General features: G+C 61.8%; 45 protein-coding genes, 1 tRNA gene and 1 pseudogene. 34 read left to right on the forward strand and 13 right to left on the reverse strand.

The window, feature by feature from the left end:
• The first annotated feature begins 23 nt into the window (after positions 1-23).
• Positions 24-818: a DNA adenine methylase gene (locus tag F6X59_RS11825; RefSeq protein WP_152956403.1), complete on the forward strand. Its 795-nt coding sequence runs from the start codon at positions 24-26 to the stop codon at positions 816-818.
• Positions 819-1,435: 617 nt separating this feature from the next.
• Here the strand turns inward: F6X59_RS11825 and F6X59_RS11830 are convergent.
• Both F6X59_RS11830 and F6X59_RS11835 read right to left on the reverse strand, forming a co-directional pair.
• A complete protein-coding gene (locus tag F6X59_RS11830; protein ID WP_152956404.1) occupies positions 1,436-1,711 on the reverse strand; it encodes a hypothetical protein in 276 nt (91 codons plus the stop codon).
• A 6-nt stretch (positions 1,712-1,717) separates the two neighbouring features.
• Entirely contained in the window at positions 1,718-2,083 is a 366-nt protein-coding gene (locus tag F6X59_RS11835; RefSeq protein WP_178120076.1) for a helix-turn-helix domain-containing protein, read from the reverse strand.
• A gap of 381 nt (positions 2,084-2,464) precedes the next feature.
• On the opposite strand from F6X59_RS11835, the gene F6X59_RS11840 reads away from it, so the two are divergent.
• From F6X59_RS11840 to recX, 21 genes and pseudogenes are all read left to right on the forward strand, one after another.
• Positions 2,465-3,211, forward strand: a complete 747-nt coding sequence (locus F6X59_RS11840; RefSeq protein WP_152956405.1) for a S24 family peptidase — start codon at positions 2,465-2,467, stop codon at positions 3,209-3,211.
• A 475-nt stretch (positions 3,212-3,686) separates the two neighbouring features.
• Complete coding sequence (locus F6X59_RS11845) at positions 3,687-4,025, forward strand: phage holin family protein (RefSeq protein ID WP_060479503.1); 339 nt, start codon at positions 3,687-3,689, stop codon at positions 4,023-4,025.
• Positions 4,026-4,036: 11 nt separating this feature from the next.
• Positions 4,037-4,534 (forward strand): hypothetical protein, encoded by a 498-nt coding sequence (locus F6X59_RS11850; protein ID WP_152956406.1) that lies wholly within the window; start codon positions 4,037-4,039, stop codon positions 4,532-4,534.
• Positions 4,531-5,091, forward strand: coding sequence for a phage baseplate assembly protein V (locus F6X59_RS11855; RefSeq protein ID WP_152956407.1), 561 nt, complete (start codon positions 4,531-4,533; stop codon positions 5,089-5,091). Before F6X59_RS11850 ends, F6X59_RS11855 begins: the two co-directional genes overlap by 4 nt.
• Before the next feature lie 72 nt (positions 5,092-5,163).
• Complete coding sequence (locus tag F6X59_RS11860; RefSeq protein WP_152956408.1) at positions 5,164-5,490, forward strand: GPW/gp25 family protein; 327 nt, start codon at positions 5,164-5,166, stop codon at positions 5,488-5,490.
• A complete protein-coding gene (locus F6X59_RS11865; RefSeq protein ID WP_152956409.1) occupies positions 5,487-6,368 on the forward strand; it encodes a baseplate J/gp47 family protein in 882 nt (293 codons plus the stop codon). The genes F6X59_RS11860 and F6X59_RS11865 overlap by 4 nt, the downstream gene beginning before the upstream one ends.
• A 1-nt stretch (position 6,369) precedes the next feature.
• Positions 6,370-6,978 carry a phage tail protein I gene (locus F6X59_RS11870; RefSeq protein ID WP_152956410.1) on the forward strand — a complete coding sequence of 203 codons (609 nt, stop codon included), beginning with the start codon at positions 6,370-6,372 and terminating at the stop codon, positions 6,976-6,978.
• Positions 6,971-8,038: pseudogene (locus F6X59_RS28645) on the forward strand (phage tail protein); the annotation flags it as partial. The gene F6X59_RS11870 and the pseudogene F6X59_RS28645, both read left to right, overlap by 8 nt.
• A 1,434-nt stretch (positions 8,039-9,472) precedes the next feature.
• Positions 9,473-9,868: a phage tail assembly chaperone gene (locus tag F6X59_RS11880; RefSeq protein WP_152956411.1), complete on the forward strand. Its 396-nt coding sequence runs from the start codon at positions 9,473-9,475 to the stop codon at positions 9,866-9,868.
• 99 nt (positions 9,869-9,967) lie between these two features.
• Complete coding sequence (locus F6X59_RS11885; protein WP_152956412.1) at positions 9,968-11,134, forward strand: phage tail sheath family protein; 1,167 nt, start codon at positions 9,968-9,970, stop codon at positions 11,132-11,134.
• Between the two features lie 13 nt (positions 11,135-11,147).
• Entirely contained in the window at positions 11,148-11,657 is a 510-nt protein-coding gene (locus F6X59_RS11890; protein ID WP_027920000.1) for a phage major tail tube protein, read from the forward strand.
• A 10-nt stretch (positions 11,658-11,667) separates the two neighbouring features.
• A complete protein-coding gene (locus F6X59_RS11895; protein ID WP_152956413.1) occupies positions 11,668-11,970 on the forward strand; it encodes a phage tail assembly protein in 303 nt (100 codons plus the stop codon).
• A 125-nt stretch (positions 11,971-12,095) separates the two neighbouring features.
• Entirely contained in the window at positions 12,096-13,853 is a 1,758-nt protein-coding gene (locus F6X59_RS11900; protein WP_152956414.1) for a hypothetical protein, read from the forward strand.
• Positions 13,854-13,862: 9 nt separating this feature from the next.
• Positions 13,863-14,708: a phage tail protein gene (locus tag F6X59_RS11905; protein ID WP_152956415.1), complete on the forward strand. Its 846-nt coding sequence runs from the start codon at positions 13,863-13,865 to the stop codon at positions 14,706-14,708.
• The gene (locus F6X59_RS11910; RefSeq protein WP_152956416.1) at positions 14,683-14,889 is read left to right on the forward strand and encodes a tail protein X; all 207 of its coding nucleotides are present in this window, start codon (positions 14,683-14,685) and stop codon (positions 14,887-14,889) included. The genes F6X59_RS11905 and F6X59_RS11910 overlap by 26 nt, the downstream gene beginning before the upstream one ends.
• Positions 14,890-14,893: 4 nt before the next feature.
• A complete protein-coding gene (locus tag F6X59_RS11915) occupies positions 14,894-15,928 on the forward strand; it encodes a phage late control D family protein (RefSeq protein ID WP_152956417.1) in 1,035 nt (344 codons plus the stop codon).
• A 27-nt stretch (positions 15,929-15,955) separates the two neighbouring features.
• On the forward strand, positions 15,956-16,504 hold the full coding sequence (locus tag F6X59_RS11920; RefSeq protein WP_152956418.1) for a glycoside hydrolase family 19 protein: 549 nt from the start codon (positions 15,956-15,958) through the stop codon (positions 16,502-16,504).
• A 5-nt stretch (positions 16,505-16,509) separates the two neighbouring features.
• On the forward strand, positions 16,510-17,001 hold the full coding sequence (locus F6X59_RS28650; RefSeq protein ID WP_152956443.1) for a lysis system i-spanin subunit Rz: 492 nt from the start codon (positions 16,510-16,512) through the stop codon (positions 16,999-17,001).
• An 82-nt stretch (positions 17,002-17,083) separates the two neighbouring features.
• Entirely contained in the window at positions 17,084-17,566 is a 483-nt protein-coding gene (locus tag F6X59_RS11930; protein ID WP_152956419.1) for a CinA family protein, read from the forward strand.
• A gap of 103 nt (positions 17,567-17,669) precedes the next feature.
• A complete protein-coding gene (gene recA / locus F6X59_RS11935) occupies positions 17,670-18,737 on the forward strand; it encodes a recombinase RecA (RefSeq protein WP_054883434.1) in 1,068 nt (355 codons plus the stop codon).
• An 11-nt stretch (positions 18,738-18,748) separates the two neighbouring features.
• The gene (gene recX, locus F6X59_RS11940) at positions 18,749-19,219 is read left to right on the forward strand and encodes a recombination regulator RecX (protein WP_152956420.1); all 471 of its coding nucleotides are present in this window, start codon (positions 18,749-18,751) and stop codon (positions 19,217-19,219) included.
• Positions 19,220-19,283: 64 nt separating this feature from the next.
• Here recX and F6X59_RS11945 read toward each other — a convergent pair whose 3' ends face one another.
• A complete protein-coding gene (locus tag F6X59_RS11945; RefSeq protein ID WP_152956421.1) occupies positions 19,284-20,402 on the reverse strand; it encodes an LOG family protein in 1,119 nt (372 codons plus the stop codon).
• 303 nt (positions 20,403-20,705) lie between these two features.
• Between F6X59_RS11945 and F6X59_RS11950 the strand changes: the two genes are divergently transcribed.
• Positions 20,706-20,909, forward strand: coding sequence for a hypothetical protein (locus F6X59_RS11950; RefSeq protein ID WP_152956422.1), 204 nt, complete (start codon positions 20,706-20,708; stop codon positions 20,907-20,909).
• Here F6X59_RS11950 and F6X59_RS11955 read toward each other — a convergent pair whose 3' ends face one another.
• Positions 20,910-21,329, reverse strand: a complete 420-nt coding sequence (locus F6X59_RS11955; RefSeq protein ID WP_152956423.1) for a quorum-sensing-regulated virulence factor family protein — start codon at positions 21,327-21,329, stop codon at positions 20,910-20,912.
• A gap of 225 nt (positions 21,330-21,554) precedes the next feature.
• Here F6X59_RS11955 and F6X59_RS11960 point away from each other — a divergent pair, with 225 nt between their 5' ends.
• The 3 genes from F6X59_RS11960 (at position 21,555) to F6X59_RS11970 (ending at position 23,534) form a co-directional block, all read left to right on the forward strand.
• Entirely contained in the window at positions 21,555-22,265 is a 711-nt protein-coding gene (locus tag F6X59_RS11960) for a tRNA-uridine aminocarboxypropyltransferase (protein WP_152956424.1), read from the forward strand.
• A 179-nt stretch (positions 22,266-22,444) separates the two neighbouring features.
• Complete coding sequence (erdR, locus tag F6X59_RS11965; protein ID WP_152956425.1) at positions 22,445-23,095, forward strand: response regulator transcription factor ErdR; 651 nt, start codon at positions 22,445-22,447, stop codon at positions 23,093-23,095.
• A 73-nt stretch (positions 23,096-23,168) separates the two neighbouring features.
• The gene (locus F6X59_RS11970; RefSeq protein WP_010952700.1) at positions 23,169-23,534 is read left to right on the forward strand and encodes a diacylglycerol kinase; all 366 of its coding nucleotides are present in this window, start codon (positions 23,169-23,171) and stop codon (positions 23,532-23,534) included.
• Here the strand turns inward: F6X59_RS11970 and finR are convergent.
• Positions 23,531-24,457 carry a LysR family transcriptional regulator FinR gene (gene finR, locus F6X59_RS11975; protein WP_152956426.1) on the reverse strand — a complete coding sequence of 309 codons (927 nt, stop codon included), beginning with the start codon at positions 24,455-24,457 and terminating at the stop codon, positions 23,531-23,533. The genes F6X59_RS11970 and finR overlap by 4 nt on opposite strands.
• A gap of 118 nt (positions 24,458-24,575) precedes the next feature.
• Between finR and fpr the strand changes: the two genes are divergently transcribed.
• On the forward strand, positions 24,576-25,355 hold the full coding sequence (gene fpr / locus F6X59_RS11980) for a ferredoxin-NADP reductase (RefSeq protein WP_110637249.1): 780 nt from the start codon (positions 24,576-24,578) through the stop codon (positions 25,353-25,355).
• 69 nt (positions 25,356-25,424) lie between these two features.
• On the opposite strand, the gene tsaA is transcribed toward fpr, so the two are convergent.
• The 4 genes from tsaA to F6X59_RS12000 all read right to left on the reverse strand — a co-directional run bounded on the left by tsaA (position 25,425) and on the right by F6X59_RS12000 (position 27,921).
• A complete protein-coding gene (tsaA, locus tag F6X59_RS11985) occupies positions 25,425-26,120 on the reverse strand; it encodes a tRNA (N6-threonylcarbamoyladenosine(37)-N6)-methyltransferase TrmO (protein WP_152956427.1) in 696 nt (231 codons plus the stop codon).
• 6 nt (positions 26,121-26,126) lie between these two features.
• A complete protein-coding gene (locus F6X59_RS11990) occupies positions 26,127-26,588 on the reverse strand; it encodes a DUF1456 family protein (protein WP_152956428.1) in 462 nt (153 codons plus the stop codon).
• Between the two features lie 47 nt (positions 26,589-26,635).
• Positions 26,636-27,346, reverse strand: coding sequence for an rRNA pseudouridine synthase (locus tag F6X59_RS11995; RefSeq protein WP_152956429.1), 711 nt, complete (start codon positions 27,344-27,346; stop codon positions 26,636-26,638).
• Between the two features lie 119 nt (positions 27,347-27,465).
• Positions 27,466-27,921 (reverse strand): GNAT family N-acetyltransferase, encoded by a 456-nt coding sequence (locus F6X59_RS12000; RefSeq protein WP_152956430.1) that lies wholly within the window; start codon positions 27,919-27,921, stop codon positions 27,466-27,468.
• A gap of 197 nt (positions 27,922-28,118) precedes the next feature.
• Between F6X59_RS12000 and F6X59_RS28835 the strand changes: the two genes are divergently transcribed.
• The 4 genes from F6X59_RS28835 to F6X59_RS12020 all read left to right on the forward strand — a co-directional run bounded on the left by F6X59_RS28835 (position 28,119) and on the right by F6X59_RS12020 (position 32,365).
• On the forward strand, positions 28,119-28,829 hold the full coding sequence (locus F6X59_RS28835; protein WP_372240366.1) for a hypothetical protein: 711 nt from the start codon (positions 28,119-28,121) through the stop codon (positions 28,827-28,829).
• Positions 28,830-29,021: 192 nt separating this feature from the next.
• The gene (locus F6X59_RS12010) at positions 29,022-29,867 is read left to right on the forward strand and encodes a DUF6502 family protein (RefSeq protein ID WP_152956432.1); all 846 of its coding nucleotides are present in this window, start codon (positions 29,022-29,024) and stop codon (positions 29,865-29,867) included.
• Positions 29,864-31,561 (forward strand): DUF5666 domain-containing protein, encoded by a 1,698-nt coding sequence (locus tag F6X59_RS12015; RefSeq protein WP_152956433.1) that lies wholly within the window; start codon positions 29,864-29,866, stop codon positions 31,559-31,561. The genes F6X59_RS12010 and F6X59_RS12015 overlap by 4 nt, the downstream gene beginning before the upstream one ends.
• A gap of 54 nt (positions 31,562-31,615) precedes the next feature.
• A complete protein-coding gene (locus F6X59_RS12020) occupies positions 31,616-32,365 on the forward strand; it encodes a hypothetical protein (protein WP_152956444.1) in 750 nt (249 codons plus the stop codon).
• 73 nt (positions 32,366-32,438) lie between these two features.
• On the opposite strand, the gene rimO is transcribed toward F6X59_RS12020, so the two are convergent.
• Positions 32,439-33,770 (reverse strand): 30S ribosomal protein S12 methylthiotransferase RimO, encoded by a 1,332-nt coding sequence (gene rimO, locus F6X59_RS12025; RefSeq protein WP_152956434.1) that lies wholly within the window; start codon positions 33,768-33,770, stop codon positions 32,439-32,441.
• Positions 33,771-34,080: 310 nt separating this feature from the next.
• Between rimO and F6X59_RS12030 the strand changes: the two genes are divergently transcribed.
• The 3 genes from F6X59_RS12030 to F6X59_RS12040 all read left to right on the forward strand — a co-directional run bounded on the left by F6X59_RS12030 (position 34,081) and on the right by F6X59_RS12040 (position 36,711).
• Positions 34,081-34,335, forward strand: coding sequence for a type II toxin-antitoxin system RelE/ParE family toxin (locus tag F6X59_RS12030; protein WP_152956435.1), 255 nt, complete (start codon positions 34,081-34,083; stop codon positions 34,333-34,335).
• Positions 34,319-34,645, forward strand: coding sequence for a helix-turn-helix transcriptional regulator (locus F6X59_RS12035; RefSeq protein ID WP_152956436.1), 327 nt, complete (start codon positions 34,319-34,321; stop codon positions 34,643-34,645). Before F6X59_RS12030 ends, F6X59_RS12035 begins: the two co-directional genes overlap by 17 nt.
• Before the next feature lie 155 nt (positions 34,646-34,800).
• Entirely contained in the window at positions 34,801-36,711 is a 1,911-nt protein-coding gene (locus F6X59_RS12040; RefSeq protein WP_152956437.1) for a potassium transporter Kup, read from the forward strand.
• 33 nt (positions 36,712-36,744) lie between these two features.
• On the opposite strand, the gene F6X59_RS12045 is transcribed toward F6X59_RS12040, so the two are convergent.
• From F6X59_RS12045 to F6X59_RS12055, 3 genes are all read right to left on the reverse strand, one after another.
• Entirely contained in the window at positions 36,745-38,037 is a 1,293-nt protein-coding gene (locus tag F6X59_RS12045; RefSeq protein ID WP_152956438.1) for a virulence factor family protein, read from the reverse strand.
• Entirely contained in the window at positions 38,037-40,595 is a 2,559-nt protein-coding gene (gene mprF / locus F6X59_RS12050) for a bifunctional lysylphosphatidylglycerol flippase/synthetase MprF (protein WP_372240367.1), read from the reverse strand. The genes F6X59_RS12045 and mprF overlap by 1 nt, the downstream gene beginning before the upstream one ends.
• A gap of 332 nt (positions 40,596-40,927) precedes the next feature.
• A tRNA-Met gene (locus F6X59_RS12055) sits at positions 40,928-41,004 on the reverse strand.
• Positions 41,005-41,172 lie beyond the last annotated feature (168 nt).

Below are 41,172 nucleotides of genomic sequence, written 5' to 3' on the forward strand. Positions count from 1 at the left end.
ATACAGTAAAGACTTGCATACCTATGACCTCTCCAATCATCCCCTGGATGGGTGGCAAACGCCGCCTGGCCGACCGCTTGATCCCTCTCTTTCCCCCTCATGAATGCTATGTCGAAGTCTTCGCCGGCGGTGCCGCGTTGTACTTCATGCGCCCCCAGCCGGCTCCGGTGGAGGTGCTGAACGATCTCAACGGTGACCTGGTCACCCTTTATCGCGTTGTGCAGAACCACCTGGAGGAGTTCGTCCGCCAGTTCAAGTGGGCGCTCAGCTCCCGCCAGATCTTCGAGTGGCAGAAGATGACGCGCCCGGAGACCCTGACCGATATCCAGCGTGCCGCGAGGTTCTTCTACTTGCAGCAGCACGCATTCGGGGGCAAAGTCACCGGGCAGACATTCGGCACCGCCACCACAGGGCCGGCCATCAACCTGCTGCGCATCGAGGAAAACCTTTCAGCTGCATGGCAGCGACTCGCTGGCACCTACGTCGAAAACCTGTCCTGGCTCGCCTGCGCCGAGCGTTACGATCGAGCGCACACGTTCTTCTACATGGACCCGCCGTATTGGCAGACCGCTGGCTACGGCGTGGACTTCCCCTTCGAGGAGTACGAGCGCATGGCCGATTTCATGCGCCGCTGCAAAGGCAAGGTGATGGTCAGCATTAACGATCACCCGGACATCCGGCGCGCCTTCGACGGCTTCCACTTCGAGTACCTGGATATCCGCTACACCAACACGAACCAGCGGCAGTGCAAGGCGGAGGTGACTGGAGAACTCGTGATCATGAACTGGCAACCCTCAGAGCTGCAGCAGCTTTTCTAATTGCATGTATTGGAGTAAGCGCACAACTTCAATGCAGAGAGTGATGATCAAATTGATAGTGTGCATACCTTTCTCCAGCGTGAGTGTGTCCGCTCGACTTGGTGGCGAGTGCGTTAATACATCAGGAGGGATGATTTAGCCGGGGAAGTTTGGTTTTTGTCAATGGTTATTTCGTTTGCCCGTTTGTGCGCTTGTGATTAAAGGACCGTCTCTTTAATCACAGCCCAAACGGCGGGGCGTTGGATACGCACATTATAGGCGGGCTGTACTACAGCGGCGGCATGGGGCGTACCACAGAAGTCCCTCGATTTGTACCACGGCGGCAGCCCCACTTGTACTACAGAAACCTAATTTACGTAACTGCAGAAACCTAATTTATGTAACTACAGAAACCTAATTTATGTAACTACAGAAACCTAATTTATGTAACTACAGAAACCTAATTTATGTAACTGCAGAAACCTAATTTATGTAACTACAGAAACCTAATTTGTGTAACTGCAGAAACCTAGGTTGTGTGGCTTCAGAAACCTAGGTTGTGTGGCTTCAGAAACCTAGGTTGTGTGGCTTCAGAAACCTAGGTTGTGTAGCTTCAGAAACCTAGTTTATGAATGGGGTCACAGCAGCGCGTCGCCAGCCAGCTCGGCCAAACGCTGACTGGCGATGTTGTCGACCAAAATCTCCACACGCTCGATGTCACCGCGCAGCAGAACATGCCCCATGTCCAAGCCGAGACAGGCGCCATGCGCGTTGGCTTGGGCAATCAAGCAATTTACGGGGCTGTTGGCAGCTTCGATCGATGCGAGCAGCAAGCGAAGGCGTCGCTGGATCTCCGCTGGTAGAACCAGGCCGGGTATCAGTTCTCCGCTTGGTAATAGGTAGCGCTGGGTCATAGCTGGTTACTCGAGTAGGTGATAGTCCCTGCGTTTGCGTGGGTCTTTCGTTGCCCCCCGGCAGTTCATGCCTCTGAGTGGTGAATGGCCTGGGAAAAACACTAAGCCCTCAGCCTCAAGCGCAAATGCCAGCGCTTGCATACTCACTTCTTTGAGGGGGGCGCCGCATTCAAGCTGCTGGATGGCCTGAGCAGATACCCCGGATGCAGAGCTGAGGTCTTCGATGCTCCAGCCCAGCAGCTCGCGGGCAGGGCGGCAATGAGCGCCCTTGAAGCTTATTGGCAAGTGATCCATAACCCACCCGATTGCTTCGATCTGATCCTCGTCCAGGTTGAGGCGAAGCGGTTGCCGATCAAGAACGTGAGAAGTCATGGGGATATCATTTTATACTGTACATACAGACAGTATAAGTCATTCGGCTACGTTGGCAAAATTGGTTACCCATTGGGGCAAAAATGGGGCAAACCGTACGCCATTCCATGCCAATCTATGCCCGCGCATGACCTTGCCCCAGATAGCAAAAAGGCGCCGAAGCCCCGATTTTTAGGGGCTTCGGCGCCTTTTCCTGTTCATACTCCAGCACAATTGGTGTGTGTGCGGAAAGATCAGACATTCAGGGCCTTACAGCGGGTGATCTGGTTGGCGATTGTGAAACCGGCAATGGTACAGGCTTTTTCAACCAGATGCAGGCGCGGGCCATGGGGCATGCGCGCGCAGCCAGGTGCATTGCATTTGCCGGCGCATGCCTGCATTATGCACGCTATGCAAAAACGCAACGTAGCCACCGTACTCAGAGAACTGCTTGACCGCCACGGCCTGTCCCCGACGGAGCTGTACCGGCGCACGGGCGTCCCTCAATCCACCCTGTCGCGGATTCTCGGCGGCAAGATCGTCGACCCTTCCGATAAGCACGTGTCGAAGATCGCCGACTACTTCGGTGTGAGCACCGAGCAGTTGCGCGGGCGCGCCGAGCTCGGCGAGTCGCGCGAAGCCGCGCTGCCGGCCCATGGCCATGCGGACCTCAGCGACATCAGCCTGTGGGACGATGAAACCCCCATCGAGGATGACGAGGTGTCGGTACCTTTCCTACGCGAGGTCGAATTGGCAGCAGGATCAGGAAGATTCGTCATCGAAGAGAGCGAGCGTGCGCGGCTGCGTTTCGGCAAGCGCAGCCTGCGCCACAATGGCGTGCAGTTCGACCAGGCCAAGTGTGTGACCGTGCGTGGCAACAGCATGCTGCCGGTGCTGCGTGATGGTGCGACGGTGGGTGTGAACACCGGCAAATGCACGATTGGCGACATCATCGATGGTGACCTCTACGCCATCAACCATAACGGCCAACTGCGGGTGAAGCAGGTCTATCGCCTGCCTACCGGCATCCGCCTGCGCAGTTTCAACCGCGATGAACACCCCGACGAGGACTACAGCTTCCAGCAGATGCAGGACGAGCAGATCAGCCTGCTCGGCCATGTGTTCTGGTGGGGCATGTACGCTCGCTGACCACCCCCTCCCAAAGAAACCCGCTTCGGCGGGTTTTTTTTCGCCTGCAGAAAATCCCTACAAGGCAGGCAGTGCATGGCCTGCATGCATATCAGCAAAAGTAGATGCATAGAAATTTGAAGAAATGCATTGACTGCATATGCATGAATGCATAGCCTGTGTCTCAAGCCGGACGGAAACCGGTTGTTACACAGGCAGCGATGGACAGGCCTCAACTGTCCAGAGGGTTGGCAACTGGCCCGGGTGTGCAGCGTAAAGCACCACGAACAGTTATCCGGCGGGCAGGCGGCCGCGGTCGGAGTCACCAATTTGTAGCGCAACCGCGCGGCGTCACCAGTCGTGGCCGGCGGTTCAACAACGCATTACTGAAGAGCCTGGCGAGCCGGGCTTTTTGGAATGCCGAGGCTTTTGAAGATGAGCATCCATAACCCGTCTGTTGGCCCTCGCCAACAGGCATTACACAGGAGACAGGACCGTGACGAACGAGCAACAAGCGTTGCTGGAAATGCCGCTCTGGCTGGTAATCGTCCTGGCATTGCTGGGCGGCCTGAGCGGCGAGATGTGGCGGGCTGACAAGGCCGGTGCCACGGGCTGGTCGCTGCTGCGACGGCTGGCGCTGCGCTCCGGGGCCTGCATGGTCTGCGGCGTGTCGACGGTGATGCTGCTGTATGCCGGTGGCCTGTCGATCTGGGCGGCCAGTGCATTTGGCTGCATGACTGCGGTTGGTGGCGCCGATGTCGCCATGCGCCTGTACGAACGCTGGGCGATCCGGCGCCTGGGCTTGCGCGACAGCACGCAGGCCGACGAGCGATAAGGAGAATATGCATGAGCGAACTGGCCACTTTGCATGCGGCCGTGACCGCAACCATTCGTGAGGCGATGCCGGAACTGGCATCGGTCGATGCTTATACCGCTGTAGGAAATGCCCCTGAACGACCGGCGCTGCGCCACGGCATCGTGCAAATGACGGCGGATGCCGCACCGCGCGATGGTCGCTCGGTGTTGATCGCCACCTTCGAGGCGGACATCACCGCCGACAGCGCCAACCCCGAAGCGCGGCTGCAGGGCAGCCTGCTCGCCGCACAACTGATGGACCTGCTGCGCCAGCAGCATTGGGCACTGGACTTCGTCGAGGCCAGCCGCAACGTGCAGGCGCAGTTCGAGGGCAGCGCCTGGACCGTGCGCTGGGACCAGCCGGTGCTGCTTGGCGAGGCGCGCTGGAACTGGCCGGACCAGCCACCCGGTAGCCTGGTGTTGGGTTTTGCGCCCGATATCGGTTTGGGTAACGAGGCGCAGTACATCGCCCCCGAGGACCTGTCATGAGCTACGTCAGCGCCATGCATGACCGCATGCTGGCGTGCCTGGTCATCCCCTGCCGGGTGGTGGCGGTGGACCTTGTCGCCGCCCGGGTGCGGGTGTCCGATGGCAGCGGCTGGACCAGCGCCTGGCTGCGCTGGCACGCCCAGGCAGCCGGCCAGGCGCGGCACTGGCGAGCCCCCAGCCTGGGCGAGCAGGGCGTGCTGTTCAGCCCCAGCGGCGAGCCGGCCCAAGGCACGTTCCTGCCCGGCCTGTATGGCAATGCCGGCAGTGCGCCGGACGCCCGCGAGCATGCCGAGGTCTGGCGTTTTGCCGATGGCGGATCGCTCAGCTATGACTGGCAGGCCAGCCACTACGACATCCAGCTGCCTGGTGGCAGCGCGACCATCAAGGTCGGCGCCAGCACCGTGCAGGTCAGCGAGGCTGCGATCAGCCTGCAGGCGGTGGCGATCAACCTCACTGGCAAGGTCACGGTCGACGGCCCGCTGCAGGTCAGCGGCGACATCAACGGCGGTGGGCGGATCATCGACACCGCCGGCAACACGGCCAACCACAAACATTGAATCAAGCCCGCGCATGCGGGCTTTTTCATATCAGGAGAATGCCATGCATACCCATGAACAGGGCGGTGCACCATGATCGGCATGGACCGCCGCAGCGGCCAGCCGCTTTCCGGCATCGATCATTTGCGCCAGTCCATCGAAGACATCCTCAGCACCCCGCTGGGCAGCCGCCGCATGCGCCCGGAATACGGCAGCCAGTTGCGACGCTTCGTCGACTTGCCGGTCAACGAAGGCTGGAAGAGTGCCGTGCAGGCCGAAGTGGCGCGCGCACTGGGCCGTTGGGAGCCACGGTTGCAACTGGAGCGGGTCAAGGTCGTCGCCGTGCTCCACGGCCAGGTCAGCCTGGCCTTGAGTGGCCGCTATCTGGGCGACGAAGCCATGGTGGAGGTGAGCGTATGAGCCAGGTCGACCTGTCACAACTGCCAGCACCTCCGCTGCTGGAGGACCTCGACTACGAAGCCCTCTATCAGGCCGATCTGGACACCTTCCGCGCTTACCTGGGCGACGCCTGGACCGCCAATCTGGAGAGCGACCCGGTCACCAAGCTGCTGGAAGTCGGCGCCTACCGCAAGCTGCTCAACCGGGCCCGCATCAACGATGCCGCCAAGGCGTTGCTGCTGGCCTACGCCCAGGGCAGTGACCTGGACCAGTTGGCGGCCAATGTCAGCCTGCAGCGCTTGGTGATCCAGGCCGAGGACCTGGCCAGCGTCCCGCCCGTCGAGGCCTTGCTGGAGGCGGACGATGCCCTGCGTGAGCGGGTACAACTGGTCTACGAAGGTCTGACCACTGCCGGCCCACGCAACAGTTACATCCTGCATGCCCGCAACGCTTCAGGGCAGGTGGCTGACGCCACCGCTGAAAGCCCGTCGCCGGCCGTGGTGGATGTCACCGTGCTGGGCCTGGAAGGCAATGGCCAGGCCAGTGCCGAGCTGCTGGCGCAGGTAGCCACGTACCTTAATGATGACGATGTTCGTCCGGTCGCTGATCGGGTCAATGTGCGCAGCGCCGAAATTCTGCCTTATCGCATCGATGCTGTGTTGTACCTGGCCGACAGCGGTCCTGAGTACGAGGCGATTCTCACCGAGTGCCAGCGCCGTCTCGAGTCCTGGATCAACCCCCGGCGTCGCCTGGGCGTGGAAGTGGCCCGCTCGGGCATCGATGCGCAGCTGCATATCGACGGTGTCAGCCGGGTCGAGTTGAGCGGCTGGGCCGACATCCGCCCGACCAAGGCTCAGGCAGCCTGGTGCACGGGCTACACCCTCAAGCGGGGTGGCTGACATGCAGAGCTTGTTGCCGCTCAACCGCAGCGCACTGGAGCGGGCCATCGAAGTGGCGGCCGATGAGGACCTGAAAGTCAGCCTGCGCCGGCTCTACAGCCCGGACAGCTGCCCCGCGCACCTGCTTTATCACCTGGCCTGGGCGTGGTCGGTGGACCGCTGGGAAGACAGCTGGAGCGACGAGATCAAGCGTTCGGTGATCCGCTCGGCGTTCTTCGTCCACGCCCATAAAGGCACCCTCGGTGCGCTCAGGCGTGTGGTGGAGCCATTCGGCTACCTGATCGAGGTGGAGGAGTGGTGGCAAGCCACACCGCCCGCACAGGCGGGCACCTTCGCCCTGAAGATCGGCGTTTCCGATGCGGGTATCAGCGAAAGCACCTACCAGGAACTGTCATCGCTGATCGATGACGCCCGGCCAGTCAGCCGCCACCTGACCGGGCTGGTGATAAGCCTCGAAAGCCGAGGCGCCATTCATGTCGGCTGCGCGATCCAGGACGGCGACGAACTGGACATCTACCCGCTGACGCCACGTGACATCGAGGTCATGGGCGTTGTAGGCCGGGGCGGCCGTGAACATACAATCGATACCTTGGACATTGCACATGGTTGACCAGACTTCTCAGTTCTACGCCATCCTCACCAATGTGGGCGCGGCGAAACAGGCCAATGCCGATGCCTTGGGCATTGCCTGGAAAATCACCCAGATGGGTGTCGGCGACGCCAACGGCAGCGACCCCACCCCCAACGCCAGCCAGACCAGCCTGATCAACGAATGGCGCCGCGCGCCGTTGAACCAGCTGAAGGTGGATGACAAGAACAGCGCGATCATCATTGCCGAGCAGGTCATTCCGGCGGATGTCGGCGGCAAGTGGATCCGCGAGATTGCGCTTTATGATGCCGATGGCGACATGGTCGCCGTGGCCAACTGTGCGCCGACCTATAAACCGTTGTTGAGCCAGGGCTCGGGGCGTACCCAGGTGGTGCGGATGAACCTGGTGGTGAGCAGTGCCAGTAATGTGCAGCTGAAGATTGATCCGGCGGTGGTGCTGGCTACTCGGGAGTGGGTTACCGAAGAGTTGGCCAGGCAGGACTTCAAGCATTCTGTGCTGGTTGCTACTACGGCAAGTCTCTCATTGACTGGTTTGCAGACGGTCGATGGTGTTTTGCTGACGGCCGGCGTGCGAGTCTTGGTAAAGAACCAGACTGCAGCAAAGGACAATGGGATCTATCAGGTTGCTGTGGGGGCATGGAATCGCAGTGGCGATGCCGATACCGATGCCAAAGTAACACCGGGGTTGTTGGTGTTGGTAGAAAAGGGTACTGCCAATGGCGATAGTGCCTGGCAACTCACCACCGACGGGCCCATCACCTTGGGCGTTACCGCGCTGAGCTTCGCCATGGCTTTTGGGCGCACCGCAGTAGCTGCTGGAACCTACCGCAGTGTGACTGTCGATACTTATGGACGAGTGGTCGCAGCAAGTAATCCTAATACTGTCGCCGGATATGGCTTGACCGATGTTTACACCAAGACCCAGATCGACCAATCGCTTTCTTTGAAAGCACCGCTAGCAAGTCCTGCACTGACCGGGCTTCCTACTGCACCAACAGCCAATCCCGGAACGAGTAACACGCAGCTGGCGAATACGGCATTTGTAATGACCGCTGTAGCCAACCTGATTGCGTCTGCTCCAGGCACACTCGATACCTTGAATGAGTTGGCTACCGCGTTAGGGAATGACCCGAATTTTGCGACCACCATGACGAATGAGCTGGCAACGAAAGCTGCATTGGCCAGTCCGTCGTTCACTGGTGACCCTAAAGCCCCAACGGCTGCAGCCACCGATAATGATACGTCCATTGCCACCACGGCGTTTGTCCGCTCGGCAATGGCTCTTTTCGGTATTGGCGCACCCTCTGCGGCTGTTACAAACATTGATGACGTTGCCGCCAGCGGTTTTTATGTCGTTGGTGAGGGTACTGCCGGTACCAAGCCGAAGCATCCAGTTACAGGGCAAGTGCTTGTCTCAGGCCAGATCATGCACATTCACCGAGCGAGCACTGTTGCAGCGACCCAACTCTGGGACACGCTAACAAGTGGTGAGCCGTTGACGTTCATCCGAAGCCGGATCGGTAATACCACTCATTGGAGCAGCTGGGCGCAGTTATGGTCGAGCGGAAATACACCCAAGCAACTTTCGCCAACAGATATAAGCGATGGCGCAATGGCAGTGGTCGGCTCTTTCGGGCTTGGTAAGGGCTATTTGAGTACTGAGGCAAACCTCAATCAGTATGTCGTTCCCGGTAATTATCTGACGCCCATGATCGATTTGACCAATCTTCCCAGAGGATGGTCGACGGCGGCTCGCTACAGTGTGGTGGTTGAAGGTTTTGGCGCATCAAACTACTTGGTGCAACGAATTACTGGAGGGTTGTCCACTGGTGCGACGCCCATTCATGCCATCCGCGTCATGCAGAACGCAAACGGCTGGACTGAATGGCAGATCATCAACACCAGTATCAACCTGCCATTTCGTAGCCAAGTGCGTTTCGGAACCGCTGGCGTCTATCAGTGGACAGTTCCTGACGGCGTACACAAAGTTGAAGTAGAGGTACGAGGTGGCGGCGCCAGCGGTGCATTTGGAGGCAGGGACTCCCCCGTCATCGGTCCAGGTGGAGGCGGTGGCGGCGGCATTAGCAAGCGCTTGTGCGCTGTGACGCCGGGTAGCGTTATCGCAATTACCGTCGGTGCCGGAGGCACTGCTGTTGTGGGCGAAAATGAAAGCGGAGTCGGCGGTGGATCCTCGTCGTTTGGCGCGTTCTGTTCCGCCACTGGTGGAACAGCCGGAGGAATGAACGTTGGCGCACCGGGTGGGCAAGGGGTAGGTGGTGACTTCAATGCCTCGCTGGGCTCGGGTTTTCCTCCTGTACGAAGTTCGGGAGGAAGCTCGAATTGGGGCGGCCAAGGAGGCGGCGGTGAAAGCATATTTGCTGCCTACGATATCTCAATTCTCAGCCAGCCTGGCATGGGCGGTGGAGGCAGAACTGTAACTCGCTCTCAGGCAGGTGCTGCGGGCTGTGTATTCATTACGTATTGAGGTGCAAACATGTGGGCATTAGTACAAAACGAGGTTGTGCTAGAAGTAACCGAAATTGACCCCGAAGGCCGATATCACCCTGACTTCAAATGGCGTTCGTGCCCTACGCAGGTAAAACCGGGTTGGCGTTTCGCGAATGCACTATTCACGGAGCAGGTCGAGTCAACTGATGACAAAGCGACAGTTGAGCGCAGTTGGCGAGACGGGGAACTGACACTTAACCAATGGCTGCGAGATCGTCATCGAGACGAGCAGGATCTGGGGCGGCCGACCACCTTAGGCGATGTGCAGTTTCTCGAACTTCTGAACTATCTCCAGCAGTTACGTGACTGGCCTAAAGACGAGCGCTTTCCTGATCGGCATGCTCGACCGAAGCCGCCTGACTGGATCGATTTGTATATTTGAAAACGCCCCGTACAGACGTGGCGTCTTGTTTTCTTTCAATACCCTTCCAGGCCCTGCACCCGCAGGGCCTTTTCATACCTGAACCTGGAGTAAACCTACATGAGTGGATTCTTCCACGGCGTCACCGTGACCAACGTAGACACCGGCGCCCGCAGCATCGCACTACCTTCTTCCTCGATCATCGGCCTGGTCGACACCTTCACCGAAGGTGCTGGTGTCACGGCCAAGGCCAACGACCTGGTGCTGATCACCAGCGAACGTGAAGCCGTCGCCGCCTTTGGCGAAAACGCCGCCATCACCAAGGCCTGCCGCGCCATCTACACCCGCGCCAAGGCGGTCATCGTCGCCTGCGGTGTAGCCAAGCTCGAAGATGCCGCCGAGCAAACCGCCGCGATCATCGGCAGCGTTCAGGCCGATGGCAAACGCACCGGCCTGCAGGCGCTGCTCGACGGCAAGAGCCGTTTCAATGCCCAACCGCGGCTGCTGGCTGCACCACGTCACAGCGCCATCCAAGCAGTGGGTACCGCGCTGGTTGCCCTGGCCGACAAGCTCCGCGGCATCGCCATCATCGACGGCCCCAACACCACCGACGAGGCAGCCCTGGACTACGCCAAGAACTTCGGTGCCAAGCGCGCCTTCCTGGTTGACCCAGGCGTGCAGTACTTCGACAACGGCGAGGAAGCCACCGTCGACGCGCCAGGCTCGGCCTGGGTCGCCGGCCTGTTTGCCTGGACCGACAGCGAATACGGCTTCTGGGCCTCGCCGTCGAACAAGGAGTTCGTCGGCATCACCGGCACCGTCCGCCCGGTGGAGTTCCTCGATGGCGACGACAGCTGCCGCGCCAACCTGCTGAACAACGCCAACATTGCCACCATCATCCGCGACGACGGCTTCCGCCTGTGGGGTAACCGCACCCTGTCCAGTGACCCGAAATGGGCCTTCGTCACCCGTGTGCGGACCATGGACATCGTCATGGACGCGATCCTCTACGGCCACAAGTGGGCCGTCGACCGCGCCATCACCGCCACCTACGTCAAAGACGTCACCGAAGGCCTGCAAGCCTTCATGCGCGACCTGAAGAACCAGGGCGCAATCATCAACTTCGAGGTCTTCGCCGACCCGGAGCTGAACACGGCCAGCCAGCTCGAGCAGGGCAAGGTGTACTGGAACATCCGCTTCACCGACGTGCCGCCTGCCGAAAACCCCAATTTCCGCGTTGAAGTCACTAACCAGTGGCTGACCGAAGTCCTCGATTCCGCCGCTTAAGGAGCGCATCCACATGGCAATGATTCCCGAAACCCTGGCCAACCTGAACCTGTTCGTCGATGGCGTCAGCTTCCAGGGCGATGTACCCAGCCTGACCCTGCCCAAACTCACCCTGAAGATGGAAGAACACCGCCCCGGCGGCATGGACATGCCGGTCGAGATGGACCTGGGCATGGAGAAACAGGAGGCCGCGTTCACCACCACTGGCGTGCGCCGTGAAGCACTGAAATTCTTCGGCCTGGCCGATGGCAGCGGCTTCAACGGTACTTTCCGCGGCGCCTTCAAGGGCCTGAAGGGCAAGATCAACCCGGTGGTGGTCACCCTGCGTGGCACCCTGAAGGAAATCGACATGGGCGACTGGAAGTCCGGCGACAAGGCCGAGATCAAGCACAGTGTCGGCCTGACCTACTACAAGCTCGAAGTCGATGGCCGCCTGATCTACGAGATCGACGCGCTGGGCATGAAGCGCGTGATCGATGGCGTCGACCAGCTGGCCGCCCAGCGCGCTGCGCTCGGCCTGTAAGGAGGCGACCATGGCTCAAGCGAAAAAGCAGCCGCAATGGCTGACCCTCAGTGCCGACCGCGTCACCGTGCGCTTGTCGCGCCCCTGCGAAGCCAACGGCGTGCAGGTCGACAGCCTGACGCTGCGGGCACCGACTGTGCGCGATATCCGCAATGCCCAGGCCGGTGGTGCCGCTGATGACGAGCAGCGTGAGCTGAACCTGTTCGCGTCGCTGGCCGAGGTTGGTATCAAGGACCTCGAAGGCCTTGCCCTGAAGGATTATGGCCGCCTGCAAAGCGGCTATTTTCGCCTGGTGCAGGACGACGAACTTTGACCCGGCCCGGCAGAAGGCCGCAGCCAAGCGGCTGGCCAAGGAGCTGAACTTTTCCGCGAGCGAAATCATGACCATGTCGTACGGCGACTTGGTCTGGTGGCTCGCACCGTGACAAGGAGGAACCTATGGCGAACACACAGGTGTTCACCCTCGGGCTCGGCGTCACCGTCATCAACCCCTTGGGCCTTGCCATCGAGCAGTTGCGCCGGGATGTCGAACGCCTGCGCAGGCAGGCCGACGGCACCCGGCTGGGCCGGCTTATCGGCGAGGTGATCCGCCTGGGGTTGGAGCTCGGCAAGGTACGCCAGGTCGAACGCCAGCTGGCGTTGGACCAGGAGCAGCAACACGAAGACCAGATCGCCCGGTTGGGGGATGAGGCAGAGGCTGTCGAGCGTTTGCGTCAGCACTACTTGATGCTGGATCAGGTCATCAAGGGGCTGGCGCGGCTCAAGCCACTGCCTGGCCAGATGACGGTCAATGTTTTCCAGCAATTGCATGCAGTCGTGCAAGGGCAAGGAGTAGCCGCATCGCGCAAGGTGCAAGCACCTTCGCAGGCGCCAAAGGCGGATGCCGATGACTCCTCGTATGTTTCTGCCAAAGGCATTGCGGCTGCCGCTGCAGGCCTCGGCACTCTGGGGCTTGGGGTCAAGTCTGTTCGTGCCTACCACCAACAGTCGCCGGAAAGAAAACGAGCGATACGCGAGCGTGGCTTGAAGGAGTGGCGGGAGAACCGTGCCGAGACATTGGGCAAGTTCGCCCAGGCCGTGATCGCTGCCGAAGACGGTGAAGATTTGGCGCGTGCTAGCGGCGCTGCGATCGGCGACGTCGGTGGCCGCATGCTGGGCTCGATGGGCGCGATGCTTTTCAAAGGCAAAAGCAAGGCGATGGGCAAAGCTATCGGCGCCGGCAAAAAACCAGGGAACACAAGTAAAAAATGGAACCAGTCAAAGAACCAGCGCAAAGCTCAAGCCACCTCGCGGCATGAAGCGCAGAAGAAGCAGGCGGCGCAAAAGGAAGAAGAGAAAAAGCAGGACGAGGCCAGGCAAGAGCGTTGGGCAAAAACGGGTGGTGTGATTGGCGAGGCTGCGGGAGAAAGGGCCGGCGGTAAGTTGTTCAATTGGTTCACTGAGGACAAGGAGCCCCCGTCAGAAGACGTTGAAGTTTCTCCACCGGCCGAGGGCCAGTCCGAATCCTTGATTGTGTCTGCCTTGTCTTTGAACGGAGCAGGCAAGCTGCCACCAACGGTTGGAAAGCTATACGACCGTGTCCCGGTGGCTGCGGTGCTGGACACTTCGTTGCAGGTGGTCGACACCTACCAGGGTGATGGCACGTCCGCACAGAAGCTGGAGGGTTATGGCCAGGCTGTCGGTGGGCTCGGCGGCAGCTTGGCAGGCTCTTCGGTGGGCGGGATGGGGGGGGCTGCCCTTGGTAGCGTGATTGGCTCGATGGTGCTCCCGGGTATAGGGACCGTGGTTGGTGCCGCAGTGGGCGGGTTGCTGGGGCGCTTTGGTGGTGGTGTGCTGGGCGGTACTGCGGGTGAACTCGCCGGTGGCTGGCTTGGTAAAAGCGCGGTATCTGTCATTGGTGGCGATATGCCTGCAGCAAGCTCGGACGCTGACAGCTCGTCCGTCCGGGCAACCCGTCCTGCGCGGAGCGCAGGTGCTGCCGCGCCACCTGCGTCCTCGGCACAACAACCGCAGGCTGCGGCGCCGCCCACCATCAACCAGCAATTCACCTTCACCGCCAACATGCCGGTGACCTTCAACAACAGCTTCGACGACCCGACCACCCTGCAACAACTGGAAGCCATCGCCCGCCGCGTGCTTGACGACTTGATGCGCCAGGCGCGTTCGGTGCAGATGGCCGATCAACCACAGCCATGAGGAGGACCCATGACCTACCTGGAACAGTTGCAAGGCGGCCTGCATGCACTGGTCAAGGCGGGCGAGGAGGGGCGTCGGCGTGCCGACGCCATGCTCGACCCGATGAACCAGGCGGTTGGCCATGCCAAGGAGGCGGCCAGCGAACTCGAAGCCCTGCCATGGATCGGCCCGGAAATCGGCAGGCGCCTGCAACGCACGATGCGCGCCATTGATTCGGCCAAGCAGCGCGTCGACAAGGTGATTGCCAAGTATGACCAGACCCTCGATGTAGTGCGCAAGGTGCGTGACCGCGTCGACGCCTTCGCCGAACACCTGGGCAAAGCTGGAGCGGCCATTCGGCGGGTGATCGGCGATGTGCGCTCGGTCGCCAACGGTGTGCTCTCGACCTTTGGCTTTGCGCCGCAGGTTACCCCGGCGGCAGAAGCGATCAAGCCGTTCCCGCACCTGCTGGTACTGCAGCCGCTCAAGGCCAACGCTGCGCCGTACTACTTCAACCTCGATACCGCCGCCTTCGACCAGCTGCGCCGGCAAACGCGGTTTCGCTGGGCCGGGCAAGAGCGCTTGAGCCGCGAAAACGCCCAACAGGCGGTGAGCCTGGGCGAAGAAAGCATCAGCATTCGTGGTGCGATCTTCCCTGGCTTCAAGGGCGGATTGGGCCAGTTGCAGGCGCTGCGCGGCATCGGTCGCCAGCTGCTGCCGCTGTCGCTGACCACAGGTTACGGTGAAGTGCTCGGCACCTGGTGCCTGACCAGCATCGAGGAAGAGCAGGGCGCCTTGCTGGCCGGCGGCATTCCCCGCAAACAAGGTTTCTCACTGGAGTTCGTCAGCTATGGACAAGACCTGCAAAACGTCTGAGGGCGATGTGCTCGATACCCTCTGTCACCACTATTACGGGCACCTCGACGGCAGCGTCGAGGCAGTGTTGCAAGCCAACCAGGGGCTGGCCGACGAGGCCCAGCCGTTTCGCAGCGGTGTGACGCTCCGCTTGCCGACGCTGGCGCTGGACTCGGCCAACGCCGTGCAGTTGTGGGACTGATGCCATGCAACCCGTATTTCGCATCCAGGCCGATGGCAAGGACATTACTGCGCTGATCAATGACCGCCTGTTGCTGCTGCGCACCACCGACAAACCAGGCATGGAGTCGGATGATTTCGAGCTGCGCATTGACGCCCGTGACGGCGTTGTGGCGTTGCCGGCGCGCGGTGCGCTGATCGAGGTGCATCTGGGATACGCCGGCCAGCCGCTGACCCGGCTGGGGCGTTATACCGTCGATGAGGTCGAACTGTCCGGCCCGCCCGATACCTTGGTAATTCGCGGCAAGGCCAGTGACCTGCGCGGCAGTGGCAGGACCATTCGCAGTGGCAGCTGGGAGGCTGTGCCGCTGCAGCGCATCGTCGCCGAAATCGGCGCGCGTAATGGCTGGCAGATGGTCTGCCCGGTGCTTGTGCAGGTGCCGCGGGTCGATCAGTACAACGAATCGGATTTCAATTTCATCACGCGCCTGGCCCGCCAGTACGACTGCACCGCCAAGCTCGCCGATGGGCAATTGCTGGTGCTGCCGCGCCAGGCCGGGCAGAGCGCCAGCGGCAAACCCCTGGGCATGGTCGGCATCGCCCGCAACGAGGTCAGCCAGTGGCATTTCCGGCTGGATGACAAAGCGGCGCGCAAAGCCGTGCGCACCCGTTATCAAGACGTTGCCGGTGGTGAGTCGAAGACCGTCGAGTGGGTCAACGCTGAGGCTGTTGACGGCCAGCGGCCGGTGCATACCGACCGTCACCTCTACCCCAACCGCGCTGCCGCCGAGCAGGCGGCCAAGGCGCGTCTGGCCAGTTTCAACCGCGATACTGCCCAGGTGCGCCTGGACCTGCCGGGGCGTACCGATCTGTTCGCCGAGCGCAGCATCCACCTGCAGGGCTTTGTCGATGGCCTCGACGGGCAATACCAGATCGATTCGGTGGAACAGGTGTTCACCGCCTCGGGCTGGCGCACCACGGTGCAGGGCAATGGCGGCAAGGCGGGCAAGGTACAGGCCAAGGGGGCAGCGCCCCGTCGACAGGCCGCGATCAAGGCTTGAAGGACGATACAGGGAAGGAGTGCAGACATGCTCACTGAAATGCAATTGCTACAGATTTTGCCGAACGCCCGCCCCGTTGCGGGCGTTTTTCTTTCGGCACTGAACGTCACCCTGCCGCGCTGGGAAATCGACAACCCCAAGCGGGTGGCGGCGTTCATCGCCCAGGTCGGCCATGAGTCCGGCCAGTTCCGTTACGTGAAGGAGCTGGGCAGTGACCGCTACCTGGCACGCTACGACACCGGCAACCTGGCCTTGCGCCTGGGCAATACGCCGCAGGCCGATGGCGATGGCCAGCTGTACTGCGGGCGCGGCCTGATCCAGGTGACCGGGCGCAACAACTACCAGGCCTGCAGCCGCGCACTGTTTGGCGACGAGCGCCTGCTGGCGCAACCGCAATTGCTCGAACAACCGCGCTGGGCCTGCGAGTCGGCGGCGTGGTTCTGGCATTCGCGTGGGCTTAATGCCTTGGCTGACCGCGGTGAGTTCAACCGCATCACGCGTCATATCAATGGTGGGCTCAATGGGCTGGAGGATCGTCTCAAGCTTTGGGCACGTGCGCGCGAGGTGTTGTGTTGAGCCGAATGCAGCTTGGCCTTGGTGTATTGCTGTTGATGTTGTCCGCAGCGCTGGCCTGGCAAGTGCAGGGCTGGCGCTACGGGCGGCTACTGGCGCAGCTGGCGCAAGCACAGGCCGCTGCCGAGGCTGCCCGGCTGCTCGCCGAACGCGGGCAGCGCCGGGCACTTGAGCAACGTCTGGAACAAAGTGAAACCCGTCATTACAAGGAGCTTTCCGATGCGCAACAGTCTCAGGCTCGCCTGCGTGATCGTCTTGCTACTGCCGATCTGCGCCTGTCGGTCCTGGTCGAGCGCGAAACCGTCTGTAACGCAGTGCCTGCCGCCGCCAGCGCCGGCAGCGTGGATCATGCAACCGTACGCGCCGGGCTTGAGCCAGCGCATGCTCGACGAATTATCGCCATTACCGATGAAGGGGACCGGGGGTTGATTGCGTTGCGGGCTTGTCAGGATTATGTACGGGAGGTGCGGGGCATGCATCCAGGGTGCACGCCAGACTAAAACATGGCGCCGTAGAATTCTGCCCATCCCACTCCCTCTCAGCAGATGCTACGGTGTCCCCACCCGCTCAAGGAACCCACCCATGGACCTGATCACCGTCCTCTCCACCCGCCTCGGCGAACACCTGCGCCGCTTCAACGCCCAGGTAACCACCGCCGAATCCTGCACCGGCGGTGGCATCGCCGAGGCCATCACCCGTGTGCCCGGCAGCTCGGCCTGGTTCGAAGCCGGTTACGTGACCTATTCCAATGCCCAGAAAACCCGCCAGCTGAACGTCCCCGAGGCGCTCTTCGCCGAGGTTGGCGCGGTCAGCCAGGAGGTGGTCGAGGCCATGGCCCGTGGGGCCCAGGCCGCCAGCGCTGCACGCTTTGCCGTGGCCGTCAGTGGCGTGGCCGGGCCGGACGGCGGTTCGCCGGCCAAACCGGTGGGGACCGTGTGGCTCGCCTGGGCCGATGGCAGCCACGTCTGCAGTGAGCGCCGGCACTTCGACGGTGACCGCGAAGCGGTGCGCCGACAGACGGTGATCGCCGCGTTAGACGGCTTGTTACAGCTTGGTGCCGAGTAAATCGACGACAGGGGTTTGCTCGCGCGCTTGCCTGTGGAATAATACTGGCTACTTATACAGGTATTCCGGCCGTCAGGGCCAAGTCGAACACGTGAGGATTTCAATGGACGACAACAAGAAGCGCGCCTTGGCTGCGGCCCTGGGTCAAATCGAACGCCAATTCGGCAAAGGCGCGGTCATGCGCATGGGCGACCACGAGCGCCAAGGCATCCCGGCCATTTCCACCGGCTCCCTGGGCCTGGACATCGCACTCGGCATCGGCGGTCTGCCAAAAGGCCGTATCGTTGAAATCTACGGCCCGGAATCCTCGGGTAAAACCACGCTGACCCTGTCGGTCATCGCCGAAGCCCAGAAGAACGGCGCAACCTGCGCCTTCGTCGACGCCGAACACGCCCTCGACCCTGAATACGCCGGCAAGCTGGGCGTCAACGTCGACGACCTGCTGGTCTCGCAGCCGGACACCGGCGAACAGGCCCTGGAAATCACCGACATGCTGGTGCGCTCCAACGCTGTTGACGTGATCATCGTCGACTCCGTGGCTGCACTGGTGCCGAAGGCCGAGATCGAAGGCGAAATGGGCGACATGCACGTCGGCCTGCAGGCCCGTCTGATGTCCCAGGCGCTGCGCAAGATCACCGGTAACATCAAGAACGCCAACTGCCTGGTCATCTTCATCAACCAGATCCGCATGAAGATCGGCGTAATGTTCGGTAGCCCGGAAACCACCACCGGTGGTAACGCCCTGAAGTTCTACGCCTCGGTGCGCCTGGACATCCGCCGCACCGGCGCGGTCAAGGAAGGCGACGAAGTGGTCGGCAGCGAAACCCGCGTCAAGATCGTCAAGAACAAGGTATCGCCACCGTTCCGTCAGGCCGAGTTCCAGATCCTTTACGGCAAGGGCATCTACCGCAACGGCGAAATCATCGACTTGGGTGTGTCCCAAGGCTTGGTGGAGAAGTCCGGTGCCTGGTACGCCTATCAGGGCAACAAGATCGGTCAGGGCAAGGCCAACGCGGCCAAGTACCTGGCAGAGAACCCGGCTATTGGTGCCGAGATCGAGAAGCAGATTCGCGAGAAGCTGCTCAAGGCTGGCGCTGTTGCCGAAGCTGGCAAGGCTGCAGCCGCTGAAGCCGATGCCGACGACATGGCAGACGCCGACGCCGGTTATTGATAGCAGCTGGTATGTCCGCCGTACTCGACACCCCCGTCGCCGTCAGGCGGACAGCCATGGACCTGCTCGCGCGCCGCGAGCATGGTCGTGTCGAGCTGACGCGCAAGTTGCGTCAGCGCGGTGCCCCGGATGAACTGATCGAGCCCGCGCTCGATCGGCTCGCCGAAGAAGGGCTGCTTAGCGAAGCCCGTTATCTCGAAAGTTTCATCCGATACCGTTCCAGTGCCGGCTATGGTCCTGCGCGTATTCGCGAGGAACTTGGCCAGCGCGGGCTGAACCGAAGTGATATCGAGCAGGCCCTGCGTGAAAGCGAAGTGGATTGGGCGGCGCTGTTGCGGGATACCTGGCAGCGCAAATTCGCTGGGCAACGCCCCCAGGAGCCACGAAGTCGCGCCCAGCAGACCCGGTTCCTTGCCTACCGCGGTTTCCCCATGGACATGATCGGCAGGCTGCTCAGTGGCCGGGATCTGGATGATTACTAGTCAAATGGCCTCATCGCCGGCACACCAGCGATGAGGCCATTTGCTTTATCACGAAAATGGCCCTTCAGCTGACCTTCAACGCCTCCCGAGCCCGCTGGGTGGTATGCATCGGTTCTGGTTTGGCCCAGTTTTCCGGCAAGTTGATGAAGTCGACCAGTTCCCGCAGTCGTCCCTGATCACGGCCATTGAAGGCAAACGTCAGCCGCGTCAGATGGCTGAAGTTGCCCACCTCGTGTTCGGCACCGCTGTCCGCTTGCTGGTGGTACCGGCCACTCAGGCGCAAGTCGGCAAACCCCTCCTGTATGTCATGCAGTGCAGCCTCGCTGAGCCGATGGTGCATGCGGATCACGAACTGGTTTTTAAGCCAGCGGCTGGAGTGGTAGTTGCTGTAGAACTGGTTGATTTCCTCCACGGCCTCGTCGGCGCTGTGCACCAAACGCAGCAGCTTCAGGTCGCTGGGCAGGATGTAGCGGTTTTCTTCGAGCTGGCGGCTGATGAACGCCAGGCAATCGCGCCAGAAGGTGCCGCCTGGTGAGTCCAGCAGTACCACTGGCACCAGTGGGCTCTTGCCGGTCTGGATCAGTGTCAGCACTTCAAGTGCTTCATCCAGGGTGCCGAAGCCACCGGGGCAAAGCACCAGTGCATCGGCTTCCTTGACGAAGAACAGCTTGCGAATGAAGAAGAAGTGGAAGGGCAGCAGCTTGTCGGTGCCATCCACCGTGGCATTGGCGTGCTGCTCGAAAGGCAGGGTGATGTTGAAGCCCAGGCTATGGTCACTGCCGGCGCCTTCGTGGGCCGCCGCCATGATGCCGCCGCCAGCTCCGGTAATGACCATCAGCTCGGAGCGGGCGAGGGTTGCCCCCAGTTCACGGGCCAGGGCGTACATCGGGTGTTCCACGGGGGTGCGTGCCGAGCCGAACACGGTGACTTTGCGTCGCCCCCGGTAGCGCTGGAGCATGCGGAACGAGTGGTCCAGTTCGCGCAAGGCCTGCAGGGTGATCTTGGCGCTCCAGCGGTCGCTGTCGTCATGGGCCATGCGCAAGACGGTGAGCATCATGTCGCGGTACAGCGGCAGGTTGGGGCTGCCTGGCGCGACCAGCTGCAACTGCTGGTCGATGTTGCTCAGGTCGATGCCGTGGTCACTGAAGTGATTGAACAGGTGTTCATTCGATTGGTAAGGCATTCAACGTCTCCTTCTGCAGCAAAACCTCTGACCGGGCCGATGGTGTGGCTCGGCCGCGACACTACGTGTGTCGCTGGCTGCCGTGACTCGAGTGTGCATCCCGAGCATTGCAGTAGGCCTTCAAGGCAGTGATACAGGGGTGTCTGTCCAGCTTGTCGTTTTTCGGGCCTTCGCTATCAATCTAGACCGTTGCACCTGATCGTGCCGGTGCGAACACGATGGCCACTCGTCGGCGTGTGGCCAGCCTCGGCGAGGGTTTGGTTAACTGTAGAAGCGAAACGTGTCGATGCAGGAGGTGGCAGTATGCATCGCTTGATCATCGAGGTAGACCGGCAGCTCTATCAGCAGCTGGAAAATGCAGCCCAGGATCACCATGTGAGTCTGGAAGCGGAGTGCCGTCGCAGGCTGGCAGCACTCGAGTGCCAGTCGCGCTATGTGCAGGCGCTGCTGGCAGAGATGCGCGCCGACGAAGAACCGCAGCGCGCCGAGGGAGAGCGGGTTATCTAGTCACTTCTTCTTGTTGCCAGCGGTGCAGCTGGCAGCATCGAAGGCCTGGTCCATGACCGGTTGGTTGGTCTTGTACACGCTGAAGCGATAGACCATCACCGCACCTTTGGACATCAGGTTACGGAAGCCACTGTTGCGGCACACGCTGTCACCTAGCTGGCTGCGGACTTGCTCTGGGTTCTGCTGCATGCGTGCGGCATGCTCGGCACGCACGCTGAGGTGGTTGACCAGCGCCTTGCCTTCAACGGTATAGCCCTGATCGAGAATGTCTTCGTTGATGGCGCGTGGGGTGCCGACACTGCTTTCCGTGGCGACCTTCTGCAGCAGCTTGTTGAGCTCGAACTCTTGCTTGGAGGCAGCCTGGGCTGCCAGTGGCAGGGTGAGCAACAGGCTCAGGGTCGGGACGATAAGACGCAGCATGAATCTCTCCTGGTTCGATGACTGGCGCTTTGACATGCGCCGGCGGCGGGCGTTCCATGAAACCCGCTGTATCGCAGGCAAATTCACGGTGGCCAATGGCGCCGATTATAAGGGACCGGCTGGCTCCGCTGCACGGCCAAATGGCGCCTGCTCTGGTAGACTGGCGTTTTGCATCTTCCGAGTCCCTGCAGTGTCCAGTCACAACCCGTCCACAGGCTTGCCAGCATGAGCCACGCGGTAGCACGCCTGCGTGCCGAGCGCCTGGCACGCAGCAACAAACCTTTCATTGCCCGTGGTTCACGCGCCGAGCGTTGCCCCGATTGCCGGGTGATCGCCACCCACTGCCTGTGTGCGTGGAAGCCCACGGTGCAGGCCGACTCCGGCGTGTGCCTGATCATGCATGACACCGAGCCATTGAAACCGACCAACACGGGCTGGCTGATCGCCGACCTGATCGAAGACACAAGCGCCTTCGGCTGGCTGCGTACCTCGGTGGACGAAGGCCTGCTGGCGTTGCTCGACGACCCGCAGTGGCAGCCCTACATTGTTTTTCCCGGCGAATTCGTCGCCCAGGAGCGGGTGGTCAGCGAGGTTGCGCGCGAACCGGGCAAGCGCCCGTTGTTCATTCTGCTCGATGCCACCTGGACCGAAGCCCGCAAGATGTTCCGCAAGAGCCCGTATCTTGATCGCTTCCCGGTGCTGAGCCTGCAAGCCGAGCAGATGTCGCGCTATCGCCTGCGTCGGTCCAGGCGCGACGACCATTTCTGTACCGCCGAAGTGGCGGCCATGTGCCTGGACCTGGCGGGTGACAGCCAGGCATCCCAGGCGCTGGATGCCTACCTGGACGTGTTCAGCCTGCATTACCTTAGCGGCAAGCGTCGCCTGCCACTGGATGATCAGGACGACACCCACCAGCGTTTGCATACCTTCCTATAGTCCAAGGGGCATACGTCTCACTTTGGTTCATAATGACGGGGCTGGCAGCCAGGGTGGGCGAGACGGCAGGGTAGTTGGCTTGACCACCTCCGGCCGTGCTCGGCATCCTTGGCGCCGATTCCCCGCCAGGCGCTTCACTACCTCGCATGCGCCTGGCACAGAACAGGATCCATAGATCGATGGCCACATACGAAATCCTGATAGCCGATGACCACCCGCTGTTTCGTAGCGCGCTGCGCCAGGCCGTTACCCTCGGCCTGGGCGCCGATGTGCGCCTGGTTGAAGTGGCGAGCATCGCCGAACTGGAAACCCGCCTGAGCGAAAAGGCCGACTGGGACCTGGTCCTGCTGGACCTGAACATGCCCGGAGCCTATGGCTTCTCCGGGCTGGTCCTGCTGCGCGGCCAGTACCCGCAGATTCCGGTGGTGATGGTCTCGGCGCAGGAAGAGGCCGCCGTGGTGGTCAAGTCCCGCGAGTTCGGTGCCAGTGGCTTCATTCCGAAGTCCAGCGGCCTTGAAGTCATTCAGGATGCCGTGAGAAAGGTGCTCGATGGCGAGGTCTGGTGGCCACCGCAAGCCTTCGAAAAGGTCGATGTCTCGGCCGAAGCCAAGGCCGCCAGCGAGGGCTTGGCCAGCCTCACCCCACAGCAGTTCCGCGTACTGACCATGGTCTGCGAAGGCTTGCTGAACAAGCAGATCGCCTATGAGCTGAGTGTGTCGGAAGCGACCATCAAGGCCCATGTAACCGCTATCTTCCGCAAGCTGGGCGTGCGCACCCGCACTCAGGCTGCGCTGTTGCTGCAACAACTTGAATCGGTTGCCAGCAGCTGAAGGCGCCTGGATTCACGCTTTTTTGACCCGTGCCACACTAGTCTGCTGGCCTTTCTGTTGTGAAGTGACTCACATGACATCGCCATTCAAAGGCCAGACCGGCCTGAAACGCATCTTCAACGCCGCCGGCTACTCGCTGGACGGCCTGCGCGCCGCCTTCAAGGGCGAGGCCGCCTTCCGCCAGTTGGTACTGCTCAACGTGCTGCTGATCCCGATCGCCTTCTGGCTACCGGTCAGTCGTGCCGAGCGGGCAATCATGATTGCCGTGTGCCTGCTCGGCCTGATCGTCGAGCTGTTCAACTCGGCAGTGGAAGCAGCCATCGACCGCATCTCGCTGGAGCGCCACCCGTTGTCGAAGAACGCCAAGGACATGGGCAGCGCCGCACAACTGGTGGCACTGACCATGGTCGCGCTGGTGTGGGGTGTGATTCTGCTCTAAGCGATCGGCGGCAAGACGATCTCGTCACTGCGGGTAAAGCCCGCAGTGAAGCTGCGGCACAACTCCAGGAATTCACGCATCGCCGAGGTCTGGTATTTCTGCTTGTGCCAGATGAAGTAGAACTGGCGCATCAGGTCCAGCTCTGGCGTCTCCACCGGTACCAGGCTGCCGCGGCGGAAGGCATCGCGCAGGGCCAGGCGGGAAATGCAGCCGATACCCAGGCCCGATTCCACGGCACGCTTGATCGCCTCGGTGTGTTCCAGCTCCAGGCGGATGTTCAGGCTGGTGCGCTGATGGCGCATGGCCTGGTCGAACGTCAGGCGTGTGCCGGAACCCTGCTCGCGCAGGATCCAGGCCTCCTGCGACAGGGCTTCGACATCGGCGCGACCGGCCTTAGCCAGTGGATGTTGCGGTGCGCAGAACACCACCAGCTCGTCCTCGACCCACGGCTGCACCTCCAGGTCCGGGTGGTTGCAGTCGCCTTCGATCAGACCCAGATCAATTTCGTATTGCGCGACCTGGTGCACGATATGTGCAGTGTTCTGCACATGCAGTTTCACCTGGCTCTCCGGGTGTATCTGCATGAAGCTGCCGATCAGCAGGGTGGCCAGGTAGTTGCCAATGGTCAGTGTGGCGCCGACCGCCAGCGAGCCGAAGCCGGACTTGCCATTGAGCAAGTCTTCGATTTCCTTGGCCTGGTCGAGCAGGGCGACGGCCTGGGGCAGCAACTGATGGCCCAGGGCATTGAGCGCCAGGCGCTTGCCGGCACGGTCGAACAGCTGGCAGCTCGATTGCCGCTCAAGTTCGGTGATGGAAGTGCTCGCCGCCGACTGCGAAAGTGCGAGCACGCTGGCCGCCCGCGACACACTCTGGTGCTGGGCCACGGCGACGAATACCTGAAGCTGACGAAGTGTAAATCGCATATCTATATAACCGATAACACATATCTTGATAATTCAGTTAACAGATATTGTGGCTGCCCCTAAACTATCGCGCAACTGCGCGTCTTACGCGCTGCGTTTTTCTTCAGGAGCCCCATCGATGAGCAACATGAACCACGAACGTGTCCTCAGTGTGCACCACTGGAACGACACCCTGTTCAGCTTCAAGTGCACCCGCGACCCGGGCCTGCGCTTCGAGAACGGTCAGTTCGTGATGATCGGCCTGCAACAGGACAACGGCCGTCCGCTCATGCGCGCCTATTCCATCGCTTCGCCGAACTGGGAAGAGCACCTGGAGTTCTTCAGCATCAAGGTCCCCGACGGCCCGCTGACCTCGCAGCTGCAGCACCTGAAGGAAGGCGACGAGATCATCATCAGCAAGAAGCCAACCGGTACCCTGGTCCTCGATGACCTGAAACCGGGCAAGCACCTGTACCTGCTGAGCACCGGCACTGGCCTGGCGCCGTTCATGAGCGTCATCCAGGACCCGGAAACCTACGAGCGCTTTGAAAAAGTGATCCTGGTTCACGGTGTGCGTTACGTCAACGAAGTGGCCTACAAAGAATTCATCACCGAGCACCTGCCGCAGAACGAGTTCTTCGGTGAGTCGGTCCGTGACAAGCTGATCTACTACCCGACCGTGACCCGCGAGCCGTTCGAAAACCAGGGTCGTCTGACCGACCTGATGCGCAGCGGCAAGCTGTTCAGCGACATCGGCCTGCCACCGATCAACCCAGAGGATGACCGCGCGATGATCTGCGGCAGCCCGAGCATGCTCGACGAGACCAGCGAAGTGCTCGACAGCTTCGGCCTGAAAGTCTCCCCACGCATGCGTGAGCCAGGTGACTACCTGATCGAGCGCGCCTTCGTCGAGAAATAAGACGAACGCAGCAACAAAAAAACGCAGACCCGGGTCTGCGTTTTTTTATGCCTGCAAGGCGGGGATTTTTCAGCCTTCCCGCACGACTTCCAGCACCTGGATCTGATCCGGTTGCGGGTAATGCCAGCGCACCTGCACGTCCCAGAACTTCACCCCGTACACCCGCTCGGGCGGGGGTACCTGATAGGCCGGGCGCGGGTCCTGTGCCAGGCATTGCTCGATCAGTTCCACCAATGGCTCGCCAAGGCGCAACCCATGCGCCTGGGCCTGGGGCAGGGCACTGTCGTTCCAGCCAACGGCAATCGCGGCCGGCGCATCACTGGCCATCAGGTTGCTTGCCCCGGCAACGCTGTCGGCGTAGGGGACATACGGTTTGATGTCCAGTACCGGCGTGCCGTCCAGCAGGTCGATCCCGGACAGCAGCAGGCGCCCTGGCTCCACGCCCTCCAGGCGCACCACCGACTGGCCGATGCCGTTGGGGCGGTGGGTGGCGCGGGTGGCGAATACGCCCATGCTCTTGTTGCCGCCCAGGCGTGGCGGGCGCACTTTCAGGCGCGGCTTGTCTTCCAGTGCCTGGTGAAACAAGAACAGTAACCAGACATGGCTGACCTGCTCCAGCCCAGCCACCGCATCGCCCTGATCGAACGGCGGTAGCAGCTCGAGCACCCCACGGGCGGCTGGCGCCAGTTGCGGCTGGCGCGGGATGGCGAACTTCTCCTTGAAACAGGAGTGGACGATGCCGACCGGTGCAACCGTATGCTGCATGGCCACTCAGCCGCGCACGCGCAAGGTCAGGCCCTTGAGGAAGTTGCGCAGCAGCTGGTCGCCGCACGGGCGATAGTTGTCATGCCCGACCTTGCGGAACAGCGCGCTGAGCTCAGGTTTGGACACCGGGAAATTGACGGCCTTGAGAATGGCGTGCAGGTCTTCCTCCTTGAGTTCGAAGGCTACCCGCAGCTTTTTCAGGATGGTGTTGTTGGTCACCGGCAGTTCGACGGGCTGCGGTGGGCGGCTGTCGTCCTTGCCCCGGCGGTGGATCACCAGGCCGTCAAGGAAGTGCGCCATGACCCGCTCGGGGCAACGCACGAAGCCGGCTTCGTCTTCCTTCTTCAAGTAGGTGGCGAGCACGATTGGATTAACTTCGAGGCCGGACAGCGCGATGATTTCGGCCATCTTGGCGTCGTTCACCTTGAGCAGGTAGCGCAGGCTGCGCAGGACATCGTTGTGGTTCATTGCTGCAAAATCCTGTTCAGTAGCCACGCTGGGGCGTGGCGCATTGCTTAGAAACGTTCGGTGGCTGCCAGGTAACGCCATTGCCCAATGGGCAGCTTGCCCATCGATACACCCCCCAGGCGAATGCGGCGCATGCCCAGCACCTCCAGGCGCAGGTAGGCGCATAGCTCGCTGATCTGCCCGGGTTGCGGGTTTTTCACGACCAGGCGCAGGTGGGTCTCGTTCTGCCAGCTGGCCTTGGCCTTGGGCAATTCCCGGTCATTGCGCGTGGCACCGCGCGCCAGGCGCTCAAGGGCCTGGGGTGTGGTTTCGCCGCGCACTTCGATGATGTATTCCTGCTCCATGCGGCGCAGGTCGGCGTCGATCTTGCGGGTGACCCGCCAGTCCTGGGTGAACACTTGCAGGCCGCTGGCGCCACGTTCCAGCGGTGCCAGGCAGGACAGCCGGGAAAAATGCCCGTGCAACGGCCGTACGCCTTCGCGGTGGGCCTCGCTGAGGTTGCCCATGTTGATGCTGGCACGGGCGGTTTCACTGTCGACGCCGGCCGCTTGATGCATCAGCAGGGTGACCGGCTCCAATGCCTCGGCGCGTGCCCCCGGCAGCAGTTCGACGCGCTGGCTGTCGACCTTGAACTGGGGCTGCTCGACCACCACGCCATCGACCGTGACCCAGCCTCCTTCGATGTACTGCTCGGCATCGCGGCGGGAGCAACCAAGCTGCTCGATGAGGCGTTTGGACAGGCGGACGGGTTCGGACATGGGGCAATTCGCAAGGCAGGGAAAGACCTACATTGTACCTGCCTGTACGCGGTTGATGATGGGAATCTGTTTCAGATGCGCCATTTTGGACGCAGACCACGGCATATTCGGACGCCGCCCTAGGACGCTGTAGGAATCAGCCTCATGTGCAGCAGGGGATAGGGCTGCCCCAAGCCATCCGTTTCTGAGCGGCCGACCACTTCGAAGCCTTCGTGCAAGTAGAAGCCCAGGGCTTGCGGGTTCTGTTCGTTGACGTCCAGGCGTTCGGCATTCAATTCGTCGATCGCATAATGCAGCAGGCGCTTGCCAACCCCCTTGCCACGGTACTCCGGTGCGACGAACAGCATGTGCACGTAGCCGTTGGCGACACCGGCAAAGCCGCAGATGCGTTGACGATCCCTGCAGCAGACCAGCATCACGGCGTCGAGGTAGCGGCGCAGCACTTGCTCGCGCAACAACAGGATGTAGGCATCGGGCAGGAAGTCATGGGTTGCGCGCACCGAGTCTTCCCAAAGCTGCATCAGCTCGCCGTAGTCGCTGTAGCGCGGGGTTTGCAAGGTCAGAACCGAATGCATGCCGGTGTTCCTCCAAGACGATAGGGAAAACATAGCAGGCCCACCACTGGTCGGCTTTTGTGTGCGCCGCTTGAAGCCCGGTTCGTAGAGGTCTATTAATTAAGCGTGGGAAAAATTCCCACGTAAAAAAAAGTAAAACTGACAACAGATTCCCGGCTTGATTTGGCGTTCTCATGGCGAAGACCTGGAGACGGAAAATGCAAATCCACATGCTGTTCAAAAGGGCTCTACTGGCGGTTGCCGTTGCAGGCGTGCTGTCGACGGCCATCGTATTGGTTCCTGACTCGATTTCTCATGGCTCCAGCGCCTACGCCAAGGATGGTGGCGGTGGCGGTGGTGGTCATGGCGGTGGTGGCGGCGGAGGTGGTCACGGTGGCGGCGGCGGGAGTGGAGGTGGCGGCGGTGGCGGTGGTCACGGCGGCGGAGGCGGTGGCGGAAGCGGCGGTGGTGGTGGGCACGGCGGCGGCGGCGGTGGAGGTGGTCACGGCGGTGGCAGCGGCAGCGGTGGCGGTCACGGTGGTAGTGGCAACGGTGGCGGTCACGCCGGCAACAGTGGCAGCGGCCATGGTGAAGCAGGTCAGGGTCACGACGGCAACTCAAGCTCCGGACGCAGCAGCAGCCATGCTGAAAGGGGTGATGACCATGGCAATCACGTTGGCGGTGAGCCCGGTGACGATCATGGTAATCACGTTGGCGGCGAACCCGGTGACGATCATGGCAATCATGTTGGCGGTGAGCCCGGTGATGATCATGGCAATCATGTTGGCGGTGAACCTGGCGACGATCATGGCAATCACGTTGGTGGTGAACCTGGTGACGATAATGGCAACCATGTGGGTCGCGAACAGGGTGATGACCGCGGTGCTCATGCCGCCGGCGAAGTCGGGGATGACAGCAGCAGGAGCTGATCGGCAGTGAACAGCCCATACAAGACCCAGGGGACGGGTTTTGTATGAGCGGGCCTCGGGCAATCCAGCCCTATCACGCGTTTGCAGTGAGCGCTGACAGCTTTTTCTCATTCTCGGTGGGAAGTGGTTACAGTTCGTGTGGGATGTTTTCCCGCGTCGTATACTGGGTTCAACTGTCAAGGAATGCGCTCCATGCAATCGCCCTCTATCGCCCCGTCCATGTTGAGTGCATTGCGCAGGGTCATGCGCCCTCTGGTGCGCCTGATGCTGCGCAAAGGGGTGACCTACACGATGTTCACCGACGTTCTCAAGGAAGTGTTCGTCGATGTGGCCCATCGCGAGTTTCGCCTGGACGGCAAGGTGCCGACGGACAGCCGCATCAGCCTGCTCACGGGTGTGCATCGCAAGGATGTGCGGCGGCTGCGAAGTGAAAGTGAGGCATCGACTGCGGCGCTGCCGGAAAACATCACTTTAGGTGCGCAACTGGTGAATGTATGGACCAGTCGCCCGCCATTCTGCTCCGGGGCCGGCCAGGCGTTGGCGCTGCCACGGCTAGCCAGTGTTGGCGGCGATTGCTCGTTCGATGCTCTGGTGGCGAATGTCAGCACGGACATCCGCGGGCGGGTGGTGCTGGATGAGTGGCTGCGGCTGGGCATCGTCCGCCTCGATGATCAGGATTGCGTCCACCTCGAGGCCCAGGCATTCATACCGCAGAAGGGTTTCGAAGAGAAAGCCGCGTATTTTGGCCATAACCTGCATGATCACGCCTGCGCAGCGGTGCACAACCTCAGCGGTGACGGCCTGCCGTTTTTCGAGCGCAGCGTGCACTACGATGCCCTGACCACGGCCAGCGTCGACACGCTGCGCGAAGCGGTGACCAAGGATGGCATGCAAACCCTGCTGGCCTTCAGCCGGCTGGCCGCTGAGCTGGAAAACACCGACGTGCCAAGCCACGAGCAACGCCAGCGCATCACCGTCGGGCTTTATTTCTACACTGAAGCCACCGACCCCGATTCGTCGAAGACAGCCGACTCATGAGCCCCCTCGCGCGCTGCCTCAGTCTCGTCGCACTCGCCCTGGGTTTCGGGCTGAACCTGGTGGCGCCTGTCGAGGTGTTCGCAGCGCCGGTTTGTGTCAGCCGTGATGAAGTGGGCATGGCCGGGGCAGCGGGCATGCAGTTCCCTGGGGGCGTCGGGGGTACCGGCGCCAGAACAGGCGGCGTTGGCGGCACGGGAGCGCCAATCCAGCAGCGCCCCGGTGGCACTGGTGGTACTGGCGCGGTGGCGGAGGGTGTAGACGGTACTTTCATCGATCGCGGCCATGGTGGCGTGGGCGGTAGCGGCGCCCCGATCCAACGGCCGGGCGGGACTGGTGGCACCGGGATCGTCGGCACCATCACCGGGTTCGCTTCGATCTGCGTCAACGGCCAGGAAGTGCACTACGGCAAGGATGTCCCTGTAAGTGAAAACGGTGCAGCCTCCAGCAGCGCACATCTGGCGATCGGCCAGGTTGTCGCGGTGGAAGCCTATGGTACACAGCGCGGCCTGCAAGCCGGACGTATCGCGATCCTCAACGTTTACGAGGGGCCGCTGACGGCACTGCCGAATGCTTCGGGGCCACTGCGGGTCATGGGGCAGCCCGTACGCCTTGCCGCCGGGGCGCGTGTGGCTGAAGGGCTGCGGCCGGGCGAACCGGTCAGGGTCAGCGGCATGCGTGATGCTGCAGGTGAAGTCGTGGCTAGCCGTATCGAGCGGGCGCCGGGCCTCAGGGAGGCGAGTGCCATTGGTGCTGTTGATCGCCCTGGCAGCCTGCAAGGGCTGAAGCTGGGCACTCGTGTGGCACCGGCGCGGGAAATGCTGGTGCGCGGGCAATGGACCGGCAGCCAGCTGGAAGTGGCGCAAACCCGCCCTGACCCGAGCCTGCCGTTTGCTGGGCGGGTGCAGACAGTGGTGATCGAAGGGCTGGTGCAGCGGACGCAGGCGCGCCAGTTGGTGGTCGGCGGCATCAACGTGACGCTGGGGCAGGATACCGTGGTCGTCGGCAAGCAGCCTGCAGCCATCGCACTCGACCAACGGGTGCGGGTAAGCGGGGTATTCAGTGCTACGCACGAGCTACGGGCATCCCGCGTCGAGTTCAATGACGATCGCGCAGAGCGTTCGGACAGAGGGCATTCCGGGCGTAACAGCGAGCACGGTACAAGTAGCTCGGGCAGCTCGAGCAACAGCGGCCAGGGTGAGCGCGGTACCGCCAGCACCCGCAGCGAAAGCAGTGATGATCACAGTGGACGGAGTTCGGCTGGCGGTTCCAGTGACCATGACAGCGTGGCAAGTGAGGACAGGTCTGGTAAGTCGGGACATGTCGATACCGTGGAGCAGCGCGAGACCAGCAATAGTGGTAGCTCTGATCGGGTGGAAAAGGTCGAGGTAGAAAAAGTCGAGAAAGTTGAGAAGGTGGAAAAGGTCGAGAAAGTAGAAAAAGTCGAAAAGCCCGAGAAAGTCGAGAAGGTGGAGAAAGTCGAGAAGGTCGAAAGGCCTGAAAAAGTCGAAAAGGTGGAAAAAGTCGAGAAGGTCGAGAAGCCTGAAAAAGTCGAGAAAGTGGAAAAGGTAGAAAAGGTCGAACGCGTCGAAAAGCCTGAAGCGGTAGAAAGAGTCGAAAAGGTTGAAAAGGTCGAAAGGCCTGAAACTGTAGAGAAGGTCGAAAAAGTGGAGCATCCGGAGCGGTCCGGGCATTAGGCAACTAGGCTGGGTTAGTCCGATCACACTTCCCGACGCAATACTGAGGTGCAGATGAGACCCACGCTCCCTCTTTTCGCCTGTTTGTTGTCCTGTACCAGTGCGTCTGTCCTCGCCGATACCTTCAGCGGCTCCATCGGCATGGACTATTCGAGTGGCGACTATGGCACGGGTACCACCTCGGAGATCTGGTACGTTCCCGTGGTTGGCAAGTATGAAACCGGCCCCATGACTTACAAAGTCACTGTGCCCTGGCTGCGCATCACCAACCCTGAAGTAGGCCCGAATGGCGACCCTTTGCCCGGTGGATGCCATGCGGTGGAGAGCGGGCTGGGCGACACGGTTGCCAGCGCCGCGTACGCACTGCTCGATGGCAGTGACGGTGGCCTGATGCTGGACCTCATCGGCAAGGTCAAATTTCCCACTGCCGATGAAAAGCAGTGCCTGGGCACGGGCGAGTATGACTATACCGGCCAGGTCGATATCGCCCAGGCATTCGGCCCGGTGACCGGTTTCGCAACCCTGGGTTGGAAGAAGTATGGCGACCCGCCCGACAGCGATTTCCGTGACCCGATCTTTACCAGCCTGGGTTTTGCCTTTCCTGTGGCCAAAGGCACCTCGGCGGGCGCCTCATACGACTGGCGGCAAAAAGTCGTCTCTACCGGGTCAGAGATCCAGGAGCTGACCCTGTTTCTAACCCACAAGCTCAACCGGGAATGGAAAATTCAACTGTATGCGGTCAAGGGCTTCTCCGATGCCAGCCCTGATGCAGAAGGTGGGTTGATGGTGTTTCACACCTTCTGACAAAAAAAGCCCCTGCCCGGGTATTTCCTCGTTGGGAATATCCGGGCAGGGGCTTTTTCATGTGCAGGCTGCTTTAAACGGGCTCGGCCCACATGTCGTATTCGTCGGCATCCACCACGCGGCACCGCACTTTGTCGCCCGGCTTGAAGCCATGGTTACCGTCGATGAACACACTGCCGTCGATTTCCGGAGCATCGAAGAAGCTGCGGCCAACCGAACCCTGCTCCTCGACTTCGTCGATCAGCACTTCGATTTCCTTGCCGATGCGCAGTTGCAGGCGAGCGGCGCTGATGGCCTGCTGGTGCGCCATGAAGCGGTCCCAGCGGTCCTGCTTGACGTCATCCGGTACTTCTTCCAGGCCCAGGTCATTGGCCGGGGCACCTTCGACTGGCGAGTACTGGAAGCAGCCGACGCGGTCGAGCTGGGCTTCGGTGAGCCAGTCCAGCAGGTACTGGAAGTCTTCCTCGGTCTCGCCGGGGAAGCCGACGATGAAGGTCGAGCGGATCACCAGCTCAGGGCATTGCTCGCGCCAGTTCTTGATCCGTGCCAGGGTACGGTCTTCGAAGGCTGGGCGCTTCATCGACTTGAGTACTTTCGGGCTGGCGTGCTGGAACGGGATGTCCAGGTAAGGCAGGATCTTGCCGGCGGCCATCAACGGGATCACGTCGTCGACGTTCGGGTACGGGTAGACGTAGTGCAGGCGCACCCAGGCACCCAGGCTGCTCAGCGCTTCGCACAGTTCGAGCATGCGGGTCTTGACCGGGCGACCGTTCCAGAAGTCGGTCTTGTACTTGACGTCGACACCGTAGGCGCTGGTGTCCTGGGAAATCACCAGGATTTCCTTGACGCCGGCCTTGACCAGGCGCTCGGCCTCGCTCAGCACTTCACCGACCGGGCGGCTGACCAGCTTGCCGCGCATCGACGGGATGATGCAGAAGCTGCAGCTGTGGTTGCAGCCTTCGGAAATCTTCAGGTAGGCGTAGTGGCGCGGGGTCAGCTTGACACCCTGCGGCGGCACCAGGTCGATCAGCGGGTTATGATCCTGGCGTGGCGGCACCACTTCGTGCACGGCGTTGACCACCTGCTCGTACTGCTGCGGGCCGGTTACCGACAGCACGCTCGGGTGCACGTCACGGATGTTGCCTTCGTCGACACCCATGCAGCCGGTGACGATGACCTTGCCGTTTTCCTTGATCGCTTCACCGATCACTTCAAGCGACTCGGCCTTGGCGCTGTCGATGAAGCCGCAGGTGTTCACCACCACTACGTCGGCATCCTCGTAGGTGGGCACGACTTCATAGCCTTCCATGCGCAGCTGGGTCAGGATGCGCTCGGAATCGACCAGGGCCTTGGGGCAACCCAGGCTGACGAAACCAACCTTGGGGGTGGCGGGAGTGGTGGACATGACTAACCTCGGTATTGAATGCAGTTCGCCCTGCCGCAGCCGGGGGCGATCTTGACGGACGCTTTTGGCGCCTCTGATCAAAAAGTGCGCAATTCTAGCGAGCGCACGGTCGCTTGACCAGCAGAAAAGCGACGAACGCTGCGCTATGCCGATAGCGGCAGCTGCCTGTGCATGGCAAAACCTGGAAACACGGCCCGGCAATGGTTCCCCTTGTATGCGGTGTGACCACTCGTCACTCTTTTCCTCGCCTGAAAAACCTTCTCTTGAACTTATTCAAGGCTTATAGTTTTCTTATAATAGCGGCGTGGAAATGAATACGATCAACTGGTCACGCAAAGCTGTGAAGCAACTCAGGAAAATCAACAAGCTCGATCAGCCGAAGATCTACGATGCCGCCCAGGCACTGGCCCATATGCCAGACGTTCAGAGTGTCAAAGCACTGGCCAATCACCCTTTCGGCTACCGTCTGAGGGTCGGCAATTACCGCATCCTTTTTGACTGGGATGGCAGCGTGAGAATCGTCAACATCGAGGAGGTCAGGAAACGCGATGAGCACACCTACTAACGTACAGATCATCCACGGCGCAGATGGTCGCCCCGCCTTCGTGGTGTTGCCGTATGCCGACTACATTGCCAACCGCTCCCAGCACGACCTGGTGCCCAACGAAGTCGTTGGCTACATGGTTAAGGAAGGCATGACCGCCATAGCTGCCTGGCGCAGGCACCTGGACCTGACCCAGGCTGAAGTCGCCCAGCGCCTGGGTATCTCTCAGTCGGCCTATGCTCAGCAGGAAGCTGCCGAGCGGCCGCGCAAGGCCACTCGGGAGAAGATTGCGGCAGCGCTGGGCATTGCGGTGCAGTCCCTGGATCTCTAACGCATACGAGCTATGTTTGCCTGAACCGTGAGCGTGACCAGCAGAAAAGCGACGAACGCTGCGCTATGCTTCGCGCCATTGCGTCGGGGTTAATGCATGCCCCTGACGCAGGCGTGAATTCTACCGGCCTTCAAGGCCAACTGCGGGAGTGTTCGATGGTTCAGGCAAGCAGTCACGCCGAAGGCGGGCACGCGGGTAAGCAGGGTGCGACACGGTCGTTGGGGCTGCTCGTGGCAGCGGTCGGGGTGGTGTATGGCGATATCGGTACCAGCCCTTTGTATACCCTGAAAGAAGTCTTTACCGGCGGTTACGGGGTGCCGGTCAACCATGATGGCGTACTGGGGATTCTTTCGCTGATCCTCTGGTCACTGCTGTGGGTGGTGTCGTTCAAATACGTGATGTTCATCCTGCGCGCCGACAACCAGGGCGAGGGCGGTACCATGGCGCTCACCGCCCTGGCCCTGAGGGCCACGGCTGCGTACCCGCGGTTGCGTTCGTTGATGCTCATCTGTGGGCTGATCGGCGCCTCGCTGTTCTACGGCGACAGCATGATCACCCCGGCCGTGTCGGTGCTGTCGGCGGTGGAGGGTATGGGCCTGGCGTTCGAGGGTATCGACCACTGGGTGGTGCCCATCTCGCTGGTGGTGCTGGTGGCGCTGTTCGTGGTGCAGAAGCATGGCACCGAGAAGATCGGCAAGTTGTTCGGCCCGATCATGGTCACCTGGTTTCTGGCGCTGGCCGTCCTGGGCGTGCATGGCATCAGCCAGAGCCCGGAAGTGCTCAAAGCATTCAACCCGGCCTGGGCGGTCAATTTCTTCGTCGTTCACCCCGGCATGGGGGTGGCCATACTCGGTGCGGTGGTGCTGGCACTGACCGGCGCCGAGGCCCTGTACGCCGACATGGGCCACTTTGGCCGCAAACCGATAGCCCGTGCCTGGTTTGCCCTGGTGCTGCCGGCGCTGGTAATCAACTATTTTGGCCAGGGCGCGCTGCTGCTGCAAAACCCGGACGCGGCGCGCAACCCGTTTTACCTGCTGGCGCCGGGCTGGGCCTTGCTGCCGATGGTCGGGCTGGCGACGATGGCCACAGTGATTGCCTCGCAGGCGGTGATCTCGGGGGCCTTCTCGCTGACCCGTCAGGCCATCCAGCTCGGCTATATCCCGCGCATGCAGATCCAGCACACGTCCAGCGACGAGCAGGGGCAGATCTACATCGGCGCGGTTAACTGGACGTTGATGGTCGGCGTGGTGCTGCTGGTGATCGGCTTCGAGTCGTCCGGCGCGCTGGCAGCGGCCTACGGCGTGGCAGTGACGGGGACCATGCTGATGACCACCATCCTGGTGGCAGCGGTGATGCTGCTGCTGTGGAAGTGGCCGCCGATGCTGGCGGTGCCGCTGGTGGTCTGTTTCCTGCTGGTCGATGGCTTGTACTTCGCCGCCAACGTACCGAAGATCGTTCAGGGCGGCGCCTTCCCGGTACTCGCAGGCCTGGTGCTGTACCTGCTGATGAGTACCTGGAAACGCGGCAAGCAGATCCTGGTCGAGCGCATTGACGAGGGCGGGCTGCCGCTGCCGGTGTTCATCAGCAGCATCCGCGTACAGCCACCGCATCGGGTCGAAGGCACGGCGGTGTTCCTGACGGCACGGGCTGATGCGGTGCCCCATGCGCTGCTGCACAACATGCTGCATAACCAGGTGCTGCACAGCCAGGTGGTGCTGCTGACGGTGGTCAGCGAAGACCGCCCACGGGTGCCGGAACAAGAGCGTTTCGAGGTTGAGGCCTATGGTGATGGCTTCTTCCGGGTATTGCTGCACTTTGGCTTCATGGACGAGCCGGACGTGCCGGCGGCGTTGAGGCTGTGCCACCTGGATGAGCTGGACTTCAGCCCGATGCGCACCACCTACTTCCTCAGCCGGGAAACGGTGATTGCGTCGCGTCTGGAAGGGATGTCGCGCTGGCGGGGGAACCTGTTCGCGTTCCTGCTGAAGAATGCCAACGGTAACTTGCGCTTCTTCAACCTGCCGTTGAACCGGGTGATCGAGCTGGGTACCCAGGTCGAGATCTGAGTAACTGGGGCCGCAAAGCGGCCCCGGTCATTGTCAGTTTTGTGAAGCCACGCTGGACTTGCCCTGACGGGTCTCGATCTCGTCGATCAGGCGCTTGGCCAGCGCCGGGTAGTTCTCGTCGAAGTGATGGCCGCCTGGCAGCTTCATACGCTCACCCACTGCAGTCTTGTCGGTGCAACCGCTCTCGTCGGTCTCTTCCACACCGTACACGCAGACCACTTTGGACGCCGGCAGCCTGGCCATTTCCGGCCCGGTAGGCGCTTCCTGGCCTTCCTTGCCCAACCAGCCCTCGACTTCGATCTCGAAGCTGCCGCTACGGGCGAACGCCAGCAGCACCACCGCGTCGATACGCTGCTGGTCTTCGGCCGGCAGGCGGTTGTAGATGGCCGGCAGCACGTCGGCGCCAAACGAGTAACCGGTCAGCACGAAACGTTTGGTGCCCCACTTCTGACGGTAGTGCTGCATCAGTTCCGACAGGTCGGCGGCACTTTGTTCCGGGGTCTTGTGCTGCCAGTAGTAGCGCAGGGTGTCGATACCGACCACTGGGTAGCCCAGCTTGGCCATCTCACCGGCTACGTCGCGGTCCAGGTCGCGCCAGCCGCCGTCACCGGACAGGAACAGGGTGACGGTGTCGGTGGTTTGCCCGGCCGGGACTTCCACCACCGGAATGGCCAGGGCGTTGCCGTCGCGGCCGACCAGGGCCTGGGTCAGCTGGGCCTTGAGCACCTGTGGCAGGTGGATGTCATAGTCGCTGATGCTGGTCTCGGCGTTGGCCTGGTCGCGCACGAAGGCGGCACTGGCATCGTCCGGGTTGTCGTTCCAGGCGACGTTCCAGTGGCCGTGGGCGGCCGACTTCGGCAGCTCGACCTTGCAGCCTGGTTGCTCCAGGGTGAAGTCGACCGAGATGGCCCGGGCCTTGTCGTCACTCTGGGTGGCCAGCCAACGCCATGCCTGGGCTGCACCTGGGCCGATGCCGGCGACCAGGGTCGGTTTGTCGGAAAGCTGGGTCAGTGCCTGGTCCATGGCCTGTTGCTGCTTGGTGCAGTCGTTCGGCGGCAGGATCACCTGGACCAGCTGCGCTTCGCCAGCCTGGCTCAGGTCCAGCAGCTGCTTGTCGGTCAAGGCCTGGTCCTGGGGCACGCCGATGGCGACCCGGGCCTTGGCATGCACGCCCGGGGTGACACGGACGATGCTGGTGTCATTCAGGGTCAGTTGCTCCAGCCGCGCCTCGGGGGCAGGGCGGGCCCACAGCCAAAAGCCCGCAGCGCCGGCCAGGGCGGCCAGCAGCAGGGGAATCAGTACGTACAGCCAATAGCGTCGGATCATCAGCGTTTCACCAATCCAGTCAGGCCGCCGGCAATCAGGGCGGCAGTATCGGCCAGTGCTACCAGCGGGTCGAGCCCGGCTGGTACGGCCATGTAACGAGGTTCCCAGTCCGGCTGGAACTTGTCCTTGAAGCGCCGCAGGCCCTGGAAGTTGTAGAGCTGTTCACCACGCCGGAACACCATCGAGCCCAGGCGCTGGGTCAAGGGGGCGCCGCGGCGTGGCTGCAGGCCGGAAAGCGGAACCATGCCCAGGCTGAAGCGGCCGTAGTCATGGCTTTTGTAATGCAGGATCAAGCCGATCATCATGAATTCCATGGTCAGCTTCGGCGCTTCGGGGTGAGCGCGCATCAGGTCGAGGCTGGCCAATTCGTTGCTGTGGGTTTCCAGCAGGTTGGCGAAGGCCACCGGCCGGCCCTGGAAACGAATCAGGGCGATACGGAAGTGCTGCAGGTACTCGGGGCTGAAACGCCCCAGCGAGAAGCCTTTCTCGCGCACGTTCTTGCCGCCGAGCCAGGCGTCGGAGATTTCTTTGAGCTCGGCCAGCGGAGCCTGGCCAGGTTCGTGGATCTCCAGGCTCAAGCCATCCCGACCGCCACGGTTCCAGGTGTAGCGCAGGTCTTTCATTTCCTTGCCCTTGGCTTCGAGGTCGAAGCGGCGCAAGTCGACCCGCGCTTCCTCGCCCAGCTTCAGGGCAGTCAGGCCGATGTCCATGTAGAACGGCAGGTTCTCCGCGCGCACCTGGTAGAACACCGGGCGGGCGTGGTGCAAATCGCACAGGTCACGGAACTGCCAGATCATCTCGGCGCGCTCCTGGGCCGGGCCGATCGGGTCGTAAAGCGCCACCAGGCTGCGGCCACGACGGGCATACATGAGGAAGGCATTGTCGCTGGGGTGGAACAGCAAGGCCTTGTCGCCGGTCAATGCCAGGCCACCGTCGGGCTGGTCGGAGGCCAGCAGGATGCGGTTGGCGCGTTGCAGCTCAACCTCGTCAGGCAGGTGAATGACCGGACGGGCGGTGCGCAGCAGCCAGGTCAGAGCGACAATCACCAGCAGCACCGCGCTGCCCAAGGCAGCACGCAGACCGCGGGGGGCGTCGGCGTCGAGGGTGAACTGCCACCACAGCTTGTGGGTATAGGGCACGTCCTGGTAGGCAAACAGCAGCAGCCACACCGAAGCGCCGACCACGCAGGCGCTGGCCACCAGGTACACCGGTGAGAACGGCAGTTCGAGCAGCCGGCTCGGCCGGTAGAACGAACGGCGGAAAACGGCCAGGAGTGCGGCAGTCAGGGTGAGCAGGCTGGCTTCTTCCCAGTCGAAGCCTTTGAGGATCGACAGCAGTGCGCCGACCAGCAGCAATACCGTGGTCAGCAGCCAGGCGGCCGACAGGCGTCGGCGCAGGCCCTGGGCCAGCAGCAGGCAAAGCACGCCAATCAGGCTGGCGCCGAAGTGCGAGGCGTCGATCAGCCGGTGTGGCACGAGGAAGCCCATGTGCTCCAGGCGTGTGTCGATTTCCGGGGTGGCGCCGGAGAACAGCAGCACCACGCCCGACAGGAACACCAGAATCGCCAGGATCGGTGCGCCGAGGCCCGAGGCGGCCTTGATCGCTTGCTGGGCGAACAACAGGCGGCGTGCTTCGTTGGCCAGCAGCAGCACGCAGGCCAGCAGCAGTGGCAGCACCACGTAGATCAGCCGGTACAGGAGCAGGGCGGCAGCCAGAGGCGCGGCGCCTAGCTGGTCAGCGAAGGCGGCCAGCAGGATCGCTTCGAACACCCCTACGCCGCCGGGTACATGGCTGAGCACACCAGCAGCCAGGGCCAGCAGGTAAACCAGCACGAAGGCACCGAAGGGTGGCGCTTGCGGAAGCAGCAGGTAAAGCACGGTGGCCGCAGCGGCCACATCCAGTGCGGTGATCAGCAACTGCAGGGCCGCCAGGCGGCCACCGGGCAGGCGCAGGGTGCGACGGCCCAGCTGGACCAGCAGGTTGTCGGCCAGAGGTTGCTCTGGCAGGCGGCGGCGATAGAGCCCGATCACCAGGACGGCGGTGAGGGCCAGTACGGCGATGGCGATGCCGGCCAGCAATGTCGAAGGCAGGCGCAGGGCGGTTGCCGCTGCCGGCAGGTTGCTCAAGGTGGCCAGCGCCGCCAGGGGGGGCAGTGCGCACCCCAGGGACAGGCTGGCAAACACGGTCATGCGTGCAACTTCGGCGGCGCCCAGGCCCTGACGTGCATACAAGCGGTAGCGCACTGAGCCACCGGAGAGCATCGACAGGCCGATTGCGTTGCCAATGGCAAAGGCGCTGAAACCGCCCATCACCAAGGATCGCGCAGGCAGCTTGACGGCTGCGTAACGGCTGGCCGACCACTCATAGCCCAGCAGGATCACGAACCCTGCCACCGTCGCCAGCAGGGCGCCGACCAACGACTTTGCCGGTACATCAAGCATGGCGTCGTGCAGGGCGTAGATGTCCAGTTCGCTCAACAGGTGCCGACAGGCGATCAGCGCCATGGCAAACAGCAGCAAGGTCACGGCCAGACCAATCGGCTGACGGTAACGGCTCATTCGCTCAAGCCAAGGCAGGCGCTGGGCAGCAGTTGGCAGTGCCGAGGCAAGAGGCACCTGGGGTTCGGGGGTGTGCGATGTCATAAAATGCCTCGAGCGAGTTGCACGAGGAGGGGAAGAGCTGCGGCCAAGTGAAAGTCCCTTTGGTAAACGTATCCAGATATTACTCCGGGCAACGTTACTTTCAGTCGTCCGGCAGTGTTAAAGATAGTTCATGCTCATGACGACACCTCAACCGAGCGGGTTTGGGTGTAGTACAAGGATTTATCAGGCGACGAAATGCAACAAACCCCGCGCTGCTTTTAAACAGGCGGGGTTTGTTCTGACGAATATGGTTGCGGGAGCCGGATTTGAACCGACGACCTTCGGGTTATGAGCCCGACGAGCTACCAGGCTGCTCCATCCCGCGTCAGAGGGGCGCATTCTATAGACTTGGATGCTCAAGTCAAGCGTTAACGCCAAAATGTTGCTCAATTGCTTCAGGCGCTGATTTCCAGGCAAAAGAAAAAGGCCACTGGGTTAGCAGTGGCCTTTTCTCGAATCTGGTTGCGGGAGCCGGATTTGAACCGACGACCTT

The organism is Pseudomonas sp. MN1F, from assembly GCF_009391885.1.
Taxonomy (GTDB): domain Bacteria; phylum Pseudomonadota; class Gammaproteobacteria; order Pseudomonadales; family Pseudomonadaceae; genus Aquipseudomonas.

Excerpts from the sequence above, each read along its gene's own strand:
- recA (WP_054883434.1), top strand. The coding sequence starts at position 17,670 with ATGGACGACAACAAGAAGCGCGCCTTGGCTGCGGCCCTGGGTCAAATC.
- F6X59_RS11860 (WP_152956408.1), top strand. The coding sequence starts at position 5,164 with ATGATCGGCATGGACCGCCGCAGCGGCCAGCCGCTTTCCGGCATCGAT.
- F6X59_RS11880 (WP_152956411.1), top strand. The coding sequence starts at position 9,473 with ATGTGGGCATTAGTACAAAACGAGGTTGTGCTAGAAGTAACCGAAATT.
- F6X59_RS12000 (WP_152956430.1), bottom strand. The coding sequence starts at position 27,921 with ATGCATTCGGTTCTGACCTTGCAAACCCCGCGCTACAGCGACTACGGC.
- F6X59_RS12040 (WP_152956437.1), top strand. The coding sequence starts at position 34,801 with ATGGTTCAGGCAAGCAGTCACGCCGAAGGCGGGCACGCGGGTAAGCAG.
- fpr (WP_110637249.1), top strand. The coding sequence starts at position 24,576 with ATGAGCAACATGAACCACGAACGTGTCCTCAGTGTGCACCACTGGAAC.
- rimO (WP_152956434.1), bottom strand. The coding sequence starts at position 33,770 with ATGTCCACCACTCCCGCCACCCCCAAGGTTGGTTTCGTCAGCCTGGGT.
- F6X59_RS11910 (WP_152956416.1), top strand. The coding sequence starts at position 14,683 with ATGGACAAGACCTGCAAAACGTCTGAGGGCGATGTGCTCGATACCCTC.
- F6X59_RS11895 (WP_152956413.1), top strand. The coding sequence starts at position 11,668 with ATGGCTCAAGCGAAAAAGCAGCCGCAATGGCTGACCCTCAGTGCCGAC.
- F6X59_RS12010 (WP_152956432.1), top strand. The coding sequence starts at position 29,022 with ATGCAATCGCCCTCTATCGCCCCGTCCATGTTGAGTGCATTGCGCAGG.
- erdR (WP_152956425.1), top strand. The coding sequence starts at position 22,445 with ATGGCCACATACGAAATCCTGATAGCCGATGACCACCCGCTGTTTCGT.
- F6X59_RS11870 (WP_152956410.1), top strand. The coding sequence starts at position 6,370 with ATGCAGAGCTTGTTGCCGCTCAACCGCAGCGCACTGGAGCGGGCCATC.
- F6X59_RS12035 (WP_152956436.1), top strand. The coding sequence starts at position 34,319 with ATGAGCACACCTACTAACGTACAGATCATCCACGGCGCAGATGGTCGC.
- F6X59_RS11850 (WP_152956406.1), top strand. The coding sequence starts at position 4,037 with ATGAGCGAACTGGCCACTTTGCATGCGGCCGTGACCGCAACCATTCGT.
- F6X59_RS11915 (WP_152956417.1), top strand. The coding sequence starts at position 14,894 with ATGCAACCCGTATTTCGCATCCAGGCCGATGGCAAGGACATTACTGCG.
- F6X59_RS11955 (WP_152956423.1), bottom strand. The coding sequence starts at position 21,329 with ATGCTGCGTCTTATCGTCCCGACCCTGAGCCTGTTGCTCACCCTGCCA.
- F6X59_RS11970 (WP_010952700.1), top strand. The coding sequence starts at position 23,169 with ATGACATCGCCATTCAAAGGCCAGACCGGCCTGAAACGCATCTTCAAC.
- F6X59_RS11905 (WP_152956415.1), top strand. The coding sequence starts at position 13,863 with ATGACCTACCTGGAACAGTTGCAAGGCGGCCTGCATGCACTGGTCAAG.
- F6X59_RS11835 (WP_178120076.1), bottom strand. The coding sequence starts at position 2,083 with ATGACTTCTCACGTTCTTGATCGGCAACCGCTTCGCCTCAACCTGGAC.
- F6X59_RS11830 (WP_152956404.1), bottom strand. The coding sequence starts at position 1,711 with ATGACCCAGCGCTACCTATTACCAAGCGGAGAACTGATACCCGGCCTG.
- F6X59_RS11885 (WP_152956412.1), top strand. The coding sequence starts at position 9,968 with ATGAGTGGATTCTTCCACGGCGTCACCGTGACCAACGTAGACACCGGC.
- F6X59_RS28650 (WP_152956443.1), top strand. The coding sequence starts at position 16,510 with ATGCAGCTTGGCCTTGGTGTATTGCTGTTGATGTTGTCCGCAGCGCTG.
- F6X59_RS11825 (WP_152956403.1), top strand. The coding sequence starts at position 24 with ATGACCTCTCCAATCATCCCCTGGATGGGTGGCAAACGCCGCCTGGCC.
- finR (WP_152956426.1), bottom strand. The coding sequence starts at position 24,457 with ATGCGATTTACACTTCGTCAGCTTCAGGTATTCGTCGCCGTGGCCCAG.
- mprF (WP_372240367.1), bottom strand. The coding sequence starts at position 40,595 with ATGAGCCGTTACCGTCAGCCGATTGGTCTGGCCGTGACCTTGCTGCTG.
- tsaA (WP_152956427.1), bottom strand. The coding sequence starts at position 26,120 with ATGCAGCATACGGTTGCACCGGTCGGCATCGTCCACTCCTGTTTCAAG.
- F6X59_RS11900 (WP_152956414.1), top strand. The coding sequence starts at position 12,096 with ATGGCGAACACACAGGTGTTCACCCTCGGGCTCGGCGTCACCGTCATC.
- F6X59_RS12020 (WP_152956444.1), top strand. The coding sequence starts at position 31,616 with ATGAGACCCACGCTCCCTCTTTTCGCCTGTTTGTTGTCCTGTACCAGT.
- F6X59_RS11890 (WP_027920000.1), top strand. The coding sequence starts at position 11,148 with ATGGCAATGATTCCCGAAACCCTGGCCAACCTGAACCTGTTCGTCGAT.
- recX (WP_152956420.1), top strand. The coding sequence starts at position 18,749 with ATGTCCGCCGTACTCGACACCCCCGTCGCCGTCAGGCGGACAGCCATG.
- F6X59_RS11945 (WP_152956421.1), bottom strand. The coding sequence starts at position 20,402 with ATGCCTTACCAATCGAATGAACACCTGTTCAATCACTTCAGTGACCAC.
- F6X59_RS12015 (WP_152956433.1), top strand. The coding sequence starts at position 29,864 with ATGAGCCCCCTCGCGCGCTGCCTCAGTCTCGTCGCACTCGCCCTGGGT.
- F6X59_RS11950 (WP_152956422.1), top strand. The coding sequence starts at position 20,706 with ATGCATCGCTTGATCATCGAGGTAGACCGGCAGCTCTATCAGCAGCTG.
- F6X59_RS11960 (WP_152956424.1), top strand. The coding sequence starts at position 21,555 with ATGAGCCACGCGGTAGCACGCCTGCGTGCCGAGCGCCTGGCACGCAGC.
- F6X59_RS11990 (WP_152956428.1), bottom strand. The coding sequence starts at position 26,588 with ATGAACCACAACGATGTCCTGCGCAGCCTGCGCTACCTGCTCAAGGTG.
- F6X59_RS11840 (WP_152956405.1), top strand. The coding sequence starts at position 2,465 with ATGCACGCTATGCAAAAACGCAACGTAGCCACCGTACTCAGAGAACTG.
- F6X59_RS28835 (WP_372240366.1), top strand. The coding sequence starts at position 28,119 with ATGCAAATCCACATGCTGTTCAAAAGGGCTCTACTGGCGGTTGCCGTT.
- F6X59_RS11930 (WP_152956419.1), top strand. The coding sequence starts at position 17,084 with ATGGACCTGATCACCGTCCTCTCCACCCGCCTCGGCGAACACCTGCGC.
- F6X59_RS11995 (WP_152956429.1), bottom strand. The coding sequence starts at position 27,346 with ATGTCCGAACCCGTCCGCCTGTCCAAACGCCTCATCGAGCAGCTTGGT.
- F6X59_RS11865 (WP_152956409.1), top strand. The coding sequence starts at position 5,487 with ATGAGCCAGGTCGACCTGTCACAACTGCCAGCACCTCCGCTGCTGGAG.
- F6X59_RS11855 (WP_152956407.1), top strand. The coding sequence starts at position 4,531 with ATGAGCTACGTCAGCGCCATGCATGACCGCATGCTGGCGTGCCTGGTC.
- F6X59_RS12045 (WP_152956438.1), bottom strand. The coding sequence starts at position 38,037 with ATGATCCGACGCTATTGGCTGTACGTACTGATTCCCCTGCTGCTGGCC.
- F6X59_RS11920 (WP_152956418.1), top strand. The coding sequence starts at position 15,956 with ATGCTCACTGAAATGCAATTGCTACAGATTTTGCCGAACGCCCGCCCC.
- F6X59_RS12030 (WP_152956435.1), top strand. The coding sequence starts at position 34,081 with ATGAATACGATCAACTGGTCACGCAAAGCTGTGAAGCAACTCAGGAAA.